The organism is Streptomyces naganishii JCM 4654 (genome assembly GCF_014650575.1).
Lineage (GTDB): Bacteria > Actinomycetota > Actinomycetes > Streptomycetales > Streptomycetaceae > Streptomyces > Streptomyces naganishii.
In genome coordinates this window covers 111,323-167,962 of sequence record NZ_BMVF01000005.1, presented here as the reverse complement: position 1 = coordinate 167,962, position 56,640 = coordinate 111,323, and the positions used below count along the sequence as shown (strand labels likewise).

Below are 56,640 nucleotides of genomic sequence, written 5' to 3'. Positions count from 1 at the left end.
CAGCGCGCGGGCGCGCCGCCAAACCGCGATGATCAAGGACGCTCGGCGCACCCGCGGCCGCGCGAGACGTGGCGGCGGTCAGGGTCCGCAGACCGTGATCAGGGTCTCCACCTCCTCGGTGACGGCACGGGCGAGCCGGCCGAGGTCGGGGACGGCCTTGGCGTCGGCGACGAGCCCGTAGTGGACCTGGCCGCGGTAGGTGGAGACGGCGACAGCGAGGGACTGGCCGCGGGCCAGGGGCGCGAACGGGTAGACGGCCGTGAGCGGGTGGCCGCCGAGCTTCAGGCCGATGCCGGGCAGGGGCACGCTGGTGACCAGGATGTCGAACCACAGCCGGGCGGCCTGGCCGACCAGCGGTCCGCCGAGCCGGTGCCCGAGGGGGGGCACGTGGTCGGCGAGCAGGGCGACGGCGCCCGCGCCCCGGTTGGGTCCGGCGTCCTTGTTGCGGTCCATGGCGGTGCGTACGGCGTCGAGGCGGCGCAGCGGGTCGGGGACGCCGACGGGCAGCTCCATCAGGTAGCCGGAGAGGCGGTTGCCCTGGGGGTGGGCGGTGCGCGGACGGCGCCGGGAGACCGGGATCAGCGCGCGGGGTGCGACGCCCGCGCTGCCGTCGCCGCGCTCGTCGAGCCAGCGGCGCAGGGCGCCGGCGACGACCGCGATCAGCACGTCGTTGACGGTGCCGCCCACGGCCTTGCGCACCAGGTGCACGTCGTCGATGTCGACGACCACGCCGGCGGTGCGCCGGGTGCCGGTGGGCTCGGCGGTGAGCGCCGGGGTGGGGCGGGTGACCAGGGTGGAGCGGGCCACGGAGGCGCCGATGTCCAGGGCGCGGCCCACGTCGGACAGCGCGCCGCGCAGCAGCCCGGGCAGCCTGCGCACGTCGGGCAGCAGCCCACGGTCGGGCTCGGCGGGCCGGGGGCGGGGCTCGGGCAGGTCCATCGGGTCGAGGACGGCGGCGGCGAGGGTCAGGGCGCGCAGTCCGTCGGCGAGGGCGTGGTGGAACTTGAACAGCACGGCGAAGGAGACGCCGTCCTCGCCGGGCAGCACATGGGCCTCCCACGGCGGGCGGTTGCGCTCCAGCGGGCGCTGCATGAGGCGCCCGGCGGCCGCGTGGAAGTCGGCGGCCGGGGCGTGCAGCCGTACGTGGTTGAGCGGGTCGAAGCAGGGGTCGGGCTCCCTGGTGGCGCCGCCGAAGCCGAGCGGGTGCCGCAGCGCGTGGGCGAGGGGCCGGCGCAGGTCGAGCGGCCGCCACACGTCGCGGATGCGCATGCGCAGTCCGGGCACGGCGGCGGCACGGGCGGCGAGCAGGTCGGCGGCGTGGGCGCCGGCGGTGGGCGAGTGGGCCGAGAAGACCCCGAGCGCACCGAGGTGCATGGGGTGGTCGGCGGACTCGATGTTCCAGAACGCCAGGTCGAGGGGAGCGAGCGGGTCGGGAGTCAATGGCTTGCCTCGCGTCGACGGTGGGTGAGTCTGCAGTCAACCGCCCTCGGCCGATTACGGTCAAGTACGATCAAGCTACACACAGTTAATAGCAGATTACGTCCCGCCTCCCGTGAAAGAGGCGGGACACAAGGGGCTGTTGTGCTCAAAGCGGCTGCGCGGAGGCGGTCACCTCAGTACGGGCGGCGCCGCGTCGGCCGCGGTGCCCCACGCCGACGGCCGCGGGCCCACGGTGAAGCTCAGGTTCCGCAGGGTGCGCAGCGCCCCGGTGCTCAGGTACGTCCGCTCGTGGCGGACGCCGTCGGCCCGCACCGTCTGGACGTAGCGGTCCTCGCGCGAGGTGCCCGGCGCGGTGACGGTCAGGCCGCCGCTCGGGTAGTAGCGGCGGTCCAGCCGCAGGTCGACGCGGTCGAAGACCGGCGTGGACAGCCCCCAGGTGCGGTAGCCGGGCTGCACCGGGAACAGGCCGATCGAGGACAGCACGTCCCAGGCGGACATGGTGCCCAGGTCGTCGTTGCCGGTGAGCCCGGTGGGCTCGTCGGTGAACAGGGTCAGCGCCGCGTGCACCACGTCGGTGGTCTTCCACGGCTGCCCGGTGGACAGGTACGTGTACGGGGCGACGAGGTCGGGCTCGTTCTGCGGGTTGTACTTGTCGGTGTCGTAGTAGGCGTACGGCCCGTTGACCCACACCTCGCGGGCGGTGCGCTCGGGGTCCTTCAGGAGTTCCGAATAGGCGAAGAACTCGTCGAGGCGCTCGTTGGTCAGGCGCCTGCCGCCGGTCAGACGCACCATGCCGGGCAGGTCCTGCGGCACGAGCCACTGGTACTGCCAGGCGGTGCCCTCGTGGAAGCCGACGCTCTGCGCGGGGCTCCACGGACCGGCGAAGGCGCCGGAGGTGTCGCGGGCGCGGAAGAAGCCGGTCGTGGGGTCGAACAGGTTGCGGTAGTTGCGCGAGCGGGCCGCGTAGCGGGCGGCGTCCTCGCGGTGCCCGAGGGCCCGGGCCATCTGGGCGAGCATGGCGTCCGACAGGGCGTACTCCAGCGTCGCGGAGGCCCCGTAGGCGTAGTCGGAGTGGCCGGACTTGGGGGGCTCGTGGCCCGCGATGTAGGGGGCGTAGCCGCGGGCGAGGTAGTCCGGGTTGGCGTCGCGGCCGACGGCGGGCGAGGCGGCGGGCGGCACGCCGTCGGCGTTGCGCCTGAGCGCGCGGTAGGCCCGCTCCTCGTAGCCGCCGAGCAGGCCCTGCTGGAAGGCGTTGGTGAGGAACGGGGTGACGGGGTCGCCGGTCATCACGTTCGTCTCGACGGTGCCGTAGCCCCACTTGGGCAGCCAGCCGCTCTCCTCGGCGACGTGGATCACGGAGATCGCCATGTCCCGGGACTCGCGGGGCGCGAGCAGGGCGAGGAACTGGGCCTGGGTGCGGTAGGTGTCCCACAGGGACCAGTTCTGGTAGTACGTGAAGCCCTCGGCGCGGTGGATCCGCTGGTCCCAGCCGGTGTAACGGCCGTCGGCGTCGTCGCCGACGTTGGGCGCGAGGAAGGAGCGGTACAGCGCCGAGTAGAAGGTGCGGCGCCGGACCGCGTCGCCGCCCCGCACACGGATGCCGGACAACCGCTCTTCCCAGGCGCGGCGGGCCGCCTCGCGCACGGCGGCGAAGGAACGGCCGCCCTCGGCGCGCAGATTGCCCCGCGCGCCGGCGGCGTCGACGTAGGAGAGCGCGGTGGTCGCCTCGACCGTGCGGTTTCGGCGGGTGTCGAAGCGCAGGTAGGCGCCGCCGCGGCCGGTCCGCGCGCCCGGGGTGACGGTGGCGCCGTCCCAGGTGCCGTGGGCGGTGAAGGGGCGGTCGAAGCGGGTGACCGTGTAGACCGTGTACGGCACGGTGTCCTTGCAGAAGCCGCGGCCGGTGATCGCGGTGCGCACGGTGTGGTCGTCGAGGATCTCCACCTTGCTGGAGACCGTCCGGTGCAGCGCCTGGCCCGCGTTGAGCAGCACGTTGGCCTTGTCGGTGGCGGGGAAGGTGTAGCGCTGCACACCGGTGCGGGCGCTCGCCGTGAGCTCGGCCTCGATGCCTGAGTCCAGGGCCACCCGGTAGTAGCCCGGGCTCGCCTCCTCGGTGTCGTGGCGGAAGCCGGCCGCGTACTTCGCGTAGTCGGTCCGCGTCACCTCGCCCGTGGTCGGCAGCACCGGCAGGTCGCCGCCGATGCGGCAGCCCACGCCGGAGAGATGGATCAGGGAGAAGCCGCGGATCTTGTTCTGGGCGTAGTCGTAGCCGGTGTTGTGGCCGGTGTCGGGCGAGAACTGCACCATCCCGAAGGGCACGGCGGCGCCGGGAAAGGTGTTGCCCTCGTTCGCGGTGCCGATGAACGGGTTGACCAGGTCGGTGAGCCGGGCGTCGGGCGGTGCGGCGGCCCGTGCGGCTCCGGGGGCGGCGGACAGCGCGGACGCTGCGACCGCCCCCGCCAGGCACAGGCGCAGGCGCCGGGTCCATCTCATGCAGGAAGACCTCCGGGTGGAGACATCGTTGCCTGCATGATCACGGCTGATCGCCCGTCAGCCGGGCATCCCACGGGTGTCGCGTTCGACGCGTCGCGATTTGCGCCGTCCCCGACCCTCCGCGCGCCCCGCCACGCGCCCCCGCCCCGGCTCCGGTGGACCGGTGGGGCTCAGGGCGCGCACCATGGTGGCGTACTGCCCCGGCGGCGGTTCCCTCGCCCGGGAAGGGAAGTGAGCACGATGCCGAAGGTGTCCCGCGACACGGCGACGCAGGGCGGCGACTACGGACCGGTGGTCGACCACTCCGAGGATCTGGAGCCCTACACGGTGGACTTCCTGATGTTCCGCGAGGACGTCGACCACACCCCCCTGCTCAAGGAACTGCCGGACGGCCGGTGCCAGTGCCCGCACTGGGGATACGTCTTCAAGGGCGAGATCGTCTTCCGCTACGACGACCACGACGAGGCCTACCACGCCGGCGAGGCCTTCTACGCCCCGCCCGGGCACGTCCCCGTGCACACCGAGCCGGGCAGCGAGTACCTCCAGTTCAGCCCCGCCGACGACATGCGCAGGACCAGCGCGGTGGTGCTGAACAAGTTCCCGCCCCTGTGCGGGTGAGTGCCCCTGTCGGGTGAGTGCCCTGCGCGGGAGGTGCCCTTCCGCGGGTGGGTGCCCCGCCTCCCGCCCGCTCTACGGCACGCGCTGGCCCTTGCCCAGCGCGATCACGCCGCCCTTGGAGACGGTGTAGAGCTCCGCGTCCCGCTCCGGGTTGACGCCGATCGTCGCGCCCGGCGGCACCTCGACGTTCTTGTCCAGCACCGCGCCCCGCACGATCGCGCCCCGGCCGATGCGCACGTTGTCGTGCAGCACCGAGCCCTGCACCACCGCCCCCGGGTCGACCCGGACGCCCGGGGACAGCACCGAGCGGGTCACCTGCCCGCGGATCAGGCAGCCCGCGCTGATGATCGACTCGCTGGCGATGCCACCCGCGTTGAACCGGGCCGGCGACAACTGGGTGGAGTGGGTGTAGACGGGCCAGTCGCGGTTGTAGAGGTTGAACGCGGGACGTTCGGCGATGAGGTCCATGTGCGCGTCGTAGTACGCGTCGAGCGTGCCCACGTCCCGCCAGTAGCCCTGGTCGCGGCTGGTCTCGCCGGGCACGTGGTTGGCGCTGAAGTCGTACAGCTGGGCCTCGCCCCGGTCGGTGAGCTGGGGCAGGATCGAGCCGCCCATGTCGTGCACCGACCGCTCGTCCTCGGCATCCCGCTGGAGCGCCTCGATCAGCGCCTTGGTGGTGAAGATGTAGTTGCCCATGGAGGCGAACACGCACTCCGGGTCGTCGGCCAGCCCCGGCGGGTCTGCGGGCTTCTCCAGGAATCTCTCCACGGTCTGCCCGTCCGAGCCCGGGGTGATCACGCCGAACGACGAGGACTCCGCGCGCGGCACCCGGATGCCGGCCACCGTGACCCCCGCACCGCCCTCGATGTGCTGCTGGAGCATCTGCCGCGGATCCATGCGGTACACGTGGTCGGCGCCGAAGACCGCCACGTAGTCGGGCTGTTCGTCGTAGATGAGGTTCAGCGACTGGAGGATCGCGTCGGCGCTGCCCAGGTACCAGCGCGGCCCGAGCCGCTGCTGCGCGGGGACCGGGGTGACGTAGTTGCCGAGCAGGCTGGACATCCGCCAGGTGGTGGTGATGTGCCGGTCGAGCGAGTGCGACTTGTACTGCGTGAGCACGCAGATGCGCAGGATGTCGCCGTTGACGAGGTTGGACAGCACGAAGTCGACCAGGCGATACGTTCCGCCGAAGGTCACCGCCGGTTTGGCGCGGTCCGCGGTCAGGGGCATCAGACGTTTGCCCTCTCCGCCCGCGAGGACGATTCCGAGGACCGAAGGTCCACCACGACGCATGGCCGCTCCCCTCACCCGGTTGACACCACTACTGCCCCTGAGCAGCGGGGACTAAGCCTGTTTGAGGATCTCCGCGTACAGCCGCACCGTCCGCCGGGCCACCGCGTCCCAGCCGAACTCCTCGACCGCGCGCCGCCGTCCGGCCTCGCCCATGCGGCGGGCCGCCTCCGGATCGCCCAGCACCCGGTCCAGGGCGCGGGCGAGTGACGGCTCGAAGTCGTCGTCGACGTCGACGAGTACCCCGGTACGGCCGTCCTCGACCACCTCGGGGATGCCGCCGACGCGGGAGGCCACGACGGGCGTGCCGCAGGCCATCGCCTCCAGGTTGACGATGCCGAGCGGCTCGTAGACCGAGGGGCAGACGAAGGCGGCGGCGTGGGTGAGCAGCTGCACCACGTCCGGGCGCGGCAGCATCTGCGGGATCCAGTGCACGCCCTCGCGGACCCGGCTCAGCTCCTCGTACAGATCGCGGAACTCCCAGTCGATCTCCGGCGTGTCGGGCGCGCCCGCGCACAGCACGACCTGCGCGGCCGGGTCGATGTCCCGCACCGCCCGCAGCAGGTGCGGCACGCCCTTCTGGCGGGTGATGCGGCCGACGAACAGCACGTAGGGCCGGTCGCGGTCCAGACCGATGCGGTCCAGGACCTCGGTGCCGTGGTCGGGCCGGTACAGGCCGGTGTCGATGCCGTTGTGGATGACGTGCACGCGGGAGGGGTCGAGGGCCGGGTAGCAGCCGAGGATGTCCTCGCGCATGGCAGCGGAGACGGCGACGACCGCGTCGGCGGCCTCGACGGCGGTCCGCTCGGCCCAGCCGGACAGCGCGTAGCCGCCGCCGAGCTGCTCGGCCTTCCAGGGGCGCAGCGGCTCCAGGGAGTGCGCGGTCATCACGTGCGGCACCCCGTACAGCAGCTTGCCGAGGTGGCCGGCGAGGTTGGCGTACCAGGTGTGGGAGTGGACCAGCTCGCAGCCCTGAAGGCCCGCGGTCATGGCGAGGTCCACGGAGAAGGTGCGCAGCGCGTCGTTGGCGCCGTCCAGCGCGGACCAGGGGCGGTGGCGCACGACGCCGTCGGCGCGGCCCTCGCCCCAGCAGTGCACCTCCAGGTCGACCAGCGGCCGCAGTTCCCGCGCCAGGAACTCGACGTGGACGCCCGCGCCGCCGTACACGTCCGGGGGGTACTCCCGGGTCAGCAGTCCCACTCGCACCCGCAACCCCCTGCTCTCCACGGCCGGTCGCCTTCATGGTCACCCAGATGTGGCGCGTGGGGAAGAGCGCGGCGCTCGTGTGAAGCAACAGTCGCCGCAGACCCCGCCGCCGGGGACACGGTAGTAGAGGCAGCAACTGCGCCGCCGGAAAGCCGTGCCGGTGAGCGTGCCGGTCCCGGCGAGGCCCGGGTGGACCAGGAGCCGCGCCGTCAGCCGCCGGGCCCGCTCACCGGCCTCCGGGTGGCCGTTCTCCCCCGCCCAGCGGTCCAACTGCCGTGCCGCGCCCGCCAGCGCGGAGGCCGCGTTGCCCCGCAGCAGGCCGGGGGCGAGCCGGTACCGGCCGCGCAGGGCCGCCGCCAGGGGCTCGAGGTGGCGGTCCAGGACGAGGCGGACGAGGGTGTCCGCGTCCCCGGGCAGCGGGCGGACCTCGGCGAGCCACAGGTCGTCGGGGGCGCTTCCCGCCGGGTCCCAGCGCAGGAGGCGCGGATCGAGGTCGGGCACCTCGCCGGTGAGGGCCGCGCAGGCGAGCGCGACGGACCAGAGCCGGGCGGCGAGCGCCTGGTGCGCCACCGAGGCGGCGATGCGCGGTTCGGGGGCGCGGATCCCGGCGGCCACCCTCCGTACGCGCGTGGCCAGCGGATGGCCGTCGGAGCCGGGGCGCGCGGCGGCGGGCGGATCGGCGTACGCCTCGGCGAGGGTGGGCGGCGGTGCGGCGGGCGGGGCGCCGGTGCGCAGGACGAAGAAGCCGCCGAGGCGGCCCAGGGCGGCGAGTTGGGGGTCCAGGTCCACGAGAAGCAGTAGTACCAAGGCCCTTAGGGGATGCCACCAGGGGGTGTCCGCCCTGTGTCGCCCACCCGTGGGAGGACGGCGGACCGGCCGTACTCCATCGGCAGTAGGACCCATTGAGTGCTCAGGGACGACGACGGGAAGAGCTCGGCGCGGCAGGGTGTTGAACCATGGAAGCAGACCGTTCGCCGATCCGGGGTCACCGCCCCCGCCCCACGCAGAGGAGCGGCTCATGAGCGCCCTCGCGTTGTCCGTGCTGCTGTCGTTCGTGTCCGCCGTCGCCTACGCCGGTGGCGCGATCGTGCAGGAGCGGGTCGCGGTGTCCTCCCCCGGCGAGCAGTACGCGCCGCTGCGCCGGCCCGCCTGGTGGGCGGCTCTCGCGCTGAACGGCCTCGGCGGACTGCTGCACGTGGTCGCGCTGGCCTACGGTCCGCTCAGCCTGGTCCAGCCGCTCGGCGCCCTCACCATAGTCTTCGCCCTGCCCATGGCCGCGCTCTTCGTCGGCCGCCGCGCGGGCGCGACCGCCTGGCGCGGCGCGATCATGGCCACGGTCGGGCTCGCCGGGCTGCTCTCGCTGGTCGGCGCCTCGGGCGGCCACACGCTCGCCGGCGCCCAGCGCTACGGCCTGGCCGTGGTCACCGCCGGCGCGGTGGCGGCGCTGATGGTGGCCGGACGGGCCGCGCACCGGCACCCGGCGGTGCGCAGCGTGCTGCTCGCCACCGCCTCCGGCATCGCCTTCGGCATGTCCTCGGTGTTCACCAAGACCGTGGCGATCGACTGGAGCGAGGGCGTCTCGGCGGCGGACGTGCCCTCGCTCACGGTGATCGCCGTGCTCGCCGTCGCGGGCGTCCTGCTGTCGCAGGCGTCCTACCGCGGCGGCGGCCTCGCCGCGCCGCTGGCCACGCTGACGGTGGTGAACCCGGTGGTGGCGGCCGCGGTCGGCATCACGATGTTCGGCGAGACCTTCCGCTACGGCCCCACGGGAACCGTCCTCGCCCTCGGCTGCGGGGTGGTGGCCGCGGGCGGGCTGATCCTGCTGACCACCGAGCGCATCGAGCACACCGCTCCGGTCCCGGCTCCCCCGACGCCGGCTCAGCCCCCGGTGCCGGCGGTTCCGCCCGCGCCCGCTCCCGGGGCTTTCGAGACTTCCGGGGCCCCCGAGGAGAGGGGTGCGGACACGGCCGGCATGCCGGAGTCGGGCACGCCTCTCCTCCTGGCCCAGTACTGCGGCGCGGCCTGCTGCACCGACCCCTACATCCCGAACTTCCCCGCGCCGGCCCGGGACCGGCACCGCGCCCGCGTCAGATCCTGATCAGACCCTGACCCCGCGGGCCCACAGGCCTGATCAGACCCTGACCCCGTGCGCCCGCAGGTAGGCGACGGGGTCGACGTCGGTTCCGAAGCCGGGGCCCGTGCGCACCTCGAAGTGCAGGTGGGGCCCCGTGACGTTGCCGGTGGCCCCGGAGCGGCCGATGCGCAGGCCGGCGGTGACGCCCTGCCCGGCGCGCACGGAGATCGCCGACAGGTGGCCGTACTGGGTGTAGCGGCCGTCGGCGTGCCGGATCACCACCTGGTAGCCGTACGAGCCTCCCCAGCCGGCCTCGACCACGCGCCCGGCCTCGACCGCCCGCACGGAGGTGCCGGTGGGCACCTCGAAGTCGACGCCGGTGTGGTAGCCCTTGGACCAGTGGGAGCCGGCCACGCGGTACCCGGTGCCGACCGGCCCGCTCACGGGGGCGACGACGGTGTGCGAGGCGGAGTGCTGTCCGCCGGTGTGGTGCGTCCCGGTCCTGGTGGCGGGCTTCCTGGCCTCGCGGGCGGGACGCGTCGCCGTCGAGGTCTTCTCGCGGGGCGCGGTCGTCGTGTGCGAGGTCGGGCGCAGGGTGAGCCGCTGACCGGGCAGGATGAGGTCCGGATCGGCGCCTATGGTCGCGCGGTTGACGGCGTACAGCTCGTGCCAGCCGCCCTGGACCCGGTGCTCCTCGGCGATGCCGGAGAGGGTGTCGCCGCGGACCACGGTGTACATCTCGGCGGTGCCGGCCCGTGACTGGGGCGGGGTCTGCGGCCGTACGTCACCGGCCCGGCGTGCGTCCCGCGCCTCGCGGTCGCCGGCCGAACCGTGGGACGCGGCGCTGCTCCCCGTTGCCGCGCGGGTCCTGGCGGCGTCCGGGTGGATGTGCGGGGTGCCGCTGTCACGGGTCAGCCCCGCATGCACCGAGCACACCGGCCAGGCGCCGGGACCCTGGCCGTCGAGCACCTTCTCGGCGACGGCGATCTGCTGCTCGCGGGTGGCGAGGTCGGCGCGCGGGGCGTACCGCGTGCCGCCGTACGCCTCCCAGGTGGAGCGGGTGAACTGAAGCCCGCCGTAGAAGCCGTTGCCCGTGTTGATGTTCCAGTCGCCGCTGGACTCGCAGGCGGCGACCTTGTTCCAGGTGGACACGTCGGCCGCGTGCGCGGCGCCGGCGCCCGCGCCGATGAGGGGGAGCGCCATTCCCGCGCCGCCCGCGGTGACGGTCAGCGACGCGCGGTTGATCCTATTCGGCTGGTACCGGCGGTGCCGGCCGCGTACGGCCATGTCTGAAGCCCCCTCGCCATGCGTCAGGAGGGGCAAAAGTAAATGCGGCCAACAGGCCGTGACAAGGCGGATGTCGGCCGCTTTGGCGCCCCAAGTGGCCGGTAAGGGACGGTCATTGGCCGGATCGGCGGCTTCCGCGATGAGGCACCGGGCGCCCGCCGTGCGTAAAGAAGCATGCGTGACGCGAAGTGCGTCACGTGTCATGCGCGGTACGGCGTGCGGCGTGCGGGACGGAGCGTGACGCGGTATGCCGGTGCGCGGGTGCGGTGGCCGTACCGGCACGTCAGGATGGCCGAGGGGCCGTGAGCGGCGATACTGGCGGCACGTTCCACCCACCCCGAGCACCACCGTTCCACCCGATGCGACGCACCACCGGATGTATAAGGAGCAGGCGGTATGACCAACACAGCCCAGATCGGCGTCACGGGACTCGCGGTCATGGGCCGCAACCTCGCCCGCAATTTCGCCCGCAACGGCTACACGGTGGCGTTGCACAACCGGACGGCGTCCCGTACGCACGCGCTGGTGGAGGAGTTCGGGCACGAGGGCGACTTCGTCGCGGCGGAGACCGCCAAGGAGTTCGTGGCCGCGCTGGAGCGCCCGCGCCGCCTGGTCATCATGGTGAAGGCGGGCGAGCCCACCGACGCGGTGATCCAGGAGTTCGCCCCTCTCCTGGAGCCCGGCGACATGATCATCGACGGCGGCAACGCGCACTTCGCGGACACCCGGCGCCGTGAGCGGGAGCTGCGCGAGCAGGGCATCCACTTCGTGGGCACCGGCATCTCCGGCGGCGAGGAGGGCGCGCTGCACGGGCCGAGCATCATGCCGGGCGGCTCGAAGGAGTCGTACGAGTCGCTGGGCCCGATGCTGGAGAAGATCTCCGCGAAGGCCAAGGACGGGGCGCCGTGCGTCACGCACATCGGCCCGGACGGCGCCGGCCACTTCGTGAAGATGGTGCACAACGGCATCGAGTACGCCGACATGCAGCTGATCGGTGAGGCGTACCAGCTGCTGCGCGACGTGGCGGGCTACTCCCCCGCGCAGATCGCCGACATCTTCCGCACCTGGAACACCGGCCGCCTCGACTCCTACCTGATCGAGATCACCGCGGAGGTCCTGTCCCACGTGGACTCGGCCACCGGCAAGCCGTTCGTGGACGTGGTGGTGGACCAGGCCGAGCAGAAGGGCACGGGACGCTGGACCGTGCAGATCGCGCTCGACCTGGGCGTGCCGGTCTCGGGTATCGCGGAGGCGGTCTTCGCGCGGTCCCTGTCCGGCCACGCCTCGCTGCGCGAGGCCTCGCGCGGCCTGGCGGGCCCCAAGGCGTCCCCGCTGCCGGAGTCGGAGGCGGGCGCCTTCGCCGACCGGGTGGAACAGGCGCTGTACGCCTCGAAGATCGTGTCGTACACGCAGGGCTTCCACGAGATCGCCGCGGGCAGCGAGGAGTACGGCTGGGACATCGACCTCGGCGCGGTCTCCTCCATCTGGCGCGGCGGCTGCATCATCCGGGCCGCGTTCCTGGACCGCATCCGCGCCGCCTACGACGCCCGGCCTGACCTGCCGAGCCTGCTGTCGGACGAGACCTTCGCACAGGAGATCGCTGCGGCCCAGGACGACTGGCGCGAGGTCCTGGTGGCCGCGACCCGTCAGGGCGTGCCCGCGCCGGGCTTCTCGGCGGCCCTCGCCTACTACGACGCGCTGCGCGCCGAGCGCCTGCCGGCCGCCCTCACCCAGGGCCAGCGCGACTTCTTCGGCGCGCACACCTACCGGCGGGTGGACCGTGACGGCGCCTTCCACACGCTGTGGGGCGGGGACCGGTCGGAGGTGACCGCGTAGGACGCGGCGCCGTCCGGGGGTACGGGAAGGCGGGTGGGCGGCTCTCGGGCCGCCCACCCGCCTGATGCCCGCTTCTACGTGAGCGGAGGGCCCGGTTCGGGGTTGGGCACCGGCTCCGGACCCGGGGGTACGGGAGAGGGCGAGGGCCCGGGCGGGCCCGGTTCGGGGGGCGGTGACGGCACGGGCCCCGGCGGCGGTGGTCCGGGCGTGGGGGCGGGCGAGGGGCCGGGCGGCGGCTCGGGGGGTGTGGGCACCGGGCCCGGGGGCGGACCGGGCGTGGGCGGTACGGGGACCGGGTCCGGCTGCGGCGGCGGCTGGGGATCCGGGCCCGGCGCGGGTCCCGGCCCGGGGCCAGGGGTGGGTCCGGGCGGTACGGGGTCGGGGTACGGGTTGGTCATGGCGTCCTCCGGCCAGTCGGTCGACATCGGCTCTGGACTATTCCCCCGCCTACCCGAGCGCCGCCCGGCCAGTCACCCGTGGGCGCCACGCCGAGGACCCGGGTGGGCGCACGGGGCGCGTCCGGCGCGGGGTGAGGCCGGGGAGGTCAGGCGCGGGCCGTGCTGGGCATGCCGCCCGCGCTGTCCGTTCCGTCCACGTCGTCCGTTCTGTCCGTGCCCAGTGCTGCCCGTGCCGCCGCCGCGAGGCCAAGGCGGGGGCTGGAGAGGACGGGCACGGGTGTGGTCGTCAGCCGGGCGGCCGGGGCCATGGATGCCTGGGCGAGGACGATCACGTCGGCGTGGCCGGCCGTGTCCACGGCGGCGGCCACTTCCCCGACGTAACCGGCCGTGTCGCCGGACTCGAAGCGGGCCCAGGCCCCGTCGGCCAGAAGGGTGCGCACGGTCACGGGACGCCCGGCGCGGCGGGCCTCCTCCTCGACGAGCGCGACGGTCGGGCCGAGCGTGCTCTCCAGCGCGGCGACGACCACGACACGCGGGCCCACCGCCACAGCCTCGGCCGCCATCGGCCGGTCCAGCCGCAGCACGGGCACCGCCGGCCCGGCCCCGGCCCCCTCCGACTCGGCGACCGCGCCGAGGGTCGAACACGTGCACAGCACCGCGCGGGCGCCCTCGGCCACGGCCCGGTCCAGCGCCGCGCGCACCTCGTCCCGTACCGCCTCGGGGCCTTCCTCGCGCGCCCGGCTCAGCAGGTCCTCGTCGACGAAGTGGCGCAGCCACAGGCCGGGGTGGTCCTCGTCGCGCAGGGCGTCGAAGACCGGGACGTGCAGCGGCGAGGTGTGCAGCAGGGCGAGCGTGTCCTTCGGCACCGGCGGGCTCAGAACCGCTCGGGGTGCGCCGCGAGCCAGTCCCGCGCCGCCCGCAACTGCTCGGCGTCGGCCGCCGGGGCCTCGTCGCGGTGGCGCTCGGCCCACTTCACGACGTACGGGCACAGCGGGGCCACCGAGACGCCCTCCCGCCCAGCGGCGGCGTACAGCTCACGGGCCAGCGAGCCCGCGATGCCCTTGCCCTCGTGGGCGGGTTCCACCACCGTGTGGACGGGGACCAGGGCTGGCCGGGGCGCGTCGAGCACGAAGTACTCGATGCGGCCCACCACTTCGCCGCCGTCACCGACCGCCTCGAGGCGTCCGGCCGCACGGTCGTCGCGGATCTCGATGTCACTCATCGGCACGCTCCCTGGTCGGTGTCCGGCGTCTCTACATTGTCCCGTCAGGCCGGGACGACCGCCTGCGGGCTGCGCCGCTGGTCCGAGCCCGGCACCGGCGCGGAGGGGTCGGCGCCCAACTCGACGATCCGGTTGTCCGCGTCCACGTGCACGACCCTCGGCCGCAGCTCCCGCGCCTCGGCGTCGGCGACCTGAGCGTAGCTGATGATGATCACCAGGTCGCCCGGGTGGACGAGGTGGGCCGCGGCGCCGTTGATCCCGACGACACCGGAGCCCCGCTCGCCCTCGATGACGTACGTCTCCAGCCGCGCCCCATTGGTGATGTCGACGATGTGCACGAGCTCACCGGGCAGCAGATCGGCGGCGTCGAGGAGGTCGGCGTCGATGGTCACCGATCCCACGTAGTGCAGGTCGGCCTGGGTGACGGTGGCGCGGTGGATCTTGGACTTGAACATGGTGCGCAGCATGTTGGACTCCTAGAAGACGGCTCCCTGCCGGCTTTTCGCAGGTCAAGGGCAGTCTTCACTCTACACTGGCACACGTCGGACTCGAAGATTGGGAACAACATCGGTCCACTATGAGAAGAAAGCGGCCTGCCTGTGCTTCCGTCCGGGCCAGGCTGTTGTGAACGCCGCCGATCAGACGTCTGCCAGGAGGGCCCTCTGGGGACTGACGTTGATCAGGCGGCGACTTACTTGACGACACGTCAGTTATGAGAAGTCGGACGCGCGTGAACAAGGTCAGCGACGACGCCATGATCTTGATGCTCGAGTGGCGGCCCCGTGATTCGTGGCATCGATGGATGCCGAGCAGAACTCAGTCCGCGAGGTCGGCCTTGCCGAACAGGACCGCGTAACTGGAGGGAAGCTGGCTGATGATCTGATTCAGCTCTCCGCCGGTGACAGCGTCGGCAACGGTGGTCAGGACCGCGCTGGCGTCCCACTGCGCCGTACGCGGCCGGGCATGGGTGCGCTCGGCGACCCGGCGGTAGAACTCCTCGATCCCGAAGCTCTGCGCTTGCTGCGGCGTGGCATGATCCAGAACTTGTCCCAGTGGGCCGGGCAGTTGTGATGCGAGGTCCTTGACCTCTCCCGGGCTGATCCGTTGGGCCAGTACTTCCAGCACGGCGTTGGTGACGTCCGCGGCTTCGTCCTGGTCGTTGTATTCGCCTCGCTCGCGCACACGGGCGAGGAATCCGTCGTATTTCATCGCTGACCTCCTTCTGCCTTGGTCACCGCTGGTCATGGGGGGCGCCCGGTGCGCCGTCGGGCGGCCGCGCCCGTCCGCCGGCGCGTAGCTGCCGTTCGCAAGGCCGTGGTCCAGTCGGTCGCCGCTCGTCGGGCCGGCTTCTTGGAGCGCGTGGGTTGTCTGTTCGATCTCGTCGTCGAGGCTTGTCCGGCCGTGGCGGACGTACGACCTGCCGTGCCCGCGGTGCCTGCCAGCCTCGGCGCGTACAGGGTGCTGCCCGCGCACGGCGATTTCCACCGACGCGGCGGGTGCTGCGGCGCAGGGGCTTGCGTTCACGCTCCTTGATCTCTCCGGTGACCACGAGTTCGGGACCGTTGGCTTCTACGTCAATGTCCTTGCTCTTCACACCGGGGAGTTCGATCTCCATGTGGAACGCGTCCTCGGACTCGGACACGTCCGCGAGGGGCGTCCACGCGACCGCGGCTGCCGCGCCCACAGTCGACTCCACGCAGGCCGCTCATCTGGTTGAGCAGTTCGTCGAACTCGACCAGGGGATTGACGGGGGTGGGTGCCCAGACGGGCCTTTCCTGCAGGCCGCCACCGTGGTGGCGCCGGGCGGGCATGGCATCGCAATCGCCTCCTTCTTCCTTCTCGTGATCTCGCTGTCCGCCCTTCTGTCATGCGAGCCATGCGGACTCCTTGTGACGTATGTGTGGGGAGACGTCCGCGTGGCCCGCGACGGCTGACGTGCCCGTGGTGCCGGGTACGGCCGAGTGCCCCAGGTGCCGGTGCACGAAGTGGATGGCCATCGCGCCCTCACCGGCCGCGGAGGCCACCCGCTTGACCGAGCCGCTGCGGACGTCCCCTACCGCGAAGACCCCGGGCAGGCTGGTCTCCAGGGTCATGTTCGAGCGTCCGAGGCCGTGCCACACCTCGGGACGGGCGCAGGCTTCCTGAGCCTCCGGGCCGGTGAGGACGAAGCCGCGGGAGTCGAGGGCGATGGTGCCGGCGAGCCACTCGGTGTGGGGTTCGGCGCCGGTGAAGACGAACAGGCTCCGTACCGCGAGCCGGCGGTGCCCGCCCGTGCGGTTGTCGACCACGTCGAGCTCCTCCAGCACCTCCTGGCCGATGACCTCGGTGACCTCGGTGTGCAGCATGACCTCCACCCGCGGATGGCGCTCGACCTGGTCGACCAGGTAGCGGGACATGTTGGCCTCGAGGCTGGATCCCCGGACCAGCAGGTGCACCTTCGGCGCGTACCCGGCGAGGAACAGCACCGCCTGGCCCGCCGAGTTGCCCCCGCCGACGACGGCCACCGGGTCGGTGCGGCACTGCTGGGCCTCGTAGACGGTCGCCGAGTAGTGCACGCTCGTTCCCTCCAGGCGTTCGATGCCGGGCACCTGGAGCCGGCGGTAGCGGGCACCCGTGGCCAGGACGACGGCGCGGGCGGCGATCTCGCTGCCGTCGGCGAACGCCACCACGTAGTGGTCCTCGTCCTTGGGGTGGAGACCGGTCGCCTCCAGCGGAAGGCTGATCCTGGCGCCGAACTTGTCGGCCTGGAGCACCGCGCGTTCGGTGAGTTCGGCGCCGGAGATGCCGGACGGGAAGCCGAGCAGATTCTCGATGCGGGACGACGTGCCGGCCTGGCCACCGGTGGCCATCGCCTCCACCACCGTGGTACTCAGGCCCTCGGAGGCGGCGTAGACCGCGGCAGCGAGGCCGGCGGGTCCGGAGCCCACGATGAGGACGTCGCCGTGACGGTTTCCGGCGGGTAGTGACGGCAGGCCGATGAGCCGGGCCAGTTCCGCGTTGCTGGGGTTGCGCAACAGGGTCGTGTCCCGCCAGATGACGAGTGGTGTCTGTGCCGGGCCGACGCCGAAGCGGCGCAGCAGCTCCTCGGCCTCCCCGTCGGTCTCCAGGTCGATCCAGCGGTGCGGCAGCCGGTTGCGGACGGCGAACTCGCGCAGTCGTCTGGTGTCGGGCGAGTAGCGCGAGCCGATGATGCGGAAGCCGGCGCCCTGTCCGACGAGCAGCGCGCGACGGCACAGGCAGGCGCGCAGCACGATGTCCCCGATGGTGGGGTCCTGGGACACCAGGTGGCGCAACTGGTCCAAGGAGACGACGAGGACCTCGCCCGGCTCCCTGGCGACAGCGGTGTAGAAGGCCACTTGTCCGTAGAGCAGGCCGAGTTCGCCGATGAAGCGACCGGGGCCGTGGACGCGCAGCACGTGCTCCTCGGGAGTGCCGTAGTCCTCGACGACGGCGACGGTACCGCTGAGGACGACGAAGAACGTCTCGCAGCGCTCGCCCTCCCGGATCAGCACGTCGTCGGGAGCCATGTTCCGCCGTTGCCCGTGCTCGGCCAGACGTGCTGTCTGCTCCTCCGTGAGGCGCGGATACGCGCCGTAGATGTCCGGGGTCTCCCAGAAGGCGGCCTCGTCCGCTTTCTCCGGCACCGGTTCTTCGCCCGGCAGAGACCGGTCGCCGGACATCAGACGAACGCCTCGTGGACATAGCACCAGCGCCATTCCTCGCCGGGCTGGAACGACCGCACGATCGGATGGGCGACGGCAGCCGCGTGCCTGCGCGCGTGCTTGTTCGGCGAGGAGTCGCAGCAGCCGACGTGCCCGCAGGTCAGGCACAGCCTCAGGTGGACCCACGGGGAGCCGAGCATCAGACACTCCTGACACCCTTCCGGGGTCAGCGGCTGGACCGGCCGGACAAGCGCGAGGTGGGGGTCTGCGTGCAGGGTCATCCTGATCGCCCCTTCCGGGCAGTGATCGACTGTTCCACCCACTGGCGCAGAGCGGGGGCGGGCGCCGCGCCCGCCTGCCGGGCGACCGTCTCGCCCCGGTCGAGGATCAGCAGTGTCGGTACGGCCTGGACCTCGAAACGCCGCGACAGGCCCGGGTTCTTGTCGACGTCGACCCTGACGAGTTTGATTCGGCCGGCGAGATCGGTGGCGACCTTCTCCAGCGCGGGGCTGACCATGCGGCAGGGGCCGCACCAGGTGGCCCACAGGTCGACCACGACGGGGAGGCCGGCCCGCTCGGCGACCTCGGTGAAGTCGTCGTCGCCCGCGTCCACCATCCACGGTAGGGGCTGCTTGCAGTGGCCGCACTTGGGGCGGCCCTCCGCCGCGACGGGAACCCTGTTGGTGCGCCCGCAGTGGGGACAACTGACGGTGGTCGCCTGCATCGTGCTCATGCGGCCCGCGCTCCCTTCACGTCCTCCGGCTGGTCGTAGGTGACCACCAGCTCGCCGTGTTCGGCGTCGACGCGGACCGTCGCGCCGTCCTGGACGTCACCGCGCAGCAGGGCACGCCCGACCATCGTCTCGACCTCGTGGGAGATGTAACGCCGCAGCGGCCGGGCCCCGTACACGGGGTCGTAGCCCTGGTGGGCGATCACCTCCCTGGCCGCGTCGGTGAGTTCGACGGTGATGCGGCGTTCGGCGAGGCGACGGCGCAGTTCGTCGAACTGCAGCTCCACGATTTGCTCGATCTGCCGCTCGCCGAGCGGTTTGAACAGCACGATGTCGTCGACGCGGTTGAGGAACTCCGGGCGGAAGTGCCCGCGCAGCTCGCCCATCACCAGGGCGCGGGCGTCCGGCTTGATCTCGCCCTCGGCGGTGGCACCGTCGAGGAGGTGCTCGGAGCCGATGTTGGACGTCATGATGATCACCGTGTTGCGGAAGTCGACGGTGCGGCCCTGGGCGTCGGTGATGCGGCCGTCGTCGAGGACCTGCAGCAGGGTGTTGAAGACATCGGTGTGCGCCTTCTCGATCTCGTCGAACAGCACGACCGAGTACGGCTTGCGGCGTACGGCCTCGGTGAGCTGGCCGCCTTCCTCGAAGCCGACGTATCCGGGCGGTGCGCCCATGAGCCGGCTGACGGTGTGCCGCTCCTGGTACTCACTCATGTCGAGGCGGACCATGTTCTCCTCGGAGTCGAACAGGGCCGCCGCGAGGGTCTTGGCGAGCTCGGTCTTCCCGACGCCGGTGGGGCCGAGGAAGATGAACGAGCCGATGGGGCGGCGCGGGTCGCGGATGCCGGAGCGGGCGCGGATGATGGCGTCGGCGACGAGTTTGACGGCCTCGTCCTGGCCGATGACGCGCTCGCGCAGGATCTCGTCGAGGCGCAGCAGCTTCTCGCGTTCGCCCTCCTGGAGGCGGGCGACGGGGATGCCGGTCCAGGCGGCGACGATCTCGGCGATCTCCTCCTCGGTGACGACCTCGCGCAGCAGCCGGTTCTGCCCCTGTTTGGCGGCCAGTTGCTCCTCCTCGGCCTTCAGCCGGCGCTCCAGCTCCTGGAGGCGGCCGTAGCGGAGTTCGGCGGCGCGGTTGAGGTCGTAGGCGCGTTCGGCCTCCTCCGCCTCGAGGCGGACCTGCTCCAGTTCCTGGCGCAGTTCCTGCACGCGGCGGATGGCCTGCCTCTCGGCCTCCCACTGGGCGCGTTTGGCGTCGGCCTCGCCGCGCAGGTCGGCCAGTTCCCTGCGCAGTTCCTCCAGGCGGGCCTTGCTGGCGGCGTCGGTCTCCTTGGACAGGGCCGCCTCCTCGATCTCCAGGCGGGTGACGCGGCGGGTGATCTCGTCGAGTTCGGCCGGCATCGAGTCGATCTCGGTACGCAGCCGGGCGCACGCCTCGTCGACGAGGTCGATGGCCTTGTCGGGCAGGAACCGGTCGGTGATGTAGCGGTGGCTGAGGGTGGCCGCGGAGACCAGTGCGGTGTCCTGGATCTTCACGCCGTGGAAGACCTCAAGCCGTTCGCGCAGTCCGCGCAGGATGGAGATGGTGTCCTCCACGCTCGGCTCGTCGACCAGCACCTGCTGGAAGCGGCGTTCGAGTGCGGCGTCCTTCTCGATGTGCTTGCGGTACTCGTCGAGGGTGGTGGCGCCGATCATGTGGAGTTCGCCGCGGGCGAGCATCGGCTTGAGCATGTTGCCCGCGTCCATGGCCCCTTCGGCGGCACCCGCGCCGACGACGGTGTGGAGTTCGTCGACGAAGAGCAGGATGCGTCCCTGGGCGGCCTTGACCTCGGACAGGACGGCCTTGAGGCGTTCCTCGAACTCGCCGCGGTACTTGGCGCCGGCGACCAGGGAGCCCATGTCGAGAGCGAACACCGTCTTGTCGCGCAGACCCTCGGGGACGTCACCCCGAACGATGCGCTGGGCCAGGCCCTCGACGATGGCGGTCTTGCCGACGCCGGGATCGCCGATGAGGACGGGGTTGTTCTTGGTCTTGCGGCTGAGGATCTGGGTGACGCGGCGGATCTCCGCATCACGGCCGATGACCGGGTCCAGCCGCCCGGACCGAGCCTCGAGGACGAGGTCACGGCCGTACTTCTCCAGAGCCTCGTAGGCCACTTCGGGGTTGGCGGAGGTGACGCGCTGGTTGCCGCGGACCTGGGTGAGCGCGCTCAGGAACGAATCCCGGGTCACGCCGTGCTCCTTGAGCAGGCGTCCGGCGGCGGTCGCCGAGCCCTCCTCGGCCAGGGCGAGCAGGAGGTGCTCCACCGACACGTACTCGTCCTTCAGGCGTCTGGCCTCCCGCTGGGCGGCATCGAGCAGGCGGGACAGGCGCTGAGTGACGAAGACCTGGCCGGGTGTCGCGCCGGGACCGGTGACCTTCGGGCGGCGGGAGAGTTCCTCGCGCACGGCCGCGCGCAGCTCCTTCGGCTCGGTACCGGCCTGTTGCAGCAACCGTGGGATCAGACCGTCCTCCTGATCGAGAAGCGCGAGCAGCAGGTGTTCCCCGTCGACCTCGGTCTGCCCCATGCGGACGGCAGCGGTCTGTGCCTCTTGGAGGGCTTCCTGGGACTTCTGGGTGAGACGGTTCATGTCCATGGGGGTGTTTCACTCCTCATACCGACGCGGCGCAGGGCGGCTTCGAGCAGGCTGATGCGCTCCAGCAGGTCGAGCACCAGACCGATGGATGCGTAATTCAGGCACAGCCCGGTACGCAGCCGCTGGACGCGGGCGAGAGCGGCCGGCGCCGTGGGTTCGAACACCAGTCCTCCGGAGGCGTCCCGCTCGGCCTCGACCAGGCCCAGAGCGACGAACCGGCGGATGAGGTCGGGATGGACGCCGGAGCGGCGGGCCACGGTCTGCAGAGAGAGCCTGGGCACCGGCACGATCGCGTACCGCACGCGTGTCGGCACGGGTGTTGTCAGCCGGGGCGCCTGGCGCGCCCCTCCTCGTGGGTCACTCATCGTGTCCTCCTGGGGTCGAACGAGGAGACGGCGGCGAGTTCTTCGAACAGTGCGCGCTCCCGGTCGCTGAGCCTGGGCGGCACCATGATCCGGAGCTCGGCGTAGAGGTTGCCGTCCGTGCCACGCGGGTTCGGCATGCCCTCACCGCGCAGCCGCAGCCGCCGGCCGCTGGAGGACCCGGCGGGCACGGTCACCTTGGCCGTGCCCCCGCTCGGCGTGGGCACCGGAACCGTCGCGCCCAGGGCGGCCTCCCAAGGGGTGACCGCAAGCTGCACGTATACGTCCCGGCCATCGAGTCGGAACTGGGGGTGGGGCTGGATCCGGACCCGCAGATACAGGTCCCCCGCGGGGGCGTCACCACTGCCCCGGCCGCCCTCGCCCGCCAGCCGGATGCGCTGCCCGTCGACGACGCCGGGTGGCACGTCCACGTCGTAGCGCCGCGGCCCGGACGGCCCGGCGAGGGTGACGGTGCGGCGGCCTCCGCGGTAGGCCTCCTCCACGGTGAGCGGCAGTTCGGCCTCCTGGTCGGCTCCGGGGACACGCATCCGTCCGGCGCCCCCGAAGAGCGAGCCGAACAGGTCGTCGACATCGACGCCCTCCGTGCCGAAGCCACTGGTGGCATACCGGACCCGGGGGCCGTCCCCGGTGGACCAGCGGAAACCGCCGCCGGGTCCCGCGCCTGCACCGACCCGCTCCTCCCAGTCCTCGGGCACCTTCCGGAAGTCCTCGCCGAAGCGGTCGTAACGGGCCCGCTGGTCAGGGTCGGACAGGACACTGAAGGCCTCATTGATCTCCTTGAACCGCTCCTCCGCCGCCGGGTCCTTGTTGACGTCGGGGTGGTACTTGCGGGCCAGAGTGCGATATGCCCGCTGGATCTCGTCCTTGTCCGCATTGCGCGGGACCCCGAGGACCTCGTAGAAATCGCGTGCCATGGCCGCTCACTCCCGCTTGGCGACGGTCACGGCGGCCGGCCTCAGCTGCCGCTGGGCATCGCCGTAGCCGGGGCGCAGCACCTGCGCCACGGTGTTCGGTTCGGCATCGGGGTCCTGCACCACGCCGACGACCTCGTGCCGGGAGGGGTCGAACGGGACGCCGGTCTCGGCGTGACGCTCGTAGCCCAAACGTTCAAGGATGGACACGGCCTGGTCGCGCACGGCGCGCACCCCTTCGACGATCGCCCCGGGGTCGGAGCCCGCGTGGTTCAGGGCCAGTTCGAGGTTGTCGATGACGGGAAGGAAGGCAGCGGCCGTGCGGGCGCGCTCGACCGCGCGCTCCCGGTCCAGTTCCCTGGCGTGTCGCTTGCGCAGGTTGTCCAGATCGGCGAGGGCACGCCGCCAGCGGTCCTCGACTTCTTTCAGCGCGGCCGCGTACTCGTCCTCGGCCCCGGCCGGCCCGGTGGCCGCGTCGGGCCCCGGTCCGGCCCGCGCGGTCGGCGGCGCGGGCTCGGGCAGGTCGCCCTGCAGCGGTTGTGCGGCCTCGTCGGGCGGCGGGTCGGACGATCGGTCCTGGGGAGGGATCGGCATGGCGGGTACCTCAGCCCTTGTCGAACTCGGCGTCGATCACGTCTTCGTCGCTGCCGGCACCGCCCTGCCCGGAGCCCTCCGGTCCCGTGGTCTGCGACGGACCACTCGCCGCCGCGGCTTCGGCCTGGTGAGCGGCGAGCCCGGCATGGACCTGCTGGAGTTCGGAGATCAGCGGCCTGACCTTGTCCACGCCGGCCTCATTCTTGACCGCGTCGCGGGCCTCGCCCACCAGCATCTCGGCACGGGCCTTTTCATGCGCGGGCGCGGCGTCGCCCAGTTCGTTCACGCGCTTTTCGACCTGGTAGGCGATCGCGTCGAGTTCGTTGCGGGCGTCGACGGCCTCGCGCAGTGCCTGGTCCTGGCCCCGGTTGCGGTCGGCCTCCTGGACCATGCGTTCGACCTCACTGCGGTCGAGGTTGGAGCTCTCGCTGATGGTGATGCCCTGTTCCTTGCCGGTGTCCTTGTCGCGCGCGCTGACGTTGAGGATGCCGTTGGCGTCGATGTCGAAGGTGACCTCGATCTGGGGTTCGCCCCGCGGCGCCGGGCGGATGTCGGTGAGCTGGAACCGGCCGAGCACCCGGTTGTCGGCGGCCCGCTCGCGCTCGCCCTGGAGGACGACGATGTCGACGGCGGGCTGGTTGTCCTCGGCTGTGGAGAAGGTCTCGCTGCGGCGCACGGGGATGGTGGTGTTCCGCTCGATGATCTTCGTCATCACTCCGCCGCGCGTCTCCACGCCCAGCGACAGGGGGGTGACGTCGAGCAGCAGGACGTCCTTGACCTCACCCTTGAGCACCCCGGCCTGGATGGCGGCGCCCAGCGCCACGACCTCATCGGGGTTGACGCTCATGTTGGGTTCCTTGCCGCCCGTCAGCCGACGCACGAGGGCCTGGACAGCGGGGATGCGGGTGGAGCCGCCGACGAGGATGACCTCGTCGATGTCGTTGTCGCTGACCTTGGCGTCGTCCATGGCCTGCCGCACCGGACCGAGGCAGCGCTCCACCAGATCCCCGGTGATCTGCTCGAACGTGGACCGCATGATCGAGTCGGTGAGATGCTTGGGCCCGGAGGCGTCGGCGGTGATGAACGGCAGGCTGACCTGGGTCTGGGTGACGGAGCTGAGCTCGGTCTTGGCCTTCTCCGCCGCCTCGAACAGGCGTTGCAGCGCCTGCGGGTCCTTGCGCAGGTCGATGCCGTTCTCCTTCTGGAAGTCGTCCGCGAGGTAGTCGACCAGACGCCGGTCGAAGTCGTCGCCGCCCAGATGGCTGTCACCCGCCGTGGAACGCACCTCGACCACGCCGTCGCCGACATCGAGGATGCTGACGTCGAAGGTGCCGCCGCCCAGGTCGAAGACGAGGACGGTCTCGTGCTGCTTCTTGTCCATGCCGTACGCGAGGGCGGCCGCCGTCGGCTCGTTGATGATCCGCAGCACTTCCAGTCCCGCGATCCGTCCGGCGTCACGGGTGGCGGTGCGCTGGGCGTCGTTGAAGTAGGCGGGCACCGTGATGACCGCCTCCGTGACCCGTTCCCCCAGCTGCTTGGAGGCGTCGTCGGCGAGTTTGCGCAGCACCAGGGCGCTGATCTCCTCAGGCGCGTACAGCTTGTCACGCACCTTGAAGCGGGCCTCGCCGTTGTCTCCCGGGACGACGTCGTAGGCGACGGCCTTGGCCTCGTCGGAGATCTCGTCGTAGTGCCGGCCGATGAACCGCTTGGCCGAGTAGATGGTGCCCTTGGGATTGAGGATCGCCTGGCGGCGGGCCAACTGGCCCACCAGCCGCTCGCCTGTGTCGGTGAAGGCCACCACGGACGGTGTGGTCCGGTTGCCCTCGCTGTTGGGCACGACGGTCGGCTCGCCACCCTCCCACACGGCGATCACCGAGTTGGTGGTGCCCAGGTCGATGCCCACTGCCTTGGCCATGAGGAACTCCTTCCGCGGCGGTCGACGTCCGTCGGCGACCGTTCATCCTCCGGGCCCTGTCCGCCCGGCTTCGAAACTCGTTCAGCTGGGGGCGGGGTCGCTGCGCGGGCGCCGGCCCCCGGAGGAGGCGCTCTCCGGGTTCGCGCCGGCCCTGCTGTCCAGCTCGGCGACCAGCCGGACGGCCTCATCGGCGACGTCCTCGTCCACCACGACGTCGTACCGGCTGGGCTCCATCGAGCGGACCGAGGCGAAGTTCCGGCGGCCGCGCTGGGCCGCGTGCAACAGCAGGCCGAGCAGCGCACCGACGACCGCTCCGAAGATCAACCCGTACAGCGCGAGGAGCAGACCGGAGACGACCGGATTCAGCCAGTTCAGCAGCCCGAAGATCCAGCCGACGAGTACGCCGGGCAGCGCTCCGGCGGCCGCGCCGTGGAGGGCGGCCTCGCCGTACCCCATTCGACCGATCACCTGTTCGACAAGGCGCATGTCCCGACCGATGATCGCCACCTTCTGCACGGGAAATCCCTGGTCGGCCAGGTGATCGACGGCACGTTCGGCTTCCTGGTACGTCGAGTACGAGGCAACGGCCCTGCGGGCCTGCTCGGTCACGTCCACTCCTTCCGCCTGAGGACCGCCGAGCGGTCCCGACAATCCCCAGGGTGGCTGTTTGGCCGGCCTCCCCGCCTGCGCCCGGCGGGTCGAAAAGTGGCACCGGCGCTCGGTCTGCGAGGGCAGTAAGCGGGACGACGACGCGGACTCGGCTCGCGGCGGGGTACCTCAGGGACTCCTCCCTTCTCTCCGGGCTGTACGGCGCACCGCGGCGGTCCTGTCCCTGGGCGTGGCGACGTTCGACTCGGCGGCGCGACGCTACGGACCGGCGGCCGTACGTGAGGCGACCACGACGGCTGACCGGCCCGTGGGCGTGGTAGTCGTCGACGGAGGCGTCGGCGACCAAGCGGTCCACGGGGAAGGTTCCTGCCGCGTTGAGGTCGAACTGGCGGGCCTGGATCTCGCCGGTACGTGGAGCGAGACGATCTCGGTTGTCGCCCCTGCGCCCTGCAGCGCACCGCGCGGCTGGTCGAGTTCCACGCGCTCGACGCCGTCGGTGGCGCGACTGCTACAGCAGCCGGTCGAACACCGCGGTCACGCCGTCCCAGTGGCTGGTCTGCGGGTTCTTGATGTCCGGATACATGATTTTGAACGTCTCGGCGAGGGCAACGCTGAGACCGCCGATGATCTCGGGGTAGCGCTCTTCGGTCTCCTGGGTGGGTGTCCTGTCGAGAGGAGGGTGCGCGGCGAGCTGTTCCACGATCGGCTTCAGGTCGACCTCCTCGTCGAGCCGCCGGAACCGGTGGATGCTCTCCTGGAGGCCCTTGGTGATCGGCAGGTCCCACGGTTCGACGGTGTCCCGGCCGTTGGCCTTGGCCGACGCCTGGCCGACGACCAGGAGGTCGTAGAGCTTGGCGTCGACGAAGTCGCCGTACCGCTTCAGGTCGTTCTTGTCCACGTCGAGGCCTGCGGCGGCGCGGAAGAACCTCTCGAACTTCGACACACCCATCACGGTCATGCCTCTCGCCTCCTCACCGGGAACCGGACGGCGTCGTTCGCTCCCGCCAGCGCCGCCATCGGCTGTTACCGGTCGAGATTCGCAGAGCCCACTGCTGAACGCCTCCGCATCCCAGGCCGAAAAGGACCACCCCCTCCTACCCTGGCAGAGCAGCATGAAATGCGCGGGCATCCCCCGGCCGGCCGTACGGCCGGCCCTCCGCAGGAAGCTGCGGCGTCGCAGCGCCTCGATCGAGAGCCGCTGAATCGACCTGGCAGTGTGGCTGATGGCCCGACAGCTCGCCGCCGTCGAACGCTCCCGACGCCGAACGGGCCGAACGGGCCGGCCGGAGACGCGACGGCGGGAAAGCCGCCCGCACCCACAGGCACGGCACCCCGACGCACATCCGGCAGACCGGCGCCGGTGTCCCCTTTGCCGTGACGGAGGCCGTCTGCACTTGTGCTCGGAGGCCTATGGAGCCCGCCGCTTTTCCGCCCGTCGGGAGCAGGCAGGGTGTGGCCAACATCCGGAGCATGGAAGTGGCCTCTGCTGAGGCGCATGCACCATGACGCGCATCAGCCCGCCCCCCCACGCACGACGCACCCTTCGGTGGCTGTCTCAGGTCCGACGCCAGGCAGTTGCAAAGCTTCAGAAAGGGAACGGCTCATGGACTACAACACCTTCCTCGACACCATCACCCGGCGCGCCCCTGTCCCCCCGGAGAAGGCGGAGCCCCTCACCCGTGCCACCCTGGAGACCCTGGCCGAGCGGCTCACCAGGGGGGAGGCGGAGGACCTCGCGTCCGAACTGCCCAAGCCGCTGAAGGAACCGCTGGTCTCTCCCACTCCGGAGGCCGAGCCCTTCGGACTCGACGAGTTCATCAACCGGGTGAGCAGGCGAGCAGGGGTGAGCCCGGACGAGGCCCGCGAGGGCGTACGGGCCGAGCTGAGCACCCTGAGGGACGCGGTCAGTGACGGCGAGTTCCGCCACGTGATGTCCCAGCTGCCCCGGGACTTCGAGGCTCTCGTCGGCGCCCCGGGCTAGAGGAGCCATGACCGACGAGGTCGGCGCCGTCATCGAGGAGACGGAACCGGCCGTGCTCCTCTCCGACTGGCACATCCGGTGGATGGCCACCGGCCGCACCACCCGGCGCTACGTCGGCGAGGGGATGCGCGAGGAGCTCCGGTCGCGCGACCTCAGCGCGCGTCTGATGCGCCCGGACTCGGCATGAAATCGCCGGAGGATCGCATGACACAACCGACAGTTCCCTCAGCCGACACACCCGTGGACGTCGAAGGCGGGGCGCAGCGGACGTTCTCCGAGCACACGGCCATGGCCAGGGCGTATCCCGGCGGCAGGATGACCGTTGGCGCCATCACCCCCCTGGAGGGCTTCGAAGGGCCCGTGCCGTCCCTGGCCGGGCACATCGAACGGATCCAGCAGGCCGAGCGGGCCGGCTTCGCCTCGGTGTGGGTCCGTGACGTGCCGCTGCTGGACCCGAGCTTCGGGGACGCCGGGCAGGTCTTCGACCCGTGGGTGTACCTGGGGCAGCTCAGTGCCCGCACCACCTCGATCACACTGGGGACCGCCAGCATCGTCATGCCGCTGCGGCATCCACTGCACACCGCCAAGGCGGCCGCCTCGGTGGACCAGCTGTCAGGCGGACGGCTCCTGCTCGGGGTGGCCACCGGTGACCGGCCCGTGGAGTTCCCGGCCTTCGGTCAGGACCTGGGCGGCCGGGCCGAGAGGTTCCGGCAGTCGCTGGAGTACTTCCGTGTCGTCCTCGAGCACCGTTTCCCGCACGTGGAGTCGCCGCTCGGCCGGATGCGCGGCACCGATCTGCTGCCCAAGCCGGTGTACCGGCGGATCCCCGTACTGATGACGGGACGCGGCAGGCAGGACGTCCGGTGGATCGCCGACAACACGGACGGCTGGCTCTACTACACCCCGCCGCTCCAGCAGCAGGCCGAGAACATCCAGCGGTGGCGGGAGCTGACCGAGGGCGATGGCGGGGGGTTCAAGCCGTACGCACAGGCTACCTATCTGGATCTGACCGAGGATCCGCTGACTCTGCCCCGGCGCATCCACCAGGGCTTCTCGGTGGGCCGGGTGTCGTTCCTGGCGATGATGCGGGCCTGGCAGGACATCGGCATCGACCAGCTGATGATCAACTTCAAGCACAGCCGCCGTCCGGTCGCCGAAGTGATCGACGAACTGGCCGAGCACGTGCTGCCGCACTTCCCGCCCGGGCGCTTTGGCGCGCGCGGCGAGCACCGGCCCGTGGAGCGGACCGGGCGCTGAGGAAGCACGACCCCGGCGCCCCGGCGTGACAGGGCCGGGCTCAGTCCCGCACGGCCCCGGACGGCTGCTCCTGCGCGTAGTCGCACGTGCCCTCCGCCCGGAACTGCAGGGCCGCCCTGGTCACCTCCGCGCCGAGGCCGCGCAATTGGTCGGCGACCGCCTGGTCGGTGAGGCGTCCGTCGCCGTCGAAGACCCGGGAGGACCGCGGGACCGCGAACACCAGCGGCACGGCCCAGCCGCGCAGCGACCGCACGATGAACTCCATCGCGTTGATCGCCTGCAGGCCCTGCACCCCACCGGCGGTCGTCAGCATCCCCACGGGTTTGTTGCTGAGGTAGGGCGGGTCGTGGTCGGCCAGGAGGGCGAGCCAGTCCACCGCGTTCTTGAACGCGCCGCTGACCGACCCGTGGTAGGTCGGGCTGCTCCACAGCAGGGCGTCGGCGGCCTGAACGGTGTCCGCAAGCCGGCGGGCGGACCCAGGGATCCCGTGTTCGGACGTGTAGAACGGAAGAGCCAGCCGCTTGAGGTCGATCACCAGGGTGCCGGCGCCCGCATCGGCCGCCCCCTCGACCGCGACACACAGTGCGGTGAGGCTGGTCGACGGGGTGCGCAGGGAACCTCCCATTCCGACGACGAGCGGGCGCGTCATCCTGTCAACTCCTTCAGAGCATCTCCAGGGGCGTGGGCCCCCTGGGTGGCGGGAACGCCTCGTCGAGGGCGTCGAGCGCCTCGGCGGGAAGGTGGAGGTCCACCGCGCCGCGGTTCTCCCGAACGTGGTCGGGTGATCCGGCACGCGGGATCGCGGCCACCCCCTGTGCCAGCACCCAGGCGAGTGCCACCTGGGCCGGCGTTGCTCCGAGGGCCCGGGCCACGGCATCCAGTGCCTCGACCTTCAGGAGCCGCGCCTGCTCTATCGGGGAGTAGGCCATGACCGTCACCCCGGCCTCGCGGCACCAGGGGAGAAGATCCCACTCGATGCCGCGCCGGGAGAGGTTGTACAGCACCTGGTCGACGGCCGTGGCGTCGCCGCCGGGGAGGGTGGTCAGCTCGGCCATGTCGTCCACGTCCAGATTGCTCACGCCCCAGTAACGGATCTTCTCCGCCTCCATCAGGTCGGTGAATCCCGCAAGGGTCTCCTCGAGTGGCCACCGTCCCCGCCAGTGCAGCAGGTACAGGTCCAGCCGTTCCGTACGGAGCCGCCGCAGGCTGCCCTCGCAGGCGGCGACGGTGCCCTTCCGGTCGGCGTGGCCGGGCAGCACCTTGCTGACCAGGAAGACCTCGTCCCGGCGTACCCGGAGGGCCTCCCCGACGAGTTCCTCGGCTGCGCCGTCGCCGTACATCTCCGCCGTGTCGACGACGGTCATGCCCAGGTCCACGCCCAGCCGCAGCGCGGCGATCTCCTGTTCACGCCGGGCCGGGTCCTCGCCCAGGTACCAGGTGCCCTGCCCGAGCGCCGCGATCTCCTCACCAGAGGGGAGCGCGACCGTTCTGGCCGATTCCGCAGACATCTCGGGCCTCCCGTCCGCCGCGGATCCGTGTCACACGCGCCCGCACCGGGTGCCCAGGTCCGCGCCTCACAGACAGCCATGTCGCATGCGCCGCAGGGAGGTCAGGAGGGGGTGAGCGCACTGCGCCGATAGCTCGCCGGCGCCGGCTGCGCGATCGGCAGCGCGCTCGACCTGGTCGACCTCCACGTCATCGCCCTGTGACGCCCGGGCGTCTCCGACGGCGGACCCAGGTCGGCCGCCAGCAGGACGCACGCGGCTCCGCCGGAGGACGTCTCGGACACGTCAGCATGATGACCACACTTCGTGCGTGCCCCACGCCATGACGGCACACGGGACCGGCGGGCCCGCGGGTGTCAGCGCACATGCAACGTCCGGGACGCCGGCGGTGCCGAAGACCCCGGGGTCACTCGGCGGATTCGAGGGCCTGAGAGAAGTCCGTTCCGAGTTGCGACATCAGGTCGTTGAACTCCTTCTCGGTGATCGCCTCCCGGAGCACGGCCAGTACGGCCCGCACACCCCGGTCGGCTTCCTCCTCCTTGAGCATGGTGCGTTCCGCCACACGCCGCACGCTGTCGTGGTGGCCGAAGCGCTCGATGCGGTCCGTGGTTCCCCGGCGCACCGCGTCCGCGAGGCCCTCGGGGAGCTCGGTGATCAGGTGCCTGGCCTCCCCGGCGCTCAGCCTGTGGGCCAGTGTCTCGAGCGTGGCCCGGGTCAGGTCCGCCGCCTCCTGCCGGCTCAGTCCGGTGCGCTCGGCGACGGTACGTACGAATTCCTGCTCATCCATGCGTCGTCCTCCTTCGCTGCTGTGTTGCGACGAACGGCGCGGACCCCCTGCAAGCCTGCCACGCCGACCCGGCCCACGCCCGCGCACGGACGGCGGTGACCACGGCCACCCGCACCTCGACGCCTCCGCGCGCCTTGGTGTGCAGGGCCTCGCCGGCCAGTTGAGCTCGTCGTAGTGCGAATCGGCAGGTGTGGGCGGGTCCGGGCGTGGAAACCCGAGGTGTCCCGACCTTCAGGGAGGCGTCATGGACGCCCATGCCACTGCCCAGGGAAGCCCCATCGCCACGGTCAACCCGTACACCGGTGAAAGGGTTCGTGAGTTCCCGGCGCTGAGCGCGGAAGACGTGGAGCGTGCGATCGGCAGGGCGCACCGCAGCTTTCCGGACTGGCGTGCCCGGTCGACGGCCGACCGAGCGGCTGTCCTGCAACGCGCCGGCCGGCTCATGAGGGAGCGCAAGGAGGAACTGGCGCCCCTCCTGACCCTCGAGGTCGGCAAGCTGATCAACTCGAGCCGTGCGGAGGTCGACCTCGCGTCCGACATCCTCACCTACTACGGCGACCACGGCCCCGAGCTGCTGGAAGAGCGACCCCTGCCGGCGCCCGAGGGCACGGCCGTGCTGGTGAACGAGCCACTCGGCGTCCTTCTCGGTGTGATGCCGTGGAACTTCCCGCTGTACCAGGTCGTCCGGTTCGCGGGCCCGAACCTCGTCCTCGGCAACACGATCCTCCTCAAGCACGCGAGTAGCTGCCCACAGTCCGCCCTGGCACTCGAGCAGCTGTTCACGGATGCGGGGGTGCCGACCGGGGTCTACACCAATCTTTTCGTGCGGGGCAAAGACGTCGGGAAGATCATCGATGACTCCCGAGTACAGGGAGCGTCACTGACCGGGAGCGAGCGGGCGGGCGTGAGCTTGGGCGAGATCGCCGGCCGCAATGTCAAGAAGTCCGTCCTCGAACTGGGTGGCAGTGATCCCTTCGTCGTGCTGGACGGCCACAACCTCGAGCGCACCGTGTACGCCGCGTTCCTCGGCCGGATGGGCAACACCGGGCAGTGCTGCGTGGCGGCCAAGCGCTTCATCGTCCTTGCCGACGTCTACGACGCCTTCGTCACCGGGCTGCGTGACCGGATGAGCGAGGTGCAACCGGGAGATCCGCTCGACCCCGCCACCACGCTCGGCCCGCTGTCCTCCGAAGCCGCGGCCGAACTCCTGATGGAGCAGGTTCGTGACGCGGTGGACAAGGGAGCCACGGTGGTGCTGGGCGGCGGGCGGCCCGACCTGCCGGGCGCCTTCGTCGAGCCGACCCTTCTCACCGACGTCACACCGGACATGCGGGCCTATCGGGAAGAGCTCTTCGGCCCCGTCGCCACGGTCTACCGGGTCGCCGACGACGACGAGGCCGCGGCACTGGCCAACACCTCCCCCTACGGCCTGGGAGGTGCGGTCTTCGCCGCCGACCCGGAACGTGCTCGCGGAGTCGCGGACCGGCTGGAGGCGGGCATGGTGTGGATCAACCACCCGACCGCGTCCCGACCGGAGCTGCCCTTCGGCGGCATCAAGCGCTCCGGCTACGGGCGCGAACTCGGCGACGTGGGCATCGTGGAATTCGCGAACCGCAAGCTCGTGCGATACGTGGACGCCGACGCCCCGGTCCAAGAAGTGCTGGGCTGACCCACGAGCCGGCCGTCCGGTTCCTGACGACCGCTGCCTCGTCCCAGGACCCCTCACCCAGTATCCGGAAGCCGGCAACCACCAATGGTCAGGCGGGTGTCAGAGAAGCGCTTGCGAACGAGCGATTCTCATCGGCTGCGCCAGCCGTGTTCCGGGCGCTCGAGCTAGATGTTCTGGAACTCGTTCGGCAGTTGCGACATCACATCCTGGAACTCCGTGCCGGGGACGGCCTCTCCCAGAGTCATGAAAACCGCCGCAACGCCCCTGCGCGCCACGGCCTCATCGACGCCTGCACGCTCGCTCACTCGCCGGACGAACTCGGCAACGCCGAATTTCTCGGCGACATCCTCCGGTGGGACCAGCGGCGGGGCGATCTCGGCGGGCAGGACGCCGGCCAAGTGCCTGGCCTCGCCGCCGGTGATCCGCTCGCCCAGGGTCAGCATCGTGGCCCGGGTCAGCTCTTCAGCCTGCTCCTCGGGCACATGGGCCCGCCGGCTGACGAGCCGGATGAAGTCGTCGCTGTCCATGGCGTCTCCAATCCTGCGACCCATGACAGGTACCGCGCGTGCACTACCCGAAACGGCGAACGAATTTCCGGCACCAACCTCGCGGCCGGTGCCGAAAGCGCCGGTCACGGCCCGTCCTCATCCCTTTTTTCCTCGGTAAAGGGGCGCACCGCCTCCAACAGGACCCTCAACGCACCGGTGAGCATCCCGACTTCGGCGACGCGCTGGGCGTAGGGGTCCTGCGGGTACGGGCGCTCGGCCTGCTCGGCGGCGTTCGCCAGGACTTGTTCGGCGGCCTGAGCCGCGGCGCGCAGAGTGGCACGTTCCTTATTTCCGGGCATGTGATCTCCCCTGGATCCGGCCGCTGGGCGCAACATTCCCCGAAATTTCCCGCGCCACGGGCGTCAGATTCGCGTTCCGTAGTCTGGAGTCACTCAGATCGGCTTCCCAAAGGGCCCACCAGAATAGACCGGCAGTACCACAGTAGGTCCACGTGGCTGAGATCGGCTCCCTCAAGCCTGGGTGCTGGCCGTGATCGGGCTCGTGGCGACGTTTGGCTGCACGTGGCAGCAATGGCCTCGTTCGGGCCTTCCAGAGCCGCCGCCCACCGGCGGTTCACGGAGTGGTCGAAGACCAGGGGTGACGGCGAAACCACGCTGCCTGATGCTCGGGGAGCCCGGTGCCCACGGCGAGCTGTATCGGTCCCGCCTGTGCGATCGACTCGGAGCTGCGCAGGCCCTGAAAAATGGTGCGCACTCCGAGGGTTGGGTGCGGGCCACGCGGAAACCCGGCGTTGTCTGCTGTGCGCGCTTCGCCCTCTCACTCCAGTGGCTCGCCTTCCATTCACCACCCCAGTGGGGAGCATTCATGAAGACAGACATCCACTCCACCTCCCGCCTCCGGCGCGATCCGCTCGTGCGTGGCCTGGGCTGGGCCAGCGCGCTCCTGGGCGTGCCCCAGGTCGTCGCCCCGGCGGGCTTCGCCCGGGCCCTGGGCGTCGGCGACGCCTTCCGGCACCGCTCGGCGACGACTGCCGTGGGTGTGCGCGAGCTGGCGGCGGCGACCGGGCTGCTGGGGCGACCGCATCCGGCCTGGCTCTGGGGCCGCGTCGGCGGCGACCTCATGGACCTGACGATGCTGACCCGGGCCCTGAAGCACCACAACGGTCGCGGCCTGGGCCGCACCGTCGCCGCGACCGCCGCGGTCACCGCCATCACGGCCACGGACGTCTACGCGGCCGTGACCCGCACCCGTAGGAGCGCCATGGAACTGACCGCGGCCACCACCGTCAGCCGGCCCCCGGACGAGGTCTACGCCCTGTGGAAGGACCTGGAGCGCCTGCCGGACTTCATGGCGCACCTGGAGGAGGTGCGCGTCACCGGCCCGCGCACCAGTCACTGGCGGGCCAGCGCGCCGTTCGGCAAGACGGTCGAATGGGACGCCGAGACCACGCAGGAAGTCACCGACCGGCTGATCACCTGGCGGTCGGTGGACGGCGCCGACATCGACAACTCCGGCGAGGTCCGCTTCGAGCCCGCCCCCGGCGGCCGGGGTACGGAGATCCGGGTGACCCTGCGCTACGACCTGCCCGGCGGGGCGCTGGGCCAGGCCGCGGCGCGCTACTTCGGCGAAGAACCGCACCAGCAGCTGGACGACGACCTGCGCCGCTTCAAGCAGATCGCGGAGACCGGCGAGGTCGTCCGCTCCGAGGGCGCGCCCGGCGGCAAGCGGGCCCGCGGCGAGTTCCCGCAGCACCCGGCGCGACCGCTGACCGAGGGCGAACTGAAGGAGGCCCTGGCATGAAGGCGAACTGCTGGACGGGACGCAACTCGGTCGAGGTGCAGGACGTCCCCGAACCGTCGATCCTCAACAGCCGCGACGCCATCGTGAGGATCACCTCGACGGCGATCTGCGGCTCCGACCTCCACCTGCTCGACGGCTACGTCCCCACCATGGAAAAGGGCGACATCATGGGCCACGAGTTCATGGGAGAGGTCGTCGAGGTCGGCTCCGGCATCAGCGACGGCAAACCGCGCGTCGGGGACCGGGTCGTCGTGCCCTTCCCCATCGCCTGCGGCGCCTGCGCGTCCTGCCACGCGGAGCTGTACTCGTGCTGCGAGAACACCAACCCCAACGCGGGCATCTCGGAGAAGTTCTTCGGTCACCCCACCGCCGGCATCTACGGCTACTCCCACTTGACCGGTGGCTTCGCCGGCGGCCAGGCCGAGTACGCCCGCGTGGTGTTCGCCGACGTCAACGCCCTCAAGATCGAGTCGGACCTCACGGACGAGCAGGTGCTGTTCCTGTCGGACATCCTGCCGACCGGATACATGGGCGCCGAGATGTGCGACATCCAGGAAGGTGAAGTCGTCGCCGTGTGGGGCGCAGGTCCGGTCGGCCAGTTCGCCATGGACAGCGCCCGGGTCCTGGGCGCGGAGAAGGTCATCGCGATCGACAAGGAGACCTACCGGCTCGAGATGGCCGCCGCCCAGGGCTACACCACCATCAACTTCGAGGACACCGACGTACGGTCGGCGCTGCTCGAACTCACCGGCGGCCGGGGCCCCGACAAGTGCATCGACGCGGTCGGCATGGAGGCCACACACGGTGCCTCCCACGTCCACCTCTACGACCGCGCCAAGCAGGCGGTCCGCTCCGAGACGGACCGGCCACACGCCCTGCGGCAGGCCATCATGTCCTGCCGCAGCGGGGGCGTGGTGTCGGTCATCGGTGTCTACGGCGGGATGATCGACAAGTTCCCGGCGGGTGCCTGGATGAACAGGTCCCTGACGCTGCGCACCGGGCAGTGCCACGTGCAGAAGTACATGAAGCCGCTGCTGGGCTTGATCGAGCAGGGCAAGATCGACCCCACCCGGGTGATCACCCACCGGCTGCCCCTGACCGAGGCACCGACCGGCTACGACCTGTTCAAGAACAAGAAGGACCGCTGCGAGAAGGTCGTCCTCAAACCGTGAGGGCCGCGACGACCCAGAGCCGCCCAACGGGACCAGGTGTCGACATGAGGCTGCTCGGCATCTATCTCAACGACCACCTCGCCGGCGCCACCGCCGGGACCGACCGCGCCACCCGCCTGGCGCGCGCTGCCTGCGGGTCCGCGCTCGGCCGCGCGATCGGGCCCGTAGCAGCCGAGATCGCCCAGGACCGGGCAGAGCTGCTGGACATCATGGCGGATCTCGGCGTTCCCGTTCGCCGCTACAAGGTGTGCGCCGGCTGGGTGGGCGAGAAGCTGGGACGGCTGAAGCCCAACGGCCATCTGCTACGCCCGTCACCGCTCGGCACCATGCTGGATCTGGAGGCCCTACGGCTGGGGGTCGAGGGAAAGGCGGCCGGGTGGCAGCTCCTGCGCCGCCTCAGCGCCGCCGACGAGCGCCTGGACCCTGCCCGGCTCGACATGCTGCTCGAACGAGCCCGGCGGCAGCAGGAAACCATCGAGGAGTGGCGCGTCCGCCAAGCCGAGGAGGCACTGGCCACCACAGTCGGCTGAGCCGCTGCGCCAGCGCTGCCAAAGCCGCGTCCGGCCGGATCGTCGGCAGATGTCCGGCCGTGCGTGCGGGGCGCTTCCCCGGTGTGCTGGGGAAGGTCGCGTACAGCGGCTACAGGCAGGTCCGCAGGCAGTAACACGGGACCGCCAGCGAGGGCGATGAGGCAGGCGGAGAGCACGGCGGCCTCCCACGGCCGGGATCCGTGGTGCGCCGGGTCGGCATCGGCGGTGACTGTGTGCGCCGTCTCGATCGTCAGCCGAGCTTGCGTCGCAGTTGCAGGCTGTACAGCAGAAGGAGCGAGGGTGCGATCAGAACAACCGCGACGAAGGACACCAAGATCAGCACCCACAAGGTGGCCGTAGGAGCCGCCGCCTGCTGAATCGTCAGGTGGGTGCCCAGGAGGTACGGGTACTGAGCCACTCCCCATCCCGCGACGACGGTGGTGATCGCGATGGCCGCCAGGGTGCGCACGACAGGAGGGCTGCCCCTGCGCAACAGGAGCAGCGCGGCCAAGCCGCACAGGCCCGAGACGACCAGGAGCGGAGCACCCACCGTGCTGAGCTGGTGGAACAGGCGCGGGGAGTCCGCATGCAGGACGAACACGCCCACGAGCGCCACCAGCCCCGCAACGATGCCCGCCCCGAAGGCCCGGTGGCTGAACGCCTTTTCCAGAGGGGGATCCGCTCGGCGCTGGGCCTGTCCGGTGAGGAACACGGCGGCGAGGTAGGCGCAGACGGTGACCGCGAGGACGCCGCCGAGAACGGATGTCGGATTGACCCAGCTGGACAGCGGGTCACCGTGCCCGGCCGAGGGGACGCGACCGGAGGCGATCCCGCCCGCGACGGTGCCGAAGAAGAACGGGGTCAGCACCGACGAACACGCGAAGGCGACACCGCTTATCCATTCTCCCCGCCCTCGGGCCAGCGCGTGCCGGAAGGCGAAGCCCGAGCCCCTGGCCACGATCCCCAACGCCGCCAGGCCCAGGGGGATGTACAGGGTGGTGGTCATGGCGGTGAATGCCTGGGGGAAGGCTGTCCAGATCGTGACGAAGCAAAAGATCAGCCATGTGTGGTTGGCCTCCCACACCGGGCTGATGGAGACGTTGATCAGCTCCCGTACGGGACGTCCCCGCGCGGCGCCGCCGGCTGTCAGATCCCAGAAGCCGGCCCCGTAGTCGGCGCCGCCGAAGAGGGCGTAGGCGATCACCCCGATGAACAGGACCCCGGCGATGAGATCGCTCATGCGTCATCTCCTCCGAAGGTGTGCCCGTTCGTCGCCGGCGCCGCCCGAGGGCCGTACGGGACCACAGCGGCCTCCGCGCCCTCCTCCGACCAGCGGCGGCGCAAGGTGCGCAAGACGTACAAGGCGCCGACGGCGACGCACGCGTAAATCACGAGGACCGTGGAGAACAAGGGCCACAGGTTCCCCTGCGTGGCGACCGCGTTCTCCGTCAGCAGGAGTCCCACGACCGTCCAGGGCTGGCGGCCGACCTCGGTCACCACCCAGCCGCTCTCCAGAGAGACGAGCGCGACCAGCCCGGAGACCGCGGAGCTTCGCAGGAACCAGCGGTTGGTCGGCACCGCGCGCCGCCGCCACCACTGCCAGGCGAACCAAAGTGCCAGCAGGAGCAGGAGCGATGCGGTCGCAACCATGACGTCGAAGGCGAGATGCACGATGCTCACGACCGAGTCCGTGGGGCGTACAGCTGCGGGGATCGCGTCGAAGCCCTTGATCTTGGTGGACGGGGTGAAACCGGCGAGGATCGAGGCCACGTCGGGAAGCTGGATGCCGTAGCGCACCCTGCCGTCGACGAAGATGCCGCCGAGGGTCTCCGGGACGTGATCACCGGTGGTCGGGAGGAGTTCGACGGCGGAGAACTTCGCCGGCTCCCTGTCGTACACCTGGCGGGCGATCGTGTCCCCCACGAGGAACTGCAGCGGCATGGCGATCGCGGCGACCGTGAACGGCACGGCGAACCCAAGCCGGTGGTAGTGGTCCCGGCGCCCCTTGAGCAGGCCCCACGCGTACACGCCCGCGACCATGAACCCCGCGACGATGTACGCCGCGAGGAGCATGTGCACCATCTCCCACCAGAACGCGCCGTTGAAGAAGACCTGGGAGGGGATCACGCCCACCACACGCCCGTTGCGCACCGCGATTCCGGCGGGCTGGTTCATCCAGCTGTTGGCCGCGATGACGGAGGCCGTTCCGCCGACGCCCGCCAGGGTGACCACGACGCCGGTGAAGAAGTGCGGCCACGGGGGCAGCCTCTGCCAGCCGTAGATGTAGATGGCCACGAAGATTGCTTCGAGGAAGAAGAAGAGACCCTCGACGGCGAACGGAAACCCGAAGGCCGGCCCGTACTTGCCCATGAGCCCGGGCCAGAGCAGCCCCAGCTCGAACGTCAGCACGGTGCCGGACACGGCCCCCACCGCGAACAGCACGGCGGCCACCTTGGACCATCGCTGCGCCAGGACCAGCGCCTGCTGATCGCCGCGGCGCAGCGCCCGGTAGTGGCAGACCAACATCATGAAGGTGAATGCGAGGCCGAAGGGCACCAGGATGATGTGGAAGCCCAGTGTGAACGCCATCTGCTCACGCGCGGGGAGGAGTTGTGGCGGGTCGGCGGCTGTTGGCAGGGCAGACAGCACCATGAATTCTCTTTCTGGCTCCGACGGCGGCGGACGATACTCGTGCCGCGGGGTGGGAACGGGCTGCTGGCGCCGGTACCCGGGCGTGCCGGAGACTCACGCCGGGCGGCGCATGTCCGAGGGCGCGGCCGCCGATGACGTCAGAGACGGCCGGTACGGTGTATCCGCCGGGTGCGGAGCACGAAGGTGGACCCGGCGCGGCGGGCGGGAGTGCGCAGGCGAGCGCGCGGACGGCCCCCGGGACGGGGAAGCCCGGCGGGACGCGGCGCCGCCGGGTCGTGGTTGTTGCGGTGCGCCTGGAAGGCGCACACGGTGCCGGGGGTGGCGAAGTCGTTGCCGCGGGCGCCCTCCCACCCTGCGGCATGCCGCCAGGCGCCTCGAGTCGGCTGCGGGCCGCGTTTCCCCGCGTTCTCCGCCACCTTTTCAAGGATCCTGTCCGTGTCATCCGGATCGTTCACGGCCTCTACCTTTCGGCACTTCCAACCGGCCGGAAGAAAGACCCTCCTGAGCGGCCAGGTCGATCGATGACGGGGGAATATTGAGGATGCTTGCCTTCCGCGCTCGATGGTAGACGGCCGCTCCGGGGCACGCCCGCCCCAGCGGGTGGCGGTTTCGCCGGTTCCTTCTCCAGGGCCATCTCGTCGGCGCCGGTCAGCGGACAGGGCGAATACTTTCTCGCATGCTCCGAGCACGGCGCGAGGTACCCGCCGCTGCGGGCGAGTCGGCCGCGTGGCGGCTTACCGGGGAGGCATGAGCGAGCTCGTCGTGTACGACGGGCGGGTGCCACACCGTCCCGGGCCCGCGACGCACCGAGCGGCCCGGCCGTCAGCTGTCCAGCTCCTCCTCGACCGGCGGTTTCGGCACCTCGCGCAGATGCTGGGACTGTCCCGGCCTGCCGCCCTTCCGGGCCTGCTCGGCCCGCTGTGCGGGGCTCAGCCCGAGGTCGGAGTCGGGGTCCACGCGGACCGACCTGGCCACCTCCTCGCGGTTGGCGTACTGCTCGGCCGGGATGCCGCGCAGCGCCTTGACGACGTCCGGCGCGGCGCCCGACCGGCTCGCCGCTTCGATCAGCTTGTCCTTGCCGGCGGGGAAGTCGACATCCTTGATGGCCTCCACCACGTCCCGGGCGCTCGTACTGTGAGTCATGGCCCCTTCTCCCTCATCGGAATCCGGAATCCTGGGCCACCCCGGGTAACCGGCAGGGGCCGCTCACTCACCTCCTTCACCCGCCGGATTTCCCCCGGTTTGCCGGCCTGGGCCTGGGAGGACCCTGCCCGGCGGAGGTGATCGTCGTGCCTTCAGCTTGTCTGCTGCTGCTCCTCCGCCCCCCGGCCCACCCACTGCGGTGCTGCCGACACCGCTCCCACCGGAGTTCCAGCGAGGCGTCAGCCGGGCCCGCCCAGCACGATCTTCCAGACTCGGGTTGCCACCTGGAGGTTGAGCCGGTCCTCGACGTTCGCGAGGTCGTTGCCGCTGATGTCGCGGATGCGCTGGAGCCGATAGCGCAGCGTGCTGCGGTGGATGGCGAGGGAGTCGGCGGTCTCGTCGTAGTTGCCGCCGCAGTCGAAGTACCGGGACAGGGTCTCCACCATGGTCGCCTGGTGCCGGGAGTCGTAGTCGATGAGCTGCCCGAGCCACTCATGGACGAACGTCTCCAGTTCCCGGTAATCGTTGCCGGGTCCCAGGATGCGGTAGAGGCCGAGCTCGTCGAAGAACGTCGTGCCGTAGTGCTCGCGGGAGTGGCGGCGCACGTCCAGGGCGCGCTGCGCCTCCTGGTAGCGGTGGGGGATGTCGTTCAGGGAGTCGGAAGGGGCGCTCACCCCGATCGTTCCGGACCGTGTTCCGGTCTCCCGGACGAGCGCCTCGTACAGCGCCCGGGGGTGCGGCCTGTCGTCGGCGACCAGGACGACGTGGTCGGAGCGTCGGGTCAGCAGCGAGCGCATGCCCACGCTAGAGGCCGCCCGCCCCACAGTCTGTGCGAAGGATTCGTCGGCGGTCCGGTTCGACCACTGCACCACGACGACGTAGTGGCTGCGGTGCAGGTCGTGTCCGACAGCATCGGACCGGGCGTAGGCGCTCGCCTCGTCCGTCCCTGCCAGGAGGTCGTCCACCAGCTCGCGGTGCAGCCTCAGCTCCACTTCGGCCAGATTGCGCAGGTGCGTCAGCTCCAGCGCGAGTGACGCGGCAGCGTGTTCCAGCGCGAGCACGGTGTGCTCGTCGGCCTCGTCCCGGCCATCGACCAGGGCCAGCACGCCCAGGATCTCGCCGTGCGGGCGGATCAGGGTGATCAGCCGGTCCCTTATCCGCACCGGCCCGGCCTGACGGGCGACGGCGTGCAGCATTTCGTCCTGGCGCACGGGGTCCGGTTCCGGATAGGGGACGGGGCGGCTGGGGCCGGTCCAGGACCTCAGCCGACCGAAGCGGTCCTCGACCAGCGCGGGGAGTCCGGTGAGCCCGTGCAGTGCGCGGGTGACGGCTTCCTCGCCGCCGCCCGAGGCGGCGGCGCCGGCCATGAGCGCGTGAACGGCTCGCTCGTAGCCCAGCTCAGCCACCACGGAGATCAGCTGCCGCTGGAGGGCTGTGCGTTCCTCCCTCAGTCGGTGCAGTTCCAGCGCGTCCTCGCGTCGGCGGCGGTGTGCGAAGGCGACTGACAGTGCGGCGGCGGTGTGCCGGACGAGCATGGCGAGAAGGGATCGCTCGGCCTTGGTGGGCCGGGAGCGGGACGTGACCACGAGGTAGCCGTGGAGTCCCTCAAGTCCGCGGAGCCCCAGGGCCCGGCCCCAGGGCCTGCCGGGTACGGTCACGTAGCCGTCCTGCCCGGCCAGCTCCCGCACCCTACGGCTCACGGCCAGGGCAGGCATCTGCCCGTCCCTTGGACTGGGAACCAGGTCGCCGCCCACCTTGAGGTATCCGGCCTCGGCGCTGTATGGCCCCGCAGCGGCTATGTGGTCCATGGCCAGGCGCAGGATCTCGACTTCGTCCGGAGCGCCGAACAGGGCGCGGGAGAGCGCGACCAGTTCGTGCAGGGCATGGTTGGCCGGGGCGTTGGCGGGCGGGCGGGGCCCTCCGCGCGCGGCCGTGGGGTCCCGCCCGGCGCTGCCCACCGGAAGGCTGCCCTTCCGGTGGGAGGAGCGGTGGTACAGGCTGTGCGACCGGCTGCCGGTCATGAGACCACTCCGTCCCTCGAAGCCCTCAGAGAACCGAGCGGCATGTCGCGTACCCACTCACGGGCCGGTTACCCGAGATGGGTGGATCCCTTCTCTCGTCCTCGTGGGGCGACCGGACCTGTGCATTCCTGACTCGCCAGACGCAGGCGTGGAGCCACCCGGTCCGTCACCCTGGGGAGCTCAGCTTCAATGGTGTCTCGGGCGGCCTCCGTCCGTCGTAGTAGACGCCGCGGTCCCGGTGGCCTGCTCGAGCCCTTCGCCCGTGGCGGCCCGCCTTCCTCGGCCTCCTCGTCGAGGCGCTGCACGGCCGTGGCGGAGGTACGGCTCGCGGCGCCTGTCGTTCCGGCCGTCCCCGGCGAGGAGAAGGAACTGCCCCCGCCGACGCCCGGACGGTACGCGCCGCGCGCGGGAACTCACTCCTGAGGTCGGCCACTTGAACGAGCTGATGGGGCAGGCTCGACAGGATGTCCGGGCGGCAGCAGCCGACATCTGAACACGGCCGTCGATGGGGCGGTGAACGGCATGACGGTGAAACTGAACGCGACGGCGTTCAACCACGCAAAGAAGCTGACCCAAGAGGGCCGGATCGTCCTGGACGACCGGGACGAGTGGAGCGAGCACCGGCCTTCGGCAGCGGACGAGAACGCCTACCTCGAGGAGCACGGATTCGACGAATACGCCCGGTGGTACCTGGGCATCGACGACGAGATGGGAGAGGAGACCAAGGGCCGGTACAAGTTCCCCTACGGTGATTTCGAGCGCGTCCACCGCTGCGGTGTGCTCTCTGCCGAGGTACGCGCCGGACAGCAGAAATGCGCGGACATCGAGAACCCCGTCGCGCACCTGCACGGACCGCTGGACGGCAGGCGGGCCGGGAACCGGTGACAGCGCCGGAAGAAGACGGGACGTCCAGTGGCGCTAGGCGTCGTCGCCCCGCTCGCCCTCCGCCTGGGATGGCTCGCTCCGGGGACGTCCGGGTGCTGTCGGCCTCGCTGCGCAGCGGCTTTCACAGCGCCCCGCGCCCGGGTGTGAGTCGTCACCCGCGCCCGGGCGAGGGCGGGGTGCGGCGTCAGTCGCCGGCCACGGCGCGCACCGCCTCCTCGACCGGGGTGGACCCGCTGATCAGCTCGAGGATGCGCCCGGCGGTCCTGGGCTCGTGGAGCAGGGCGGCCAGCACCGCGGCCACGTCGTCGCGCGGCACTTGGCCGCGGTCGGTGTGCTCGGCGAGCGTGACGCGGCCGCTGCCGGGGTCGTCGGTCAGCATCCCCGGGCGCAGAATCGTCCAGTCCAGTCCCGGACGGGAGGCGATGTCGGCGTCCGCCTCGCCCTTTGCCTTCAGGTAGGCGGCGAACACCGGGTCGGTGCCGGGTGGCGGCGGGCTGTCCACGCCCATCGCGGAGATCACCAGGAAGCGGCGCATCCCGGCGCGCTCGGCCGCGTCGGCGAGGAGGATGGCCGCGTTCCGGTCCACCGTCTGCTTGCGGGCCGCGCCGCTGCCCGGTCCGGCGCCCGCGGCGAACAGTGCCGCGTCGGCGCCGCGAAGGTGGCCGACAACCTCGTCCACCGAGGCGTGCTCCAGATCGCACACCACCGGTTCCGCGCCGTCCGCGCGCAGGTCGTCGGCGTGGTCTGGGTTGCGGATGAGCCCTGTGACGTTGTCGCCGCGCGCCGAGAGCAGCCGGGTCAGCCGGCGCGCGATCTTTCCGTGTCCACCCGCGATCACGATGTGCATGGGTCATTCTTGCCACACGCGACCGCTCACGCCGGGCTACGGCACTGTCGCGGCAGGTCGGGTCCCGCGGTTGCCGTATAGCCGGCGTACTCGCGCACCGCGCTGGTGCGCGAGACCACCCGGCCACCGGGCCGCGCCGCAGGTTCGGGGATTCGTGATCGCGATTCTGCCGTCAGGAGCGCGCGAGCCGGGCCGCGAGATAGGGTGCGGTGGCGCTGCGGCGAGCCCTGGCCACCTTGGCCGGCGGGCCCGCCACGACCACCCGCCCGCCCGCGTCGCCGCCGCCCGGACCGAGGTCGATGACCCAGTCGGCGGTGGCGATCGTGTCCAGGTCGTGCTCGACGAGGACGACCGTGTTGCCGGCGTCGACGAGCCGGTGCAGCTGTCGCAGCAGCAAGGCGATGTCCGAGGGGTGCAGCCCCGTCGTCGGCTCGTCGAGCAGGTAGAGCGCGTGCCCGCGGCGGGCTCGCTGCAGTTCGGTGGCCAGTTTGATGCGTTGCGCCTCACCGCCGCTGAGTTCCGTCGCGGGCTGGCCCAGCCGCAGGTACCCCAGGCCCACCTCGCGCAAGGTCTCCAGACTGCGGGAAGCGGCCGGGACGGCGGACAGGAACTCGGCGGCGGCGTCGACGGACAGCGCCAGTACTTCCGCGATGTTCTTGCCTTGGTAGGTGACTTCCAGTGTTTCGGCGTTGTACCGGGCGCCGTGGCAGGTCGGGCACGGCGCGTAGGTGCCCGGCAGGAACAGCAGTTCCACCGCGACGAACCCTTCGCCCTGACAGGTCTCGCACCGCCCTTCGGGCACGTTGAAGGAGAACCGCCCGGCCGAGTAGCCGCGCGCCCTGGCCTCGTCCGTCGCCGCGTACAGCTTGCGCACCGCGTCGAACATCCCGGTGTACGTGGCCAGGTTGGACCGGGGAGTTCGGCCGATGGGCCGTTGGTCGACCCGAACCAGCCGGTCGAACGACTCGACCCCCGACGCGTCCTGGACGTCGACCTCCAGCCGCGCCTCGTCGGGTTCCTCTGGTACGAGTCCGAGGTGGCCGCGGACGACCTCGGCGAGCACCTGCGTCACCAGCGTCGACTTTCCGGAACCGGACACGCCCGTCACCGCCGTCAGGACGCGGAGCGGTACGTCGACGGACACGTCGTGCAGGTTGTGGCGGGAGACGCCGCGTAGGTGCAGCCAGCCGTGCGGTGTGCGCGGGCGGTGATCGAGCGGATGTGCGCGCCCGAAAAGGTACTGGCTGGTGGCCGACTCCGCGACCCGCTCGAGACCGGCGACCGGGCCGCTGTACAGCACGCGTCCGCCGCCCTCGCCCGCACCGGGACCGATGTCGACCACCCAGTCGGCCCGCCGTACGACGTCCATGTCGTGCTCCACGACGAACAGCGAGTTTCCCGCCGCCTTGAGGCGGTCCAGCACGTCCAGCAGCGGTTCCGCGTCAGCCGGGTGCAGGCCCGCGGAGGGCTCGTCGAGGACGTAGACGACGCCGAACAGCCCTGAGCGCAGTTGGGTGGCGATCCGCAGGCGCTGCGCCTCGCCGGGCGACAGGGTCGTCGAGCGGCGCCCGAGGCTGAGATATCCGAGGCCCAGGTCGAGCAGTACGTCGATCCGCGCGACCAGATCGCCGCAGATCCGGACCGCGACCTCGGTCGTCTCCCCCGATCGTGCGGTCGACGTGGTGGCGTCGGCCTCGGATCGTCCCGCGACGGGCCGCAGCAGCGCCACGACCTCGGTGAGCGGCATCGCGTTGACCTCGGCGATGGAACGTCCGGCGAAGGTCACGGCGAGGGCCTCGGGCCGCAGTCCGCTGCCGTGACAGGCGGGACAGGGCACACTCCTGACGAACCGCAGCGCCCGTTCGCGCATCTTCTCGCTCTTGGAGTCGGCGAGGACGTGCATGACGTGCTTGCGGGCACTCCAGAACTTGCCCTGGTAGCCGTAGTCGACGCGGTCCTCCTCCGGCTCGACGTACACGGACGGCTGCTCGTCCGTGTACAGCAGCCAGTCCCGGTCCTTCTTCCTGAGCCTGCGCCACGGCCGGTCGATGTCGATACCCAGGCCGCTGACGACACTGCGCAGGTTGGCTCCTTGCCAGGCACCCGGCCAGGCGGCGATCGCCCCCTCGCGGATGCTCAGCGAGGGGTCCGGGACGAGCAGGTCCTCGGCGACGTCGTGCACGACGCCCAGCCCGTGACACTCCGGGCAGGCGCCGGCCGCGGTGTTGGGTGAGAACGACTCGGCTTCCAGCCGCGCGGCCCGGGGCGGATAGGTGCCGGCGCGGGAGTACAGCATGCGCAGCAGATTGGACAGCGTGGTGAGGGTGCCGACCGTCGAGCGTGAGCTGGGCGACCCGCGGCGCTGCTGCAGGGCCACGGCCGGTGGCAGCCCGGTGATTTCCTGCACGTGCGGGGCGCCGACCTGTTGCAACAGCCTTCGGGCGTACGGCGCTACGGACTCGAAGTAGCGCCGCTGGGCCTCCGCGTAGAGCGTGCCGAACGCGAGCGAGGACTTGCCGGAACCGGAGACGCCGGTGAAGACGACCATCGCGTCCCGCGGAACGTCGACATCGATGTTCCGCAGGTTGTTCTCACCGGCGCCCCGCACATGCACGAGGGGGTCGGCCGCGTCCTTGTCCACCGTTCCTGATTACCTGATCGCGCCGCGAACCGCGCGACAGGCGCCGTCACCGGGCCCCTCCCCCAGGGACCATCCCGAGTGCTTCACGGCGCTAGCGCGGCGTGCGGTGCCGCCCGGGTTGGCGCGGAGCAGGTGTTCGTGGTGGCGCACACAACCGTGTGGCCGGTGGTGGAGCGGGCCCTGCACGGGGAGCACGAGGAGGTCCGACCGTACCGCCTGCGCCTGCCGGCAGGGGCCAGCGTGTCACGCCGCGTCGGCCTTACCTCGAGGGCATCCTGTGGCCATGTGAGCGCGGGGCAGCCGACGAGAAGGAGCCATGCGGGTGTCGTCACAGGACGTTACGGTCGTGGCCCTCCTGGCGGATCCGGATGCGCCGACGGAGATCGCGCAGCGCATGGCAGAGATGCTGCCTGATCGGCTCGCCGACAGGTCAGGCCAGGGACGACGGTTCGACGTCGAGGTGGTCAGCGAGCCCTTCACCGCGGGGACCGAGGACCTGCCGACGTTGACGCGTCGCGTCATGGACCGCAGGCGCGCGGAGGGCTGGGACATCGTCGTGGCCCTCACCGACCTTCCGCTGCACTCGCACGGGCGCAAGCTCGTGGTGGATCTGAGTCACGAACACGGCTTGGCGCTGCTGTCTCTTCCCACGCTGGGGGGCTTCCGGCTGCAGACGAGAGCCCGACAGGCCGTCGAAGAAGCCGTGCTCAGCTTGGCGGGCCTCCGGGCCACTCGGGCTGAGGGGCCTCCGGGAAGTCAGCCGTTGCGGGGGCCTTTCGTCGGTCGTCTCGCGCCCATCCATCCGGGCCGGATCGGTGAGGAGGAGATCGCCGATCTGCGGTACGTCGTCAGAGGGCCGCGCGGTTACTTGAGGGTGCTCCTCGGTATGGTCCGCGCCAACCGGCCGTGGCGCTTGGTGCCGGGCTTGTCGAAGGCCCTGGCGGCCGCCCTCGCCACGGGAGCGGTCGCCACCGTGAACTCCACCATCTGGAACCTGGCCACCTACCTGAGCACTCCGCGCCTGGTGATCGCCACGGTCGGGTCTGTCGCGCTCATGATCGGCTGGCTGATCGTGGACGCGAAGCTGTGGCATCGAACGGATGAGGTTTCGCCGGAGGCGAGGAAGAGGGCCGCTCTGTACAACGCCTCGACGATTGTGACCGTGGGTATCGGGGTGATCGTCTGCTACGTGGGTCTGATGGTCATCAACCTGGTCTGGGCGCTCTTCATCCTCAACGACCGGGTGTACGCTTCCACGACACGAACCCCGCTGCACGCCACTGAATACTGGACCTTGTCCTGGTTCGTCGCTTCGGTCGCCACGGTGGGCGGCGCGCTGGGGTCGGGCTTGGAGAGCGACGAGGCGATCCGGGCAGCCGCCTACTCCAAGCGCGAACAGGAGCGTCGCAGCGCGCTACAGGACGACCACGGCGACTAGCGGGTGCCTCAGTCGGGGATGTGCCGTCGGTTGGCGGTCGTCCGGGTTCGGTGATCCCGCTGATCGGTCGGCGCGTGGTTGTTTCGCCTCGGGGGCCGACGGGGACCCGCACCGCACGCCGCCGGAGCGCCGAAGCTCCGCCTCGCCGGCCGGCGTCGAAACGACCGCTCCACCTGATCCAGGAGAACGGCCCCGCAGAGGTGTCCCGGAGCGACGGACTTTCGTGGCAGCCCTTCCGAGAGTCAGGCGCTTCGTGCCCTCTGCATCACCGCAATGCCGCGACATCAAGGGAAGCCATCATGAAAGCAGCGGTATACGAAGGACCGCGGACGGTCACTGTGAAGGACGTACCGGACGCGAAGATCGAACACCCCTGCGACATCATCGTCAGGATCACCACCACCAACATCTGCGGTTCGGACCTGCACATGTACGAGGGCCGCACCTCGTTCGAGTCCGGCCGCACCCTGGGACACGAGAACATGGGCCAGGTCGTGGAGGTCGGCTCGGCCGTCCGCAAGGTCCAGGTGGGCGAGTACGTGGTCCTGCCCTTCAACATCGCCTGTGGATTCTGCAAGCAGTGCGAGCAGGGTCTGACCAACTACTGCCTGACCATGCAGCCGGAACCGGCGCTCGCGGGAGCCGCGTACGGGTTCGCCGACATGGGTCCCTACCAGGGCGGCCAGGCGGAGCTGCTGCGCGTGCCCTACGGCGACTTCAACGCTCTGCGCCTGGGCGAGGACGCCGCCGAGCGGCAGACCGACTACGTCATGCTCGCCGACATCTTCCCCACCGGCTACCACGCCACCGAGATGGCCCACGTCAAACCAGGTGACCAGACCATCGTCTTCGGGGCCGGTCCCGTCGGGCTGATGGCGACCTACTCCGCCCTCCTCAAGGGCGCCGGCCGCGTCTGGACGGCCGACCACCAGCCCGACCGGCTGCGCAAGGCGGAGGAGATCGGAGCCATCCCGATCAACACCGCCGAGCAGAACCCGGCGGAGGTCGTCAAGGAGGCCACCCTCGGTCTGGGCGCCGACAACGGCTGCGAATGCGTCGGCTACCAGGCACACGATCCCCAGGGACACGAAGACGCCAGTCTCACGCTCAACGGCCTGATCGACTCGGTCAGGTTCACCGGTGACATCGGTGTGGTGGGCGTGTTCTTGCCCCAGGACCCCGGCGGCGCGGAGGCCCAGGGCGAACTGGAGGCCCAGGGCAAGGTCCCGATCGACTTCGGCATGATGTGGTTCAAGGGCCAGCGCATGGGAACCGGGCAGGCACCGGTGAAGAAGTACAACCGGGCCCTGCGGGACCTCATCGCCGGCGGAAAGGCGAAGCCGAGCTTCGTCGTCTCCCACGAACTCAGCCTGGACGAGGCTCCCACCGCCTACGAGCACTTCGACGCCCGTGACGAGGGCTGGACCAAGGTGGTCCTGCACCCCGACGGACACGGCAACGGCCACAAGCGGTAAGAGACCCGGGGCCGCCGTGCTCCTTGTCTCCCGTGCACCGGTCCGGGGGACGGGTGGCGACCTGCCCGTCCCCCGGACGGAACCGGGGCCGACAGCCGCGCGTCGGGCGGACCTGAACCAACAGCGATTGCCCGCGCTCCGGCCTGGCGGACGGACGGCGGACGCTCAGCGGTGTCCGCAGTGGCAGCGGCACCTCCAACGGCTGCGGCCGCCGGCCGGCCGGCGGCCCGTGCGGGAGGCTTCCTTGCCCGACGGCTACCGCATCTCAACCAGGCCGACGCGCCGCGGCAGGGCGTTCCGGCCAGGCGGACACCCGTGACGTGGCTGCGGGCCTTCGTGGAGGTCGTGCGATCTGGGCTCAAGATCGAGGAGACGCGGCTTGAGCCCCTACTCGCGCTGCGTGCGGCCGCTGGGATGGCCATCGTCATCGGGCCGGCGCTGTGGCTGGTCTCCCCTGCGTATGCCGCGTCCGCCGCCCTCGGCGCCTACTCCGCGGGTGGGGCCACCTTCCAGCGCAGCTGGCGTCCGCGCAAGGTGGTCGCGCTCGGCGCGGGCGCGGGTCTGGCGCTCAGCACCTTCGTGGGCTACCTGGCGGCGGGGCGACTCGTGACGTTCCTGGCGCTGCTGGCCGTATGGGCCTTTGCCGCGGGTATGGCGTGGGCCGTCGGATCGACAGCCGGGATCGTCGCGGCGACGACCGTGGGCAGCATGCTGGTGACCGTCACCTTGCCCACGAGCGTCGGGCACGCCCTGGAGCACGCCGGGGTCATCGCACTCGGGGGCGTGACGCAGGCCCTGCTGATCTGGCTGTTCCCGATCCGGCGTTGGGGAGCGCATCGTGACGCGCTCGCCGACGCCCTGGCCGCCGTGGCGGACTACGCCCGCCGGCTGCGGCACGACCCGACCGCCCCGTTCGACCCGGAGCCGTTGATGACGGCCCGGGACGCGGCCGCCGTGACGCCGTCACAGGCCCGCACCCGTCCCTCCGTCCTGCACGGCCCCCGGGGACTCGCCGAACGTATTCGGCCGGTGCTCGCGGCGCTCGCCGACCCGGACGTGGGCGCCCCGGCGGAGGGACCCGGGCGGGACCGCGCGCGGGAGTTGCTCGACGCGGCCGCCGACGTCCTGGACGCGGCCGCCCGCTCGATCCGCCGCGGCACTCCCGCCGAGGTACGGCCCGAGAGCACGGACGTCCTGCGCGTCGACGAGGAGCACGAGGTGCTGGAGGGCCCCGCGCGGCAGGCCGCCGAGCGGCTCGTGGAACTGCTCGGCGAGGCGTTGGAGATCGCCGGGAGCGGCTGCGCGCTCGGGAGGACGCCCACGCCGCCCGGCCCCGCCGGCGCCCAGTTCCTGATGCGCCCGACCATGCTCCGGCTGGTACCGGTCGTCGCCCGGGCGGTCCGCCGTGAACTCCGCCGGGACTCGCCCGTGTTCCGGCACGCCGTCCGCCTGGCGGCCGTGGCCACGCTCGGCTATCTGATCGCCGCCCGGCTGCCCCTGGGCCACGGTTACTGGGCGCCCATCGCCTCGGTGATGGTGATGCGGCCGGACTTCCACCGGACGTACGCGCGTGCGGTGGCCCGTCTCGCCGGGACCCTGGCGGGGGTCGCGCTGGCCACCGGCATGGTGCGGGCCCTGGGCCCGGACGCCCATGTGTCCGGCGCGCTGGCCGTGGTCTCGGCGGGCCTGTCGTACACGCTGAACCGTACCGGCTACGCCTATTCCCAGTGCTTCACCGCCGCGTACGTCGTCTTCCTGCTCGGCATGGGCGGCCAGGCATGGGAGCAGACGGTCCCGGAGCGGGTGGTGCTCACCCTGCTCGGCGGGGCCCTGGCCATGCTGGCTTACGTGGTGTTCCCCGCCTGGGAGACACCCCGGCTGCCGGGCCGGCTCGCGGACTGGCTCGCCGCCAACGGCCGCTACGCGGCCGCGGTGCTCCGCAACTACGCCGAACCGACCCGGGAGCATCACGCCGACGTGCGCCGGGCACTGCTGGAGAGCAGGGAGGCACGTGCCGCCTGGCAGGAGGCATACGACCGGGCACGACAGGAACCGGTCCGCCCCAGGGGTCTGACGTCGCGCGAGGCGCAGGAGGCGCAGGAGGCGCTCAAGGGGTTCGGCCGGGCAGCGATGCTCATGGAGAGCCACGTCCCGCCGGCCGACAGCCGTTTCGTCCCCCAGGCGGAGCGATTCGCCGAGGCCCTGGAGACGGACACCGCGCAGGCGGCAGCCGACGTGCGCGAGCACAGGAACCCGGACTGGGGACGCGTGGAGGAAGCGCTCCAGGCGTGGGAGGACGTCTCCGGCAGCGGGAGCCCGGTCGTGCGGCGCGAAGCGGAACTGCAAAAACGAGCCTTGGAAGACCTCGCGACAGCTGTGAGCCGCACACCCCTGGAACGGGACGTCGGCTCCGCTCGCGAGGAGCAGCGAGTGCGGGCGACCCTGGCTGCGGAAGGTAACGGATCAGGGCCCGCACACCAAGGTGGTTGACGGCGTCGGCGGCGCAGAGCGCCGCGCCTCCTGGAACGGGAAATGGTCTCCCGGCCGCGTCGGGCCGCTGCGGCAGTTCACGGTCGGCAACTCCAACCACGGCAACCACACCGTCCAGACCCGGGCCCTGCACGCCTACCTGCGCTGGCGCAACCGGAACATCCGCCACCCCGACGTGCTCGCAGCCCAGCGCCGCGAACGGGCCCGCGTGCGCAGCGAGAATGGTGACACCGACACATGGCCCATGCTTGGCGAAGTGCGGCGCGAGGCTCATGCGGCGGCGACGGTGTACAGGGCGACGAGTACGGCCGGCTTGCCGACAGTCCGCTGACGGGCTCGGGCGACCGCGCGAGACGGCGCCCGTCCGCCCGGTCAGTGCGCGACGCGGTAACGGTGCTCGGGGCGTCCGGTGGTTCCGTAACGCAGTTCGAGCCGGACCAAGCCCTCCTTGACCAGGTAGGAGAGATAGCGCTGGGCCGTGGCCCGGGAGACCCCGGTACGTTCGGCGGCTTCCGCTGCCGACAGGGCGTCGTGTGCGGTGCGCAGCGTCTGGTGCAGCAGGGCCAGCGTCGGCGCGGAGTGGCCCTTGGCGGGGATACGGGGCACGGCCGGCGGGCGGGCGGCGCTGAACAGGGCGTCCACATCCGCCTGGTCGGTCTCCGGGGCCGTGCCGAGGACGTCCATACGATGCTGGAGCTCGCGGTAGGCGGTGAGCCGCTCGGCGAGGTCGGGGGCGCCGAAGGGTTTGACCAGGTAGCCGACGGCCCCGAGTTTCATCGCGATCCGCACGGAGGTGATGTCCCGGTCGGCGGTGATCATGATGGCGTCGGGGCGGTCGCCGCCCTCGTCCCCGCTCAGCCGGCGCAGCACGTCGAGTCCGCTGCCGTCCGGCAGGAAGACGTCGAGCAGCAGCAGGTCCGGGTGGAGGGCGCGCACCGCGTCCAGCGCCGCCACCACGGTCGCCGCCTGGCCGACCACTTCAAAGCCCTCGACGCGGGACGCGTAGTCGCAGTGCACGCGGTTCACCCGGAAGTCGTCATCCACCACCAGGATCCGGATCACCAGCGGTCACCTTCCGCGCTGCCGGCCGGCGCGCCGACCGGCACCGGCGGAACCTTCGTGAACAGGGCGCCCCGCGGGGCCGGAGCCGGGTCGGGCACGGGCAACGTCACGGTGAAGACGGCACCCGGCCCGTCGCTGACGGTGATCGTGCCGCCGTGCCGCTGCACCAGCCGGTGGACGAGGGCGAGTCCGAGCCCGCGCCGGGCGGTGCCCCGGTCCGGACGGGTCGACCAACCGTCCTCGAAGATCGACTCGGTGGCGCCCGGCGGGATGCCGGGCCCGGTGTCGGCCACCTCCACCCTGACCACGTCGACGGCCTCGATCAGCGACAGCCGTACCTCGGGACCGCCCGGACGGGCCGGACCGGTCGCCGACGCGTCGATCGCGTTGTCCAGCAGGTTGCCGATGATGGTCAGCAACCGGCGCAGATGCGGCGGGTCCTCACCCAGCGCGGAGTCGTCGCTGAGGACGATCCGCACCCCGCGTTCCGCGGCCACCGTGATCTTGGCGACGATCAGGCCCACGAGCAGCGGGTTGCCGATCCGTTCCCGTACGGACTCGGTCAGCGCCTGCTCGGCGCCGGCCGTCTCGACGGCGAACTCGTAGGCGGCGTCGTGGTCGCCGATGTCCAGCAGCCCGGCCACCGTGTGCATCCGGTTGGTGAACTCATGCTGCTGGGCGCGCAGCGCGTCGGTGAGCCCGCGCACCGAGTCCAGTTCGCGCAGCAGCCCGATGAGCTCGGTGCGGTCGCGCACGGTGACCACCGCGCCCAGTTCACGGCCGTGCAGAGCCACCGGCATCCGGTTGACGACCAGGCAGTGGTCGTCGGTGAGCACATCGATGTCGCTGCCCGCGAGGGTACCGTCCAGGGCGCGGCGCAGCCGCCCGTCCGGCAGTACCTCCTCCAGCGTGCTGCCGAGAGCGTTGCCGAGCCCGAGCAGGGCGCGGGCCTCGTCGTTGACCACCGTGATCCTGCCGTCGGGGTCGAAGGCGACGACTCCCTCACGAATGCCGTGCAGCATCGCCTCCCGGTCCTGGAGCAACCCTGCGATCTCCTCCAGTTCCAGCCCGAACGTCGTCCGCTTCAGCCGCCCGGCCAGCAGGAACGCGGCCGCCGAACCGAGAGCGACGGCGATGGCGCTGTACAGGCCGAAGGTCGGCAACTCGCGCCATAGTTCGCCCAGCACGTAATGCTCGGGAATGCCCGCGGACACCTCGCCGACCAGCTTGCCGGTGGGCCCGTACAGCGGAGCCTTGCCGTTGGCCGAGCGCCCGGTCGCGCCCTGGTCGGTCCCGACGTGGGGCCTGCCGTCCAGAACCGCGATCGGATCGCCCGTCGGTTCGCCGATCAGCGCCGGGTCGGGGTGGGAGTGGCGGATTCCGCGCAGGTCGAGCACGACCACGTACGACGCCCCCGCGGCCTTGCGGATCCGTTCGGCCACGGTCTGCACCACGTCGCCGCCGCCCCCGTACCCCATGGCCTGCCGGATCTGCGGTTCGGCCGCCGTGGTCCGCGCGATGTCGAGCGCCCGCTGCTCGTAGGCACGGTCGATCTCGCCCCGCTGCGCGAAGGCGAACAGCACGAAACCGATCAGCCCCGTCAGCGCCAGGATTGCCAGTTGGTTGGCCAGGATCCGCGCGGAGAGCCTCCCCTTCCCGCCACGGCTGAGCAGCATACGGATGGGTTTCACCAGTTTCTCTCGCCTGTCGTACGGCTGCCGGGCTCGGCCCCTGCGCCGTACCCGTGGTGGCGCGATTGTGCCCCCGCCATCGGCCTTCTGCCCACCCCCACCTCGCTGAGCAGAACGAGCAGAACCCCGGCTAACACGGCTAACGCGGGATACGGATGAAACAGCGACGCGACACCCGCCGGCCTCTAGCGTCTGCCTTCCTCGACCCCCGAGGTTAGGAAGGAGACGGTCTCAGATGGCTTCGCGAAACGATGCCGCGGTGAACCCGGTCGCCGAGAAAACCGGCCAGGACAGCGCACGAGTCGAGATTTCCGGGCTCACCAAACGGTTTCTGACTCCTGCCGGTGAGGTGTTCACGGCACTGCAGGACGTTTCGTTCACCGTGGAGCCCGGCCAGTTCTGCGCGGTGGTCGGCCCGACCGGCTGCGGCAAGTCGACGGCGCTGAGCATGGTGTCCGGGCTCGACCGGCCCAGCGAGGGATCGGTCAAGGTCGGCGGCCGTGAGGTGAACGGCGTCACCGACGGCGTCAGTTTCATGTTCCAGGCCGACGCGCTGCTGCCCTGGAAGACCGTGCTCGGCAATGTGCTGATGGGCCCTGTCTTCCGCGGGGTGCCCAAGCAGCAGGCCCAGGTCTCGGCGCGCGACTGGCTGCGCCGGGTGGGCCTGTCGGGGTTCGAGGACCGCTATCCGCATCAGCTCTCCGGCGGTATGCGCAAGCGCGTGGCGATGGCCGCGGCGCTGATCAACGAACCCCGGATCCTGATCATGGACGAGCCGTTCGGCGCCCTGGACGTGCAGACCAAGGCGATCATGTCGACCGAACTTCTCGGGCTGTGGGAGCAGATCCGGCCGTCGGTCATCTTCATCACCCACGACCTCGACGAGGCCGTGGCGCTCGCCGACCGGGTCGTCGTCATGACGTCCAGTCCCGGATCGGTCAAGGCGGTCTTCGACATCGACCTGCCCCGCCCGCGCGGCTCGGTCCAGGAGATCCGGTTCCAGCCCCGCTTCATCGAACTTCAGCACCAGATCTGGGACTCGCTGCGCGAGGAGGTGGAGCGCGCTTACGCACGCACCGCAGGAGGTACGGCATGAGCACGACGTCCGCTCTTTCCCCCGCTGCCGTCAAGGACGGCGCACAGCTCCCGGCCGGGGCAGCCGCCAAACGCGCCCGCCGGCGCCGCATCGCCCTGGTGTGGGCGGGCCGCATCGGTCTCGCGGTCCTGGTCATCGGCGGCTGGCAGGCGTTCACCACCTGGGGGATCGTCGACCCGTTCTTCTTCGGGCAACCGTCCGGCATCGCCAAGCGGCTGGCCGACCTCTTCCAGCACGGCACCGAGTTCGGATCGTTCTACGCGAACATCTGGACGACGATCCAGGAGGCTCTCGTCGGCTTCGCCCTCGGGGCCGTCGCCGGCGTGGTCTTCGGTGTCGCGCTGGGCCAGAGCCGCTTCCTCGCCGATGTGCTCGGCCCCTACATCAAGATGGTCAATGCGATCCCGCGGATCGTCCTCGGCTCGATCTTCATCGTCGCGTTCGGCATCGGCGTGCTGCCGAAGATCCTGCTCGCCGCGGTGCTGGTGTTCTTCATCGTCTTCTTCAACGCCTTCCAGGGCGTACGCGAGGTCGACCGCAACATCCTGGCCAACGCCACAGTGCTCGGTGCCTCCCAGATGCAGATCATCCGGCACGTCACCGTGCCCTCCGCGCTCACCTGGATCATAGCCAGCCTGCACAGCGCCTTCGGCTTCGCCATCGTCGGCGCGCTGGTCGGAGAGGT

Annotated in this window: 49 protein-coding genes and 4 pseudogenes (1 of these 53 running past the window's edge); 17 read left to right on the top strand and 36 right to left on the bottom strand. The window is 71.2% G+C overall.

Translation table 11 applies throughout. The features are described from left to right. Nucleotides 1-78 precede the first annotated feature (78 nt). Complete coding sequence (locus IE217_RS10985; RefSeq protein ID WP_190177593.1) at nt 79-1,440, bottom strand: wax ester/triacylglycerol synthase family O-acyltransferase; 1,362 nt, start codon at nt 1,438-1,440, stop codon at nt 79-81. A gap of 168 nt (nt 1,441-1,608) precedes the next feature. Beyond that, complete coding sequence (locus IE217_RS10980; RefSeq protein ID WP_190177592.1) at nt 1,609-3,930, bottom strand: GH92 family glycosyl hydrolase; 2,322 nt, start codon at nt 3,928-3,930, stop codon at nt 1,609-1,611. A gap of 240 nt (nt 3,931-4,170) precedes the next feature. On the opposite strand from IE217_RS10980, the gene IE217_RS10975 reads away from it, so the two are divergent. After that, nucleotides 4,171-4,548 (top strand): cupin domain-containing protein, encoded by a 378-nt coding sequence (locus tag IE217_RS10975; RefSeq protein ID WP_190177853.1) that lies wholly within the window; start codon nt 4,171-4,173, stop codon nt 4,546-4,548. Between the two features lie 72 nt (nt 4,549-4,620). On the opposite strand, the gene glgC is transcribed toward IE217_RS10975, so the two are convergent. Genes glgC through IE217_RS10960 form a run of 3 tightly spaced genes read right to left on the bottom strand, consistent with a single transcriptional unit; the run spans nt 4,621 to nt 7,851 of the window. Continuing rightward, nucleotides 4,621-5,841 carry a glucose-1-phosphate adenylyltransferase gene (gene glgC / locus IE217_RS10970; RefSeq protein WP_190177591.1) on the bottom strand — a complete coding sequence of 407 codons (1,221 nt, stop codon included), beginning with the start codon at nt 5,839-5,841 and terminating at the stop codon, nt 4,621-4,623. A 51-nt stretch (nt 5,842-5,892) separates the two neighbouring features. Further along, nucleotides 5,893-7,044, bottom strand: a complete 1,152-nt coding sequence (glgA, locus tag IE217_RS10965) for a glycogen synthase (RefSeq protein ID WP_190177590.1) — start codon at nt 7,042-7,044, stop codon at nt 5,893-5,895. Between the two features lie 39 nt (nt 7,045-7,083). Beyond that, entirely contained in the window at nt 7,084-7,851 is a 768-nt protein-coding gene (locus IE217_RS10960; RefSeq protein ID WP_190177589.1) for a (2Fe-2S)-binding protein, read from the bottom strand. Between the two features lie 211 nt (nt 7,852-8,062). Between IE217_RS10960 and IE217_RS10955 the strand changes: the two genes are divergently transcribed. Continuing rightward, nucleotides 8,063-9,142 carry a DMT family transporter gene (locus tag IE217_RS10955; protein WP_190177588.1) on the top strand — a complete coding sequence of 360 codons (1,080 nt, stop codon included), beginning with the start codon at nt 8,063-8,065 and terminating at the stop codon, nt 9,140-9,142. Nucleotides 9,143-9,175: 33 nt separating this feature from the next. Here IE217_RS10955 and IE217_RS35365 read toward each other — a convergent pair. Together IE217_RS35365 and IE217_RS35360 are read right to left on the bottom strand one after the other, a co-directional pair. Beyond that, nucleotides 9,176-9,445: pseudogene (locus tag IE217_RS35365) on the bottom strand (M23 family metallopeptidase); the annotation flags it as partial. Between the two features lie 264 nt (nt 9,446-9,709). Then, nucleotides 9,710-10,405 (bottom strand): annotated as a pseudogene (locus tag IE217_RS35360) (transglycosylase family protein); the annotation flags it as partial. Nucleotides 10,406-10,801: 396 nt separating this feature from the next. On the opposite strand from IE217_RS35360, the gene gnd reads away from it, so the two are divergent. Further along, entirely contained in the window at nt 10,802-12,241 is a 1,440-nt protein-coding gene (gene gnd, locus IE217_RS10945; RefSeq protein ID WP_190177586.1) for an NADP-dependent phosphogluconate dehydrogenase, read from the top strand. A 544-nt stretch (nt 12,242-12,785) separates the two neighbouring features. Here the strand turns inward: gnd and IE217_RS10940 are convergent. The 16 genes and pseudogenes from IE217_RS10940 to IE217_RS10870 all read right to left on the bottom strand — a co-directional run bounded on the left by IE217_RS10940 (nt 12,786) and on the right by IE217_RS10870 (nt 26,262). Next, the gene (locus IE217_RS10940; RefSeq protein WP_190177585.1) at nt 12,786-13,505 is read right to left on the bottom strand and encodes an aspartate/glutamate racemase family protein; all 720 of its coding nucleotides are present in this window, start codon (nt 13,503-13,505) and stop codon (nt 12,786-12,788) included. A gap of 8 nt (nt 13,506-13,513) precedes the next feature. Further along, nucleotides 13,514-13,861, bottom strand: coding sequence for a GNAT family N-acetyltransferase (locus tag IE217_RS10935; RefSeq protein WP_190177584.1), 348 nt, complete (start codon nt 13,859-13,861; stop codon nt 13,514-13,516). A 44-nt stretch (nt 13,862-13,905) separates the two neighbouring features. Then, a complete protein-coding gene (panD, locus tag IE217_RS10930) occupies nt 13,906-14,328 on the bottom strand; it encodes an aspartate 1-decarboxylase (RefSeq protein WP_190177583.1) in 423 nt (140 codons plus the stop codon). A 349-nt stretch (nt 14,329-14,677) separates the two neighbouring features. After that, nucleotides 14,678-15,070 (bottom strand): DUF2267 domain-containing protein, encoded by a 393-nt coding sequence (locus IE217_RS10925; protein ID WP_190177582.1) that lies wholly within the window; start codon nt 15,068-15,070, stop codon nt 14,678-14,680. Between the two features lie 22 nt (nt 15,071-15,092). After that, nucleotides 15,093-15,476: an Hsp20/alpha crystallin family protein gene (locus tag IE217_RS34645; RefSeq protein WP_229865210.1), complete on the bottom strand. Its 384-nt coding sequence runs from the start codon at nt 15,474-15,476 to the stop codon at nt 15,093-15,095. A gap of 250 nt (nt 15,477-15,726) precedes the next feature. Then, complete coding sequence (locus tag IE217_RS10915; RefSeq protein ID WP_190177581.1) at nt 15,727-17,541, bottom strand: FAD-dependent oxidoreductase; 1,815 nt, start codon at nt 17,539-17,541, stop codon at nt 15,727-15,729. Beyond that, complete coding sequence (locus tag IE217_RS10910) at nt 17,541-17,804, bottom strand: UBP-type zinc finger domain-containing protein (protein WP_190177580.1); 264 nt, start codon at nt 17,802-17,804, stop codon at nt 17,541-17,543. The genes IE217_RS10915 and IE217_RS10910 overlap by 1 nt, the downstream gene beginning before the upstream one ends. Further along, nucleotides 17,801-18,256, bottom strand: a complete 456-nt coding sequence (gene trxA / locus IE217_RS10905) for a thioredoxin (protein ID WP_190177579.1) — start codon at nt 18,254-18,256, stop codon at nt 17,801-17,803. Before trxA ends, IE217_RS10910 begins: the two co-directional genes overlap by 4 nt. Further along, entirely contained in the window at nt 18,253-20,892 is a 2,640-nt protein-coding gene (gene clpB, locus IE217_RS10900) for an ATP-dependent chaperone ClpB (protein WP_190177578.1), read from the bottom strand. Before clpB ends, trxA begins: the two co-directional genes overlap by 4 nt. Beyond that, nucleotides 20,883-21,257, bottom strand: coding sequence for a chaperone modulator CbpM (locus IE217_RS10895; protein WP_229865209.1), 375 nt, complete (start codon nt 21,255-21,257; stop codon nt 20,883-20,885). Before IE217_RS10895 ends, clpB begins: the two co-directional genes overlap by 10 nt. Next, a complete protein-coding gene (locus IE217_RS10890; protein WP_190177577.1) occupies nt 21,254-22,189 on the bottom strand; it encodes a DnaJ C-terminal domain-containing protein in 936 nt (311 codons plus the stop codon). Before IE217_RS10890 ends, IE217_RS10895 begins: the two co-directional genes overlap by 4 nt. A gap of 6 nt (nt 22,190-22,195) precedes the next feature. Next, a complete protein-coding gene (locus IE217_RS10885) occupies nt 22,196-22,780 on the bottom strand; it encodes a nucleotide exchange factor GrpE (RefSeq protein WP_190177576.1) in 585 nt (194 codons plus the stop codon). A gap of 10 nt (nt 22,781-22,790) precedes the next feature. Further along, the gene (dnaK, locus tag IE217_RS10880; RefSeq protein ID WP_190177575.1) at nt 22,791-24,695 is read right to left on the bottom strand and encodes a molecular chaperone DnaK; all 1,905 of its coding nucleotides are present in this window, start codon (nt 24,693-24,695) and stop codon (nt 22,791-22,793) included. Between the two features lie 81 nt (nt 24,696-24,776). Then, the gene (locus IE217_RS10875; RefSeq protein WP_229865206.1) at nt 24,777-25,304 is read right to left on the bottom strand and encodes a YflT domain-containing protein; all 528 of its coding nucleotides are present in this window, start codon (nt 25,302-25,304) and stop codon (nt 24,777-24,779) included. A 310-nt stretch (nt 25,305-25,614) separates the two neighbouring features. Then, nucleotides 25,615-25,784: pseudogene (locus IE217_RS34640) on the bottom strand (peptidase C56); the annotation flags it as partial. 28 nt (nt 25,785-25,812) lie between these two features. Further along, nucleotides 25,813-26,262 carry a DUF1931 family protein gene (locus IE217_RS10870; RefSeq protein WP_190177574.1) on the bottom strand — a complete coding sequence of 150 codons (450 nt, stop codon included), beginning with the start codon at nt 26,260-26,262 and terminating at the stop codon, nt 25,813-25,815. Between the two features lie 645 nt (nt 26,263-26,907). Between IE217_RS10870 and IE217_RS10865 the strand changes: the two genes are divergently transcribed. Genes IE217_RS10865 through IE217_RS10855 form a run of 3 tightly spaced genes read left to right on the top strand, consistent with a single transcriptional unit; the run spans nt 26,908 to nt 28,542 of the window. After that, nucleotides 26,908-27,285, top strand: a complete 378-nt coding sequence (locus IE217_RS10865; RefSeq protein WP_190177573.1) for a DUF2267 domain-containing protein — start codon at nt 26,908-26,910, stop codon at nt 27,283-27,285. 7 nt (nt 27,286-27,292) lie between these two features. After that, a complete protein-coding gene (locus IE217_RS10860; RefSeq protein ID WP_190177572.1) occupies nt 27,293-27,472 on the top strand; it encodes a hypothetical protein in 180 nt (59 codons plus the stop codon). A gap of 17 nt (nt 27,473-27,489) precedes the next feature. Next, nucleotides 27,490-28,542, top strand: coding sequence for an LLM class oxidoreductase (locus tag IE217_RS10855; protein ID WP_229865205.1), 1,053 nt, complete (start codon nt 27,490-27,492; stop codon nt 28,540-28,542). Between the two features lie 40 nt (nt 28,543-28,582). Here the strand turns inward: IE217_RS10855 and IE217_RS10850 are convergent, their stop codons facing one another. The 3 genes from IE217_RS10850 to IE217_RS10840 all read right to left on the bottom strand — a co-directional run bounded on the left by IE217_RS10850 (nt 28,583) and on the right by IE217_RS10840 (nt 30,834). Beyond that, entirely contained in the window at nt 28,583-29,191 is a 609-nt protein-coding gene (locus tag IE217_RS10850; RefSeq protein WP_190177571.1) for an NADPH-dependent FMN reductase, read from the bottom strand. A gap of 13 nt (nt 29,192-29,204) precedes the next feature. After that, the gene (locus IE217_RS10845; RefSeq protein ID WP_190177570.1) at nt 29,205-30,050 is read right to left on the bottom strand and encodes an aldo/keto reductase; all 846 of its coding nucleotides are present in this window, start codon (nt 30,048-30,050) and stop codon (nt 29,205-29,207) included. 403 nt (nt 30,051-30,453) lie between these two features. Continuing rightward, entirely contained in the window at nt 30,454-30,834 is a 381-nt protein-coding gene (locus IE217_RS10840; RefSeq protein WP_190177569.1) for a DUF2267 domain-containing protein, read from the bottom strand. Between the two features lie 244 nt (nt 30,835-31,078). On the opposite strand from IE217_RS10840, the gene IE217_RS10835 reads away from it, so the two are divergent. Further along, nucleotides 31,079-32,503, top strand: coding sequence for an NAD-dependent succinate-semialdehyde dehydrogenase (locus IE217_RS10835; protein WP_190177568.1), 1,425 nt, complete (start codon nt 31,079-31,081; stop codon nt 32,501-32,503). A 164-nt stretch (nt 32,504-32,667) separates the two neighbouring features. Here the strand turns inward: IE217_RS10835 and IE217_RS10830 are convergent, their stop codons facing one another. Both IE217_RS10830 and IE217_RS10825 read right to left on the bottom strand, forming a co-directional pair. After that, nucleotides 32,668-33,030, bottom strand: a complete 363-nt coding sequence (locus IE217_RS10830) for a DUF2267 domain-containing protein (RefSeq protein WP_229865204.1) — start codon at nt 33,028-33,030, stop codon at nt 32,668-32,670. A 104-nt stretch (nt 33,031-33,134) separates the two neighbouring features. Further along, the gene (locus IE217_RS10825; protein ID WP_190177567.1) at nt 33,135-33,350 is read right to left on the bottom strand and encodes a hypothetical protein; all 216 of its coding nucleotides are present in this window, start codon (nt 33,348-33,350) and stop codon (nt 33,135-33,137) included. A gap of 526 nt (nt 33,351-33,876) precedes the next feature. On the opposite strand from IE217_RS10825, the gene IE217_RS10820 reads away from it, so the two are divergent. Genes IE217_RS10820 through IE217_RS10810 form a run of 3 tightly spaced genes read left to right on the top strand, consistent with a single transcriptional unit; the run spans nt 33,877 to nt 36,514 of the window. Next, nucleotides 33,877-34,812 carry an SRPBCC family protein gene (locus IE217_RS10820; protein ID WP_190177566.1) on the top strand — a complete coding sequence of 312 codons (936 nt, stop codon included), beginning with the start codon at nt 33,877-33,879 and terminating at the stop codon, nt 34,810-34,812. Next, on the top strand, nt 34,809-35,984 hold the full coding sequence (locus IE217_RS10815; RefSeq protein WP_190177565.1) for a zinc-dependent alcohol dehydrogenase: 1,176 nt from the start codon (nt 34,809-34,811) through the stop codon (nt 35,982-35,984). The genes IE217_RS10820 and IE217_RS10815 overlap by 4 nt, the downstream gene beginning before the upstream one ends. A gap of 44 nt (nt 35,985-36,028) precedes the next feature. Next, nucleotides 36,029-36,514: a hypothetical protein gene (locus IE217_RS10810; protein ID WP_190177564.1), complete on the top strand. Its 486-nt coding sequence runs from the start codon at nt 36,029-36,031 to the stop codon at nt 36,512-36,514. A gap of 250 nt (nt 36,515-36,764) precedes the next feature. Here IE217_RS10810 and IE217_RS10805 read toward each other — a convergent pair whose 3' ends face one another. The 4 genes from IE217_RS10805 to IE217_RS10790 form a co-directional block, all read right to left on the bottom strand. Further along, entirely contained in the window at nt 36,765-37,754 is a 990-nt protein-coding gene (locus IE217_RS10805; protein WP_190177563.1) for a cytochrome d ubiquinol oxidase subunit II, read from the bottom strand. Next, nucleotides 37,751-39,166 carry a cytochrome ubiquinol oxidase subunit I gene (locus tag IE217_RS10800; RefSeq protein WP_190177562.1) on the bottom strand — a complete coding sequence of 472 codons (1,416 nt, stop codon included), beginning with the start codon at nt 39,164-39,166 and terminating at the stop codon, nt 37,751-37,753. Before IE217_RS10800 ends, IE217_RS10805 begins: the two co-directional genes overlap by 4 nt. A gap of 822 nt (nt 39,167-39,988) precedes the next feature. Next, the gene (locus IE217_RS10795; protein WP_190177561.1) at nt 39,989-40,309 is read right to left on the bottom strand and encodes a DUF2795 domain-containing protein; all 321 of its coding nucleotides are present in this window, start codon (nt 40,307-40,309) and stop codon (nt 39,989-39,991) included. A 239-nt stretch (nt 40,310-40,548) separates the two neighbouring features. Next, a complete protein-coding gene (locus IE217_RS10790; protein ID WP_190177560.1) occupies nt 40,549-42,330 on the bottom strand; it encodes a PucR family transcriptional regulator in 1,782 nt (593 codons plus the stop codon). Nucleotides 42,331-42,852: 522 nt separating this feature from the next. On the opposite strand from IE217_RS10790, the gene IE217_RS10785 reads away from it, so the two are divergent. Then, the gene (locus IE217_RS10785) at nt 42,853-43,215 is read left to right on the top strand and encodes a hypothetical protein (RefSeq protein WP_190177559.1); all 363 of its coding nucleotides are present in this window, start codon (nt 42,853-42,855) and stop codon (nt 43,213-43,215) included. Nucleotides 43,216-43,399: 184 nt separating this feature from the next. Here IE217_RS10785 and IE217_RS10780 read toward each other — a convergent pair whose 3' ends face one another. Both IE217_RS10780 and uvrA read right to left on the bottom strand, forming a co-directional pair. After that, entirely contained in the window at nt 43,400-44,062 is a 663-nt protein-coding gene (locus tag IE217_RS10780) for an SDR family oxidoreductase (RefSeq protein WP_190177558.1), read from the bottom strand. Nucleotides 44,063-44,234: 172 nt separating this feature from the next. Further along, a complete protein-coding gene (gene uvrA, locus IE217_RS10775; protein ID WP_190177557.1) occupies nt 44,235-46,703 on the bottom strand; it encodes an excinuclease ABC subunit UvrA in 2,469 nt (822 codons plus the stop codon). 316 nt (nt 46,704-47,019) lie between these two features. Here uvrA and IE217_RS10770 point away from each other — a divergent pair, with 316 nt between their 5' ends. The 4 genes and pseudogenes from IE217_RS10770 to IE217_RS35225 all read left to right on the top strand — a co-directional run. Next, nucleotides 47,020-48,141 (top strand): hypothetical protein, encoded by a 1,122-nt coding sequence (locus IE217_RS10770; RefSeq protein ID WP_190177556.1) that lies wholly within the window; start codon nt 47,020-47,022, stop codon nt 48,139-48,141. A gap of 299 nt (nt 48,142-48,440) precedes the next feature. Further along, a complete protein-coding gene (locus tag IE217_RS10765) occupies nt 48,441-49,616 on the top strand; it encodes a glutathione-independent formaldehyde dehydrogenase (protein WP_190177555.1) in 1,176 nt (391 codons plus the stop codon). 315 nt (nt 49,617-49,931) lie between these two features. Then, nucleotides 49,932-52,106: an FUSC family protein gene (locus IE217_RS10760; protein ID WP_190177554.1), complete on the top strand. Its 2,175-nt coding sequence runs from the start codon at nt 49,932-49,934 to the stop codon at nt 52,104-52,106. Between the two features lie 61 nt (nt 52,107-52,167). Further along, a pseudogene (locus IE217_RS35225) lies at nt 52,168-52,332 on the top strand (IS630 family transposase); the annotation flags it as partial. Nucleotides 52,333-52,478: 146 nt separating this feature from the next. Here IE217_RS35225 and IE217_RS10750 read toward each other — a convergent pair. Continuing rightward, nucleotides 52,479-53,168 carry a response regulator gene (locus IE217_RS10750; protein ID WP_190177553.1) on the bottom strand — a complete coding sequence of 230 codons (690 nt, stop codon included), beginning with the start codon at nt 53,166-53,168 and terminating at the stop codon, nt 52,479-52,481. Then, entirely contained in the window at nt 53,165-54,844 is a 1,680-nt protein-coding gene (locus tag IE217_RS10745; RefSeq protein WP_190177552.1) for an ATP-binding protein, read from the bottom strand. Before IE217_RS10745 ends, IE217_RS10750 begins: the two co-directional genes overlap by 4 nt. Nucleotides 54,845-55,094: 250 nt before the next feature. Here IE217_RS10745 and IE217_RS10740 point away from each other — a divergent pair, with 250 nt between their 5' ends. Next, nucleotides 55,095-55,955: an ABC transporter ATP-binding protein gene (locus tag IE217_RS10740; RefSeq protein WP_190177551.1), complete on the top strand. Its 861-nt coding sequence runs from the start codon at nt 55,095-55,097 to the stop codon at nt 55,953-55,955. Further along, nucleotides 55,952-56,640, top strand: the 5' portion of a protein-coding gene (locus IE217_RS10735; protein ID WP_190177550.1) for an ABC transporter permease. It continues 193 nt past the right edge of the window; only the first 689 of its 882 coding nucleotides appear in the window; the start codon lies at nt 55,952-55,954; the stop codon falls past the right edge of the window. Before IE217_RS10740 ends, IE217_RS10735 begins: the two co-directional genes overlap by 4 nt.

Coding starts and splice junctions, on each gene's coding strand:
- IE217_RS10815 (WP_190177565.1), top strand. CDS start 34,809: ATGAAGGCGAACTGCTGGACGGGACGCAACTCGGTCGAGGTGCAGGAC.
- IE217_RS10860 (WP_190177572.1), top strand. CDS start 27,293: ATGACCGACGAGGTCGGCGCCGTCATCGAGGAGACGGAACCGGCCGTG.
- IE217_RS10785 (WP_190177559.1), top strand. CDS start 42,853: ATGACGGTGAAACTGAACGCGACGGCGTTCAACCACGCAAAGAAGCTG.
- IE217_RS10935 (WP_190177584.1), bottom strand. CDS start 13,861: ATGAGTGACATCGAGATCCGCGACGACCGTGCGGCCGGACGCCTCGAG.
- IE217_RS10835 (WP_190177568.1), top strand. CDS start 31,079: ATGGACGCCCATGCCACTGCCCAGGGAAGCCCCATCGCCACGGTCAAC.
- dnaK (WP_190177575.1), bottom strand. CDS start 24,695: ATGGCCAAGGCAGTGGGCATCGACCTGGGCACCACCAACTCGGTGATC.
- IE217_RS10745 (WP_190177552.1), bottom strand. CDS start 54,844: ATGCTGCTCAGCCGTGGCGGGAAGGGGAGGCTCTCCGCGCGGATCCTG.
- IE217_RS10845 (WP_190177570.1), bottom strand. CDS start 30,050: ATGTCTGCGGAATCGGCCAGAACGGTCGCGCTCCCCTCTGGTGAGGAG.
- IE217_RS10980 (WP_190177592.1), bottom strand. CDS start 3,930: ATGAGATGGACCCGGCGCCTGCGCCTGTGCCTGGCGGGGGCGGTCGCA.
- IE217_RS10830 (WP_229865204.1), bottom strand. CDS start 33,030: ATGGACAGCGACGACTTCATCCGGCTCGTCAGCCGGCGGGCCCATGTG.
- IE217_RS10770 (WP_190177556.1), top strand. CDS start 47,020: ATGCGGGTGTCGTCACAGGACGTTACGGTCGTGGCCCTCCTGGCGGAT.
- panD (WP_190177583.1), bottom strand. CDS start 14,328: ATGCTGCGCACCATGTTCAAGTCCAAGATCCACCGCGCCACCGTCACC.
- IE217_RS10825 (WP_190177567.1), bottom strand. CDS start 33,350: ATGCCCGGAAATAAGGAACGTGCCACTCTGCGCGCCGCGGCTCAGGCC.
- IE217_RS10890 (WP_190177577.1), bottom strand. CDS start 22,189: ATGGCACGCGATTTCTACGAGGTCCTCGGGGTCCCGCGCAATGCGGAC.
- trxA (WP_190177579.1), bottom strand. CDS start 18,256: ATGAGCACGATGCAGGCGACCACCGTCAGTTGTCCCCACTGCGGGCGC.
- IE217_RS10910 (WP_190177580.1), bottom strand. CDS start 17,804: ATGACCCTGCACGCAGACCCCCACCTCGCGCTTGTCCGGCCGGTCCAG.
- gnd (WP_190177586.1), top strand. CDS start 10,802: ATGACCAACACAGCCCAGATCGGCGTCACGGGACTCGCGGTCATGGGC.
- IE217_RS10800 (WP_190177562.1), bottom strand. CDS start 39,166: ATGGTGCTGTCTGCCCTGCCAACAGCCGCCGACCCGCCACAACTCCTC.
- IE217_RS10975 (WP_190177853.1), top strand. CDS start 4,171: ATGCCGAAGGTGTCCCGCGACACGGCGACGCAGGGCGGCGACTACGGA.
- IE217_RS10955 (WP_190177588.1), top strand. CDS start 8,063: ATGAGCGCCCTCGCGTTGTCCGTGCTGCTGTCGTTCGTGTCCGCCGTC.
- IE217_RS10740 (WP_190177551.1), top strand. CDS start 55,095: ATGGCTTCGCGAAACGATGCCGCGGTGAACCCGGTCGCCGAGAAAACC.
- IE217_RS10865 (WP_190177573.1), top strand. CDS start 26,908: ATGGACTACAACACCTTCCTCGACACCATCACCCGGCGCGCCCCTGTC.
- IE217_RS10805 (WP_190177563.1), bottom strand. CDS start 37,754: ATGAGCGATCTCATCGCCGGGGTCCTGTTCATCGGGGTGATCGCCTAC.
- IE217_RS10840 (WP_190177569.1), bottom strand. CDS start 30,834: ATGGATGAGCAGGAATTCGTACGTACCGTCGCCGAGCGCACCGGACTG.
- IE217_RS10870 (WP_190177574.1), bottom strand. CDS start 26,262: ATGACCGTGATGGGTGTGTCGAAGTTCGAGAGGTTCTTCCGCGCCGCC.
- IE217_RS10855 (WP_229865205.1), top strand. CDS start 27,490: ATGACACAACCGACAGTTCCCTCAGCCGACACACCCGTGGACGTCGAA.
- clpB (WP_190177578.1), bottom strand. CDS start 20,892: ATGGACATGAACCGTCTCACCCAGAAGTCCCAGGAAGCCCTCCAAGAG.
- IE217_RS10810 (WP_190177564.1), top strand. CDS start 36,029: ATGAGGCTGCTCGGCATCTATCTCAACGACCACCTCGCCGGCGCCACC.
- IE217_RS10885 (WP_190177576.1), bottom strand. CDS start 22,780: ATGCCGATCCCTCCCCAGGACCGATCGTCCGACCCGCCGCCCGACGAG.
- IE217_RS10850 (WP_190177571.1), bottom strand. CDS start 29,191: ATGACGCGCCCGCTCGTCGTCGGAATGGGAGGTTCCCTGCGCACCCCG.
- IE217_RS10765 (WP_190177555.1), top strand. CDS start 48,441: ATGAAAGCAGCGGTATACGAAGGACCGCGGACGGTCACTGTGAAGGAC.
- IE217_RS10790 (WP_190177560.1), bottom strand. CDS start 42,330: ATGACCGGCAGCCGGTCGCACAGCCTGTACCACCGCTCCTCCCACCGG.
- IE217_RS10795 (WP_190177561.1), bottom strand. CDS start 40,309: ATGACTCACAGTACGAGCGCCCGGGACGTGGTGGAGGCCATCAAGGAT.
- IE217_RS10925 (WP_190177582.1), bottom strand. CDS start 15,070: ATGAAATACGACGGATTCCTCGCCCGTGTGCGCGAGCGAGGCGAATAC.
- IE217_RS10895 (WP_229865209.1), bottom strand. CDS start 21,257: ATGAGTGACCCACGAGGAGGGGCGCGCCAGGCGCCCCGGCTGACAACA.
- IE217_RS10780 (WP_190177558.1), bottom strand. CDS start 44,062: ATGCACATCGTGATCGCGGGTGGACACGGAAAGATCGCGCGCCGGCTG.
- IE217_RS10915 (WP_190177581.1), bottom strand. CDS start 17,541: ATGTCCGGCGACCGGTCTCTGCCGGGCGAAGAACCGGTGCCGGAGAAA.
- IE217_RS10820 (WP_190177566.1), top strand. CDS start 33,877: ATGAAGACAGACATCCACTCCACCTCCCGCCTCCGGCGCGATCCGCTC.
- glgC (WP_190177591.1), bottom strand. CDS start 5,841: ATGCGTCGTGGTGGACCTTCGGTCCTCGGAATCGTCCTCGCGGGCGGA.
- IE217_RS34645 (WP_229865210.1), bottom strand. CDS start 15,476: ATGGAGATCGAACTCCCCGGTGTGAAGAGCAAGGACATTGACGTAGAA.